We start from the raw sequence: 56,408 nt of genomic DNA on the forward strand, positions 1-56,408 counted from the left end.
CCCCAAATTTACGATTTCATAGTATTAAAATACATGCATATTACTGAATAGTCAATGAATAATTATTCAGGGGCTTCTCCAGAAAAAGCTAGCCATTCTTCTTTCGAAGGACCATACATTCCCGGTACCGTAAGTCCTGCTTGACGCATTAGCACCGTTATTTGACCTCTGTGATGGGTTTGATGGGATATTAATACTTGAAGAATAGTTGCAACTGACCATGTTTGACCGTACATATCTTTTTCTTCTAAAAGCGTTTCATCGGACCATTGTTCCTTTATCGCTTGCACCATTGCATCACTAGATTCTTTGTATGCCATTGCCATTTCTTTTGCGTTTTTTGGGTTAGGTGCATCATGTGGAGTAGCGTTAAATTGCAACCCTGTTTTTCCAATCATCTCATCGATTGTCACTACGATATGCCAAGCAAGCGTACCTAGTGTTCTGCCTTCTTCATATACTTTTTGATTTAACGATTCGTCTGTTAAAGTATCTAATATTTTGAGCGTAGATTCAGATTCATGTTTCCAATTCGTTAAAAAGTCTTCTAAAGTTCTAATCATCTAGATCCCTCCAAATTTGTCAATAAGCTATATTTTGATATACGATAGTTAGATTCCTGCTTTCTTGCGAATAGATATTACTGTCCGGTTATGGTAGACTAAAGGACAGACAATAAGAGGACGTGAGCAAATTGATTAAAATTGAATTACCGAAACCAACCGTTACCATTACCCAACGTGAACAAGTGATTAAAGAAGGAGAAATTGAAATCCCATCTATTTACGGATTTATCGACTTCCATCAACTCCCTCGCGATAAAGGCGGCATCTTTATGTTTTATAACAAAAACGATGAGCTTTTATTCGTTGGGAAAGCACGAAAAATAAGACAACGTATTAAAAAGCACTTTGAAGACAACGTATCCCCTATGATTAAACATCGGGACGAAGTGTACAAAATCAGCGTGTGTATAGTAGATGAAGCGATGGATCGTGAAATTTACGAAACATATGCTATTAACACGTTAAAATCGAAATACAATATAGACAAAGCATTTTTTAGATAAGTATCCTAATATAAAACACAAAGAGAAAGTAATCCATTTTTCTCTTTGTGTTTTTTATTGCTCTTACTGTCCATTTGGTTGCTTTCTTAACTTGGAAGGTTGCTCTCGGGACTAAATTGGTTGCCTTCACGCTCAGGTTGGTCTCCCATAGACATTATTTCTAGTTTTTATTTCACTTCTTCAAAAATGCTCGTACTGTGAAGTGGTTGAACACGCGATTTTGGATCGATAAACGTTTTAATATGGCTAATTGCAATTGGTACTTCTCCAAAGCCAACCGCTATTAGTTTCACTTTTCCTTCATGGGTACACACATCACCTGCAGCATATATTCCTTCTATATTCGTCTCCATTTTTTCATTTACAACGACAGAATTTTTTTGCATATTCAGTCCCCAATTTTTCAATGGTCCTAGCGATGCCACATTTCCGTAATTAACGATGACATGGTCAACTGGAATTCGTTGTTCAGATTTATCTTTTCCGACGATCACCACTTCCTGAACAGTTCGCCCATCTCCCACTAATTCTTTAATGCCAAAAGGTGTTTTTACTTGGACCTTAGATTGTTGTAATTGCTGAACAGTCATTTCATGAGCCGTGAATTGTTCTTTTCGGTGACAAATTGTTACGTTCGAAGCAACATCCTCCAACATCAAGGACCAATCGAGCGCAGAGTCTCCTCCACCTAATACGAGCACGTCTGAGTCTTTGAAATGATTAATATCTTTCACTTTGTAATGAAGGTTTTTCCCTTCATACTCCGCTGCTCCAGGAACATTTAACTTCCTAGGTTGGAAAGAACCAATACCAGAAGTAAGCAATATTGTTTTCGAATAATGTAGAGCTTTATCCGTTGTTAAAGCAAAATAATCTGGAAATTTTTCAAGCAACATTGCCGTTTCTTCCAAACAAATCGTTGGATTACTATAAGCAGCCTGTTCTTCCAAATTTGCCACTAAATCTTTTGCTAAAATCTTCGGTAAACCACCAACGTCATATATATATTTATCAGGATAAAGCTCCATTAACTGACCACCAAGCTGTGGTAGGCTATCGATTATTTTCACTTTCAAATCACGTAGTCCCGCATAAAAAGAAGCAAATAATCCTGTTGGACCTCCGCCTATAATAATTACATCGTATAATTCCTCATCCATATTTATACCCCCTCGCCGCTTTTAAAAGAATGATAATGATTCTCAAACTTAGCCTATCATAAATCGTGCCCATCTTACAGAAATCGGTTTCGTATATCCGGAGATGGCATTGTACAACTATCTTTTTTCCCAAACCACTTGTATCTATTTTTTGCAATCACCCTATACATACGATCTCTAAAAGACTTAGGAATTACCTTGAACAGATAAAACCCCTTCCAAATTCCACTTAAGTTTTTACAAATTTCAAGTGCTGCATCGGAGGACTCGTATACCGTATTATTATCAATTACTATCACACTATCCAATATTCCTGGTATGAAATGCTTTTTCTTTAGAATTACTCCTATATCGCTTTGTAAAGCCGCAAAGCGAAAATATCCTTGAGGATCTCTCTTAATAATAAATTGAACGCTTGCATCGCAAAAATTACATTCTCCGTCAAACAAAACAATAGCAGTCATACGAAATCCCTCCCTTTCTTACAGTATATCAGTGATAACGAACAAAAGTGCAAGCGTTGGAGTCTGGATGGGGAATCACTTGTAGAAAGTTATCCACATGTAATAGATTTTATGATTTGGTAAAGCAAGAAAAAACCCCAGTACATATGTATACTGAGGCATTACATTTACTGTTTGTCAGAAGGAGTATCCGAAGAACCGACTTCTTCTAAAATTTCAAAGCTATTTGAATAATCCCTAAGTCTAGGATCTTCATCTTCTACCGGTTGATCGGTTGTAGAATTTAACAGAGATTCTTCTACTGGACGTATTTCCTCGTTCACTTCTTGCTGAGCATGCTCCACGCATGTAGTTGTAGTAGGAACAGCCTCTAGCCTTTCCATTGGAATTTCTTTTCCACACTCTGAACATACACCATAAGTTCCTTCATCTATTGCAGCTAGAGCCTCTTTTATATCCTCTATCTCCTCCTCATAATGCTTTCGCAGTGCTAATCGGGTGTGTTTATCCGCTAGGTCTGTCGCATTATCAGCTGGATGGTTATCGTAATTGGATAACTCTGTTGTTTCAAATTCTTCTTCATTATCCATACTATGTTCTAGTTCGTCTAAACGTTTTTGTAACGTAATTTTTAACTCATCATATTTCGCCATTTGAGTTCCTCCTTTACTTCTTATAAGGATTCCCACATTTCAGCGAAATAAAACAATTTCTCTCATGATTGAAACATTACATTATTTTTAACTATTGAAGTATGATAAATACAAAGGAGTGATAAGTATGGGAATTCATAAGTTTTTTATGAGCATGAACGATTTAGAAAGAATTATTCGAGCCCCTGGACGTTTTAAGTTTGAGGAGCATAATGTAGCTGCACATTCTTGGAAGGTTTCCCAATATGCTATGTTTTTTGCTACAATAGAAGAGAACAACGGTGCTAACATCAACTGGAAATCACTTTACGAAAAAACAATTAATCATGACTTTGCGGAAATTTTTATCGGTGATATTAAAACACCTGTCAAACATGCCTCTCCTGAATTGAAACAAATGCTTTCTCACGTAGAAGAAAAAATGATGGAAAAATTTATATTAAATGAGATTCCTAATGAGTTTCAACCAGTGTTTTTTGAACGCATGAAAGAAGGAAAAGACGAAACGATCGAAGGGCGATTATTAGAACTAGCAGACAAACTAGATCAAGTATACGAAGCTTTTGCGGAGCTACAACGTGGCAATACTGATGTTGAATTCTTAAAAATGTACGAGACTGCATTACGAAAAATCCTTCATATTCCATTACCTAAAAGTATCGCCTATTTTAAAGAAGTAATGCTTCAAGATATAATAGCAGAGGAATCTGTAATTGACGTAAAAACGCTGAAATTAAAAATAATAGTGGAATAAAAATATTTACTATAAAAATACGATATATCGTATTAGATAGTGTATACTATTATTGAACTATTAAGACAATTGAAAGGAGGGTGTTTAATGCCAATACCTGTTAATCATGCCAAACCTGTCCGTACTACCGCTAAACTCCATGCTTTTAACCAATTACAACAATGGATCATTGATGGTACGCTTCAACCGCAAGAAAAATTAAATGATATTGAACTTGCAAAAGCATTAGGTGTTAGTAGAACACCGATCCGGGAATCGTTGCAACTTTTAGAGTCACAAGGTTTCGTGTCCATGCAACCGGGAAGAGCTACCCAAGTCACAGCGGTGGAAACGGAGGATATTAATAATCTACTCCCACCGCTTTCAGTATTGCAAGCGCTTGCAGCAGAGCTCGCCATCCCAAATATAGACGAGGCTACACTTCAACTACTAGAGGAAAAAAACAAGCAATTTGCAGAAGCACTCTATGCGAAAGAATTCACTGTTGCACTAAAAGTAGATGAAGAGTTTCATCAAATTATTGTAGATAGTGCAAATAATCCATACATACATTCTATGGTAGAAATGCTTCAAGCCCATGTAAGAAGATTATTCTATTATGAGAAGATTATTTTAAGAGAGTACTCCATCAAACAACACGCAGAAATTATTAAACTACTGCGAGAAAAAGAGGCACAAAAACTAGCAGAAACGATGCGGTCAAATTGGATTTACACAATTGAAGAATTTTAAAGAATGAGTTGTCCAAGGGAAGCAATTGAAACCATGCCCGCGGAACGCGTCCGTCTGGAACGGAAATCAATGCATGAAAAAAGGGACCATCACTCAGTCACTAAATGACTTAGGAGATAGCCCCTTTTTTTCATCTATACTTGTTGGAACCTAGCGATGACACCAGTAATAATCGTAACAATGACAAATGGAATGAGCCAACCAAGACCAACCTCATAGAAAGGTAAGGTATCCTTATAAAACGATATAATTGGTTTCAACCAGCTATAATACTCAATGTCTAAAGAATTACATAATGCTTTAAAACCATCGATAACACTTATTAAAAACGTAATGAACATTACACTTACATATACAAGTCGTGCATGATTAAACAACGGAGATAGAAACGTTAACAAAATGAGTACAATCGCTAATGGATATAATAACATTAACACTGGAACAGAGTACGTAATAATATTAGATAATCCAAAGTTAGCAATAATACAAGTAAACACACTGAAGAAAACAACAAAGGCCTTATAACTAATCTTCGGCATTAACGTATGAAAATATTCTCCACATGCTGTCGTCAAACCAATACTAGTAGTCAAACACGCTAGGAAGATTACTATAGATAAAAGAGCTATCCCAAAAGAACCAAAATAATGTTCTGAAGCACTACTCAACACTGGTCCTCCATTATCAAACAAACCAAAAATTTCTGTGCTAGTCGCCCCTAAATAGGCAATACCCGCATAAATGACACCTAAAAAGAAAATCGCGACTCCACCAGATTTAGCCGTTGCTACAATAATTCCTTTTGTTGAATTTATCCCCAATGATCTAATTGCATTGATGACAATAATACCAAATACTAAGGAAGCCAGTGCATCCATTGTATTGTAACCTTCCGTAAAGCCTGTCATAAATGCTTTGTCCACATAATTTCCATGGGGTTCCTCAAATACGCCCATTGGTTTAAAGACAACAAATAACAATAAGATAAATAACCCGATAATAATTCCTGGAGATAAGTATTTCCCTACGTTATCCACAATTTTGGATGGATTAAGCGAAAACAACATCGTAACTCCAAAGAAAAATATCGTAAAAATTAATAATCCAATCTGCGCGAAATCTTCAGAAATAAATGGTAAAGGTAAAATCCCTATCTCATAAGAAACTGCTCCTGTTCTTGGCAATGCAAAAAATGGTCCGATTGTTAAGTACAATAAAGAAGTAAATATTACCGCAAAGATTGGATGAACTCTGCTTGATAACTCTTGTAAATTTTTACTTCCTGAAAAACCCATTGCTAGTGTGCCTAGGAAAGGTAATCCTATTCCAGTTGCTAAGAAACCAATAATCGCTGGCCAGAGGTTTGTACCAGCGTTTTGTCCTAAGCTCGCCGGAAAGATTAAATTACCTGCTCCAAAGAACAGTGCAAATAACATTACTCCGATTACAAGGTAATTGGCAAATGATAATTTCGTGTTCATTCTTTCTTCCTCCTGTGATATAAGAAATAATCATTTCTCACTGTTTGTAGAATTTCCTCTAAGATGAATGCTATGCAAATGATTTTCTTCATCACCGCTGTATGCAATATATCAGACTTGATAATACTATGTATTTTATCAGAATGCAATATATTAATCTAAATTAATTGAACATTTATTTTATTGGAAAAATATTCATCTATAAAAAAAAAACATACAAAGCCTTTATGTGCATATTAGAATTCTCTTACTAAAAAAGTTTGAGCAGTAGAGGAATAAGTAATGCGTCTTAAGGATGATACTAGCGGACACTTAATAGCCTAATTAAGACGTATTATTTCTACATAGTGGCACACATTTTACTTTATTACTTCCTAAAGTAGAAAGAAGCTAACACTTTAAGATAAGCTCTTAAAGTGTTAGCTTCTATTATAAAACTATTTTTCTTCCGGAAAGAGTACTTCCTTTAGTTCATCGTCCGCGGAGTTATCTGTAAGCTTCACTCTACCCCGATAAGCAGCACGAGTAATTAGATGTCCTGCAACAGGTGCTGTTAAAAACACAAAAATAATACCGAGAAGTAATCTTACACTGATAAAACCATCATGCACCCAAAAGTAGACAAATGCACCAGAAAGGGATAATAATACCGCCAAAGTTGAACTTTTGGTTGCTGCATGAGATCTCGTATATACATCAGGAAGTCGGATTATCCCAAGTGCACTTATAATACTCATAATACTACCTAGCAATATGACAAGTGCTGCCCCTATTTCAATCGTCTGACTTGCGTTCAACGATAACCCCCCTTTCCACATATTTCGAAATAGCAATCGTACTAATAAAAGCAAGTATTCCTAAAATAAGGATTGCTTCTAAAAAAGCTTTCGTTTTTAACACAATCGAAATAACTGCAATCATGGAGATTAAGTTCACACCAATCATATCTAAAGCAACCGCTCGGTCGGGCATAGATGGTCCTTTAATAATTCGAAATAACGCGAGTGCAATAGAAAAGGCAAATAAGGCAAGTGCTATAAGAAGTATTTTCTCTACCATTAGCGTGTCACCTCCATAATCGCCATCTCAAACTTTGTAATCGATCGTAAGACATCCGCTTTAGATTGCTCTATATCCATTGCATGGATATAGAACATATCCCCAGCTGGGTTTACTTCCATTACGACCGATCCAGGTGTTAGGGTCAGCAACATAGCAAGCGTCGTAATTTCCCAATCTCCTCGGAGTTCTGTTTTATACGTAAAAATTCCTGGCTTAATCTTTAGCTTTGGACTTAAAATTTGCTTACTGATCAATACACTTGACGTTGCCAACTCGGATATAAATATAAAAATCAATTTAATAATCGAGTATAATCTTCTTAAATAAAACTGTGTACCGAAAAAACGATGCATTAAGAAGATAATAACAATTCCAACGAGAAACCCACCGAAAAAAGTAGTAATTCTTAGCTCTTCTTCATCCTGTAGCAACATCCAAAGAAAAGCGATAAATAAATTAAATAAAAACTGTGCTGGCACTTTTCAACACCTCTCCCATTACTTATTTCCACCTAATACTGCTTCTATATAAACAGAAGGGTTAGATAGTGTATATGCCGCATTATTTATATATCCTGATAAAAATTCTGCACCTAGCCCAAGCGCAACTGTTCCAACACCAAGTAAAACGACAGGGATAATCATTCCTTTTTTTAGTGGTATCTTATCTTCCGGACTAATAATCGTTTCTCCAAAAATAGAATTCAAGAATATGCGGAGAAGTGAATACAACACTACAATACTCGATAGGAAAGCAAGAGCAAGTAATACGTAAGAGCCTGACTCGATTGCACCTTGTCCAACTAACACTTTACCAACAAAACCGCTTAGTGGCGGTATCCCAGTAAGCGAACACGTAACAACAAACACCATCCAACCAAACAGCGGATAGTTTCGTATTAACCCACTTATTTCATTAATTTTTGTTTTACCTGTTAAGGCAATCATCGTACCAGCTATCAAAAATAGCATTGCTTTCGCAATCATGTCGTGAATAACATAATAGATAGAACCTTCTAACGATACTTGCGTAGCAACTGCTAAACCTACTAATATAAATCCAACCGCAATGACCACATTATATGATGTGATTAAACGAAGGTCTTTATAAGCAATCGCACCAATACACCCAACGATTAACGTTACACCAGCCATAATTCCGATTAATGTATGCGTAATCGAAGGTTCGTGGTAGAAGATTAACGTAAACGTGCGAAAAAGCGCATAAATACCAACTTTCGTTAGTAACGCACCAAACAAAGCAGCGATTGCTGTTGGGGGTACACTATAAGAACCTGGTAGCCAAAAGAACAGTAACAACCCGGCCTTTAAACTGAAAACAATTAAAAATAAAATACTTATTGTAGTAAGTAAAGGACCCTGCCCCGCTTCAGCTACCCTCTCAGACAAATGAGCCATATTTAATGTACCTAACGTGCCATATAAATAGGCGAGCGCAACTAAGAAAAACCAGGAAGAAAGTATATTAATGACCACGTACTTAATCGACTCTCTCAGTTGAGCTTTCTTCCCTCCTAGAGTTACTAACACGTAGGATGCGAGTAGCATCACTTCAAAGCAAACAAATAAGTTAAACATGTCCCCCGTTAGAAACGAACCATTTACCCCCGCAACTAAAAATAAAACAAAAGGATAAAAGTACATTTTCTCATGACGTTCTCCAATGGAAGAGAATGCATAGATTAAACATATAGCAGTTACAATACACGCTGTTAATACAAACAACATAGCAAACGAATCTGCAACAAACAGAATTCCAAAAGGAGGTTCCCACCCTCCAAAATCTAACCGTAATATTCCGTCCGTTTGTACTTTATTTAAAATATATAAACTGATTCCAGCTAAACTAATCATTGTCACTAAACTAATGACACGCTGCGTTTTCACATACGGTCGAAGAAATACAAGTAAAATTCCGACCATAATCGGGATTATTAAAGGCAATACAATTATATTATTCATCATTTGTCCCTCTCAGTGCATCTAGATCATCCGTCCCAATATCTTGATAGGCGCGATACGCTAATACAAGGATGAATGCCGTTACTGCAAAACTAATAACGATTGCCGTTAATATTAACGCTTGTGGCAATGCATCGGTATAGGGAGCATCTGCTTCCGTCAACAATGGAACGTTTCCTGTTTTTAATCCACCCATCGTTAAGATGAGCATGTGAACCGCATGAGAAAGCACCGCAGTTCCTAATATTACACGTATAATATTTCGAGAGAGGATTAGATATGTTCCAACGGCAACTAAAATTCCGATTAACAGTATAATGATCGTTTCCATCGACTACTCATCCTCGCTTATACTTAAAATTATTGTAACAACTACGCCAACTACGGCAAGCGCTACTCCCGCTTCAAAAATGGTAACAGTTGTAAGCTCCGTCTTTCCAAAGATAGGCAAGTCAAAATACGCAAATGTTTGTGACATGAACTGCACACCGAAGAAAATGGAACCAAATCCAGTCGCAGTTGCGAGTAGCACACCAAAAGCTGCAACGAGCTTAAAATCAAGCGGAAGACTTTTTTTAACTGTTTCCATGTCGCCTGAAAGGTATAAAAGCACAATAGCAGATGCTAGAACTAAACCACCGATAAACCCACCACCTGGGGTATTATGACCGGAAAGGAATAAGTACACCCCGAATGTTAAAATAATGAATACGACAATTTTGGATACTGTGCGCAAGATGACATCATTTATCTTCAATGTTTTCATCCCCCTTTTTCTCTCTTAGCTTTATCATCGTATAAACACCTAAGCCAGCTATAAAGAGAACAACAACTTCAAGCATCGTATCAAACCCTCGGAAATCACCTAAAATAGCATTTACGATATTCGCACCGCCTGCTAGCTCATAAGCATTCTCAAAAAACGTAGAAATGGTTTCGAAGCGGTCGTAATTTAATACTGCTAATGCTACCAATACAACAACTGCACCAACACCTACTGAAATCAACGCATTTGTCACCTTCGTTTTAGATGATACCTTCTCTTTTTTCCAATCAGGTAAATGAGAAAAAGCTAAAAGAAATAATGCAGTTGTAACAGATTCTACAACTAATTGCGTTAACGCCAAATCAGGTGCTCGAAAAATAACAAAGAAAATGGCTATCGAATATCCTAACACTCCATTAAGCAAAGTTGCAGTTATACGTGACCTCGAAAATAGCATCGCTACCGCAGCAATAGCCATTACTCCGACTAAAATAACTTCATAAACTCTTATCTGTGCATGCATCGATACATTCAGTGAAAATGCACCCGAATAAAAGAAGAATGCTCCAACTGTTACGATAAAAAACAGATAAATATAAACTAAATAATCTCTTAACAGACCTGTCATATATTTATTCGTTACGATCGTAGATTTACTTTCCACAAAAGCTAGAAAATTATTATAAAATGCATTAAGCGTATACCTAGAAGACAATAGCCCATAAACCGGTTTCCACTTTTTAAGTAGTAGATATAAGAAGCCTCCGACTACAATAACGCCAATTGTCATCAGTAATTCCGGTTTGATTCCATGCCAAGCAGATATATGAGGGGTGAGATTCGCGGGGTCCCCAAACGTAGGATAAATACTCCCCATCGCCGGCTTCAGTATAAAGGCGCCCAAAAGATTTGGTAAAAAGAAAATACCAACAACGAATACACTTAAAATTATTGGAGAAATAAGCATTCCCATTGGTGCCTCATGAAGAGGCTTATCCAACTTCTCTCGTTGGACAGGACCAAGAAATGTTTTAAAAATAATAATCAAACAGTAAACAAATGTGAATACACTAGCTATCCAAGCGACGATTGGGAAAATAATCCCAAGCGATTGCAAAGAAAATACATCCGCATTCATGATTTGTACAGTCGCAGCAAAAAACATTTCCTTACTTAAAAATCCATTAAATAATGGCATCCCCGCCATAGACAAGCTTCCGATAACCCCTACCGTAAACGTAAATGGCATATAAGTCATTAATCCACCTAATCGCCTAATATCACGTGTTCCTAGCTCATGATCGACAATCCCAACAACCATGAATAGAGCACCTTTAAATGTAGAATGATTGATCAAGTGAAACAAAGCTGCAAAAGTAGCTTGTGTATATAAAATAGAATCTGCAGAGTATCCAAACTGTAACGCTATCGAGCCAAGCCCAAGCAAACTCATAATAAGACCAAGCTGACTAACAGTAGAATAGGCTAATAATGCTTTTAAATCCGTTTGACGAACGGCACTAAACGATCCCCAGAACAATGTGATCATACCAACACCACTCACGGCCCAAAACCAAATTTGATCTCCACCAAAAACTGGTGTAAAACGAGCAACTAAATAAATACCGGCTTTCACCATCGTCGCGGAGTGTAAATAAGCACTAACAGGTGTCGGCGCCTCCATTGCGTCCGGCAACCAAATATGAAAAGGAAACTGAGCAGATTTAGTAAATGCACCGAGTAATACTAAAATCATCGCAGGAACAAATAAAGAGTGATCCGCAAAGTCCCCTACACTTGCGATAATTTCACGTATACTAAAGGAACCAGTAATCATGTGTAGCATGATAAAACCTACTAGCATAGCAATTCCACCACTTACCGTGATAAGCATTGCCTTTTGTGCGCCTAGTCTTGATGCCTTACGGTGATTCCAAAATGCAATTAATAAGAAAGAAGAAACACTTGTTAATTCCCAAAACACATATAATACCATCAGGTTATCGGAAAACACGACACCGAGCATGGCACCCATGAATAGTAATAGATAGCAGTAAAAATGTTGAAGTGATTCTTTCGTAGAAAGATAGTAAATAGAATAGAGAATAACTAAACTACCTACACCGGTAATAAGTAATCCCAATATCATACTTAAACCATCCAAATAAGTAGTGAAATTAATGTTTAATGAGGGAATCCATTTGTATGTATGGATAAATGTTTTACCACTTGCTACCGAGGGAATCAGCCTAGCAAGCATTATGAATAACGTCATGGGTACTAACATGACTAGCCACCCGATATGCATAAATTTGAAACGCCTATAAAGGAATGGTACGAGTGCGGCTATTATAAATGGCAGGATAATAGCGAAAGTAACTGAAAACAAATTGTAGCCTCCTATTTCCAAAACACTTTATATGAATTTTGGGTTTTGTAAGAATTATTTCATTTGAAAAGGGATACTTGACTATCCCAGTAACTAGTAGCATAATAGGAATCCATATGAGGTCCTTATGTACTTTAGAAGAATTTGAGGTGTTTACCATTGCTTGATTAAGCGAAAAGCAATTCTTTTGCTTTTCTAATACGTAATGCATATACCCTATAATTATACACGAAAGACCTAATCACTGCACTTGATGTGATTATTAGCAACTTTTTTTGATATAAAACATGCATGGAGATAGATTAAATTAATAAATATAATCGAGGTGTAGACAACCGTGAAACACGCAAAAGGTCGAATGGATGAAAGTATACTTGTCTGCGTATACTACGGCCCAAATGGAGAACGACTTATAAGAAGAGGACATAAGATGGCAAGCATGTTAGATTGCCCACTATATATTCTAACTGTTGACCCACTTCCATATGATGCGTTCGACGCTGAAAGATCTGGATATATTGAGGATTGGAAAAACCTAGCTGAGGAATTGGAAGTAGAAGAGTTTATCGTTCGTGATAACGAAAAACGTCCTTCTCCAAAAGTAATTAAGGAAGTTGCTCACCAACTTAATATTACACAAATTATTATTGGACAAACTGCTCAAAGTAGATGGGAAGAAATTACAAAAGGTTCTTTTATGAACGTATTGTTAAGAGAAATTCCATTTGTTGACTTCCATGTTGTTTCTGTGGATCGTTCTGTGAAAGATGAAGAGGAAGGTATGTTTGAAAAGGGAGTCCGGGCTTATTTAGTCGTGGATGGCGACTCTTATAAAGTTTCATTTACTTGTGCTAAAAACATGTGCCAAGAAGGTATTTTCTTTAAAGAGATTGGGACAGATTTCGACAATGGTATTTTCAAGTTTATGCATAATAACAAAATGCATCAAGTTCATATTCAAGATAATTTGGTTACAGATTCATCTCAAGTACCAGATGGTTGTAGTGTCAAATTATAAAAAGAGTGACTCTTTACAAGGGTCACTCTTTCTTTATTATTCTTAAACAGTAGCTTTACGATCCCTCGGTAATGCAAGTGCTATTAATCCAATGAGAGGCAATAGGGAAACAATAATCATTGTTGTGTAAACACCTACATGATCCATTAGAACACCGATGACTACTGCTCCTACCGCTCCCATTCCAAATGCTAGTCCAACCGTTAACCCTGCCATCGTTCCTATTTTACTTGGCACAAGTTCTTGTGCATACACGACAGTTACGGAAAAACTTAACATAATGAAAAAACCGATCAAAATAAGCAATAAGACAACCGCCCAAATTGGAACATACGGTAATATAATAGCAAGCGGTATCGGTACAATAACCGATAGCAAAATCACATTTTTTCTACCTAATCGATCCGCCCACGGTCCCCCAAAAAACGTACCTACTGCTCCAAGCGCAAGGAAGATAAATATAAATAGCTGCCCTTTTTGAATCGTAAAACCGTAGTTCTCCATTAAATGAAATATGTAGAAATTCGTCATATTTGTCACGTAAAATGAACGTGCAAAAATAATTACCATCAAAAGCGTTAATGCAATTCCTACTTGCTTTTTAGAAAGCGATGATAACGATGAAATAAGCTTTCTTTTCTTGTTCGCTAAACTTTCCTCCTCTAACCGTTTTTTATACCACGCTGAGATTTTAGATAAGATGAAAATCCCAACCGCTGCAACGACTAAAAAAAGAGCTGCTCCTTTTTGACCAAGTGGCACAAGGATAAATGCACTTATAAGTGGTGCCAGAGCTTGTCCAGAATTCCCTCCTACTTGATAAATCGATTGGGAAAGTCCTCTTTTAGATCCTGCTGCCATGAACGAAACACGCGATCCTTCTGGGTGAAAAACTGCAGAACCAAGCCCTAAAAAGATAACAGACACGAGAATGATCCAATATTGGGGAGCGAATGCAAGTCCCGCCATTCCGATAAAGGAACTGGTCATTCCAAGTGGTAGTGCATATGGCATCGGTTTTTTATCACTAATAAATCCCACAACTGGCTGCAATACGGATGCCACTATGTTTAACGTAAAAGAAATTAAACCTAATTGTGTAAAAGTTAACCCAATTTCTTTTGCCAACACTGGGAACATTGCTGGAATCACTGCCTGGAGAGAGTCATTAAATAAATGGCAAACACCAATTGCAAACATGATTGGATAAACCGGATTCCCTAATTTATTCGAAACTTTATTTGTCTGCATTGTACGCATCACACTCTTTCTTCTCTCGAAATAATAGTAATGGATTCATTATAACGCAAAAAGAAAATGAATAGTTCAAACAATTTTGGAAAGAGTAGATAGGAGAACTTAATTTACAAAGGAGTTTAGATAAATGAAAGATTTATTTGATATTCATTTTTGGGAAATGATTATTCGTACGACAGTTTCTTTTGCAACCCTCCTTCTACTTGCTAGGTTATTAGGAAAAAAACAACTGAGCCAACTTACTTTTTTCCACTATATTACTGGTATTACGATTGGTTCAATTGCTTCCGAAATTGCAGCCCAAAAGGAAACTCCTTTTATCGACGGTTATATTGCTCTTATTTGGTGGGCAATCCTAACATTAGTCATGAGTTATATTACGTTAAAGTCCCCAAAGGTCCGCACGCTTGTCGACGATAATCCTTCAATTGTTATTAAAGACGGAGAAATCTCTTTTAAATCCATTAAAAAAGCGCGCCTACATATGGATGATGTACTAATGATGCTTCGAGAACAATCTATTTTCTCCATTCAAGACGTTCATTATGCAGTTCTTGAAACGAACGGAAAACTAAGTGTCTTTAAAAAAGTTGCGCAACAAGAGGCAACCAAACTAGATGTAAAAGCAGATGTTTCACTTCCAACTTATATGCCTTCCGAAATTATATCGGATGGGAAGATCGTTAAGAAAAATCTTTTAGAGATGGATTTAACAGAAGAGTGGGTGATGAAAAAGCTGAGGAAACAAGGTGTTGATTCGGTGGATCAAGTTTATTATGCCCAGCTTCAAACGAATGGTTCGTTGTATATTAGCTTAAGGGAAAATGGTATTTGAAAAGGACCGAAAAAAGAGAGGCTTGTCGCGACTGACGTCACGACCAGCCTCTTTCTTAAAGATGGAAACAGGTTTCGATCTTAATGACGCTTGTGAGTTTCTAATTTAAGGGTTAATTGTTCAATGGCTTTATTCAATTGTTGTATTTTTACTTCACTTACTTCCTTATTCGTTAGGTTGTACTTTTCTTTTAAAGAAAGAATGCGATTCACGCTTTCATCTATTCTTTCCACTGAAATTTCCCCATCGTTTACTGCTTTTACAATTGCATCTATCGCTTTTTTTATATTTGTATAATCATGTGCAATTAATACAATATCATTTCCTGCTTTTACTGCTTCAATAGCTGCTTGACCAATATCGTAATTGTCCGTTATTGCATTCATCGTCATATCATCCGTCATGACAACACCATCGAACTGCATCCGGTTTCTAAGTATTCCAGTAATAATTTCATGCGACATTGACGCCGGAAACTCAGGATCAATTTTGGGCAATAAAATATGGGCAACCATGACAACGTCCGCTCCATCTCCAATTGCATTTTCAAATGGAACCAATTCAAGTTTTTGTAAATCACCCAAGCTCTTTTGAATGATTGGAAGTTCTAAATGTGAATCCACTTCCGTATCCCCATGTCCTGGAAAATGCTTCACAACAGCAATAACCTGTTGACTTTGAATGCCTTTCATCGTTTGAATACCAAGTTCACTTACAATATCTACATTGCTGCTAAATGAACGATCCCCGATAACTGGATTTTTCGGATTACTATTCACGTCCAACACTGGAGCAAAGTCAAGATTAAAACCGAAAGCGTTCATTTCCTCTCCTAAGTGTGTACCTATTTCATAAGAAAAGGATGGATCATTAAGTTTCCCTATCTCCTGATTGGTTGGTAACTTGCTAAGTCCAGGTAATCGGGAAATTCTACCTCCTTCTTGATCTACTCCTAAAAAGAGTGGCAACTTTTCATTTTCACTTTCTTTTTTTATTGCGTTTAATAATGCAGTTGTTTCTTTTACATCCTTTAGATTATTTTTATAAAAAATGAGACCACCTACTTTTTCCGTTGAAACTAATTGCTTTGTCTCTTTAGAAATGTCGGTTCCTTTCACTCCTGCAAAGATCATTTGCCCTATTTTTTCTCTTAAAGTCATCTCCCCTATCATTGGTATTTCTTGTTCCATGACTTCTTCTGTATCTGTAGCAACGGATATATGATCAACCTCTGGATTTGGTTCGCTTTCAGTTGGTTTCGGAATGATCCACTTTAGTTGGTGATCCGATTCTACCTCATAAACGAGTATTAGTTGGCCAGCTTCATCATACCGAACTGCATCTGCTTCTCCTTTTACCGTTTCAATATCCTTTAAACGTATTTGCTGGATAGTTTCGGAGTTGCTTCTTATATCAAATACTATATTAGACTGATGACCAATCGTAGCCTTTTTGGAAGGGTAATCTTCATATGTAGCCATGGAAAAGTCGCTTTTTTTCGCTGATTCTCCCCATAATTCATACACTTCCTGTATACCTGTTTTACCTACGATAAAAGGTACATCTAAAACTTGTCCTTTTGCTGCAAGTTCAAAAACAAGTGCAACAAGTGATTCAGCCTCTGGTAGAGCTATTATTTCCCTAGGCTGTTTTTCTTTATCTATCGTTTCGTTCGTTTTATTTTTATCTTCCATTATCATCATAATAATCGCGATAACAACAAATAATAAGAAAATGATTCCAACCTTTTTTATCATTCAACAACCCTCCTCCTTATTGGTTTTCCCTTCTTTCCCTTTCTATAATCTTTTCTCACAAAGTATATTTTTTATACTTGATATATTTATTATACTAATTTACAATGAAGTAGAAAAGAGGGATAAATGCGATGAAAATTTGTCCATATTTAGAATCATCTTTTGAAATACTTGGAAGACGTTGGAACGGTTTAATCGTTCATTATTTATTTAATTGCCCAAATTATTGTGCTCATTTCTCGGATATGAGAAAGGATTTAACCGACATTACACCTCGGGCATTGTCACTTAAGTTGACAGAACTTGCGGAACATGGGCTAGTGGAGAAAAAAACGACTGTAGACCCTTCTGTCCAAATTTCTTACCATTTATCAGTTTCCGGGCAAGAACTTGCAGAAGCACTTAAACCGGTACACGCTTGGGCAAAACAACATATTACATTAGAAAAGGGGTAACAACATGACGAATAATAATTCCATGATGTGTGATTTAGAAACAGGTATTTGTGGGCCAGCAGGCGAAGGTAATACTGAAATGGAACTAATCGATTTAACTGTACCGAGTAAAAAAGTCGATCTTTACTATGTAACCGATCCAATTTGCTCGCATTGTTGGGCATTAGAACCAACATTACGTAAGTTTATGGAAGAGTACGGTCAATATGTTAACCTGCATACGTTAATGGGTGGCATGCTCGAAAAATGGGACGGATTTGCCGATGTATCCAACGGAATTTCAGGACCCGGGGATGTAGCAGGACACTGGCGAGAAGTCGGCGAGCATACTCGTATGCCTATCGACGGTAGCTTCTGGTTCGAGGATCCAGTTACTTCGTCTTATATCCCGTCACGTGTCTATAAAGTAGTGCAACAAAAAGATGCAAGCTTAGCTCCTGTATTTTTACGAAAAACAAGAGAAGCCGTATTCCCATTCAATAAAAATATTAGTAATGATCAATTACTAATCGACATCGTAGATAGCATCGGTTTAAACGGAGAAGAAATCGTAAAAGAATCTCATCTTCCAGCCGCGCAAGAAAGCTTGCAAGAAGATTTCATCATGGCAAGTCGACTAGGAGTACGCGGCTTCCCAACTATTATTTTCTTAAATGAAGAGCAAAAGGGTGTAAAAGTAGTAGGGGCTCGGTCCTTCGACTACTATGTACAAGCATTGAAACAAATACTTCCAGATGACAATATTCAACCAAAGACTCCCAATACATTACAAAGCGTATTACAAAAAGAAGGATTACTATTCTCTCGTGAAATCGAAGAGCTTTATAATTTAGCACAACAAGATGTTGCAACCTTCGTTGAAAAAGAATTAGTTGCAGATAGCTACGAGGTAAAAGAATTTCTTGGTGAAAAATATATTAAACTGAATCAATGAATGTGTAATGCCCTTCGAGTACAAATGTCCTCAGAGGGCATTTTTTGAATTGGTTGCTCTCCGTATTAGTTAGTTGCTTTAGAAGTTGGGTTAGTTGCTTTTATAAGCATTTCTGTATCCATTAGCCATTATCTTACAATTTCTCATATGCCATCTTACGAATAATTTGTTCATGTTCCGGATATTTCTCTAGCAATTCACTTTGCGTGAAAAGCTCGAAGTCTTCAAAATCAAAGCCAGGTGATACCATACATCCTACGAGAGAAAAAGCTCCATTATTCACGACAGATGAACCAAAAATTGAATTTCTAGGAACAAGTACTTGTGGGGATTCCCCATTTTCAATATCTAGTCCTAATTTATGTTCAACATAACTTCCTTCTTCATCAATTACATGTACAATTAGCGAACTTCCACCATGGAAATACCATAGTTCATCTGACTTTAATCGGTGAAAATGAGATATGTCGCCTTCCCCTAACAAAAAGTAAATGCTTGTGTACTGCTTTCGAGTCGCCCCAAAAGCATCGAGTGTCTCCTCAGAAGCGTGGGTACTTTTAAAATATCCACCTTCTGGATGAGGTTCTAAATTTAAATGCTGTATGAAATAATTCGCGTCTTTATTCATTAGACTTCCTTCTTTTCCAGATGGTTCATACAGTTAAAAAGATGGCATAGATTTTCATCATCTTGAAGCTCAACTACAGTAACTGAGGTATTACCTATATCGTTTTCAAAGTCCCGATTTGGAATAAGAGCATGTAAAAGTCGTCCGATAAATCCGCCATGACTTACTACTAAAATTCTTTTACCAGGATGTGCTTCTTTCATATCTTCAATAAAGGACATTCCTCTAGAGATAATTGCCTCCTCCGGCTCAAAACCAATGTCCAACTTTCTCCACTCAGCTCCCCACTTCGCTACTCGTTCTGCTTCCGTAGTTCCTTCAATAATTCCACCACCAATTTCACCTAACCGCTTGTCTACATAAAAATCGAGTGTTGGCTGCTTTTCTGCAATAATTTCTGCCGTTCTTTTTGCACGAATTAACGGGCTTGTATAAATAACATCCCACTCTTCATGCTCCATCCTATTAGCAACACGCTCTGCCATGTGGATGCCCTCTTCATCAAGTGGTACATCAGTACTTCCTTGAGCCCGTCCTTCTTTATTCCAAGCTGTTACACCGTGTCGTATAAAACCGATTGTTGTCATGTTAAATCCCCCTTATATTTATTATTCCATACCGCTTCCATCTGTTGAGGTGCTTATGCAAAATGCTTAACAGCAATTTCTACGGCGATCCCTTAACTGAAATTTACTATGAAAATGTTTTTTTAGCAACAAACTATAGTTCTCAAAAATTTTTCTTTCACTTGACCTTGCCGTTGCGTAAAGGTTTAGACTGTAGATATTAGGAGGTGATGGCGTGGAATATACGGTGCAAAAGCTTGGTCAGTTAGCGGGAATAAGCACACGGACCCTGCGATACTATGATGAAATTGGCTTGCTTAAACCTGCACATATCAATTCATCTGGTTATCGCATTTATGGTTCTGCCGAAGTAGACAGACTGCAGCAAATTTTATTCTACCGAGAACTTGGGGTGAATTTGGATAGCATTAAAGAAATAATGACATCGGAGACGTTCGACGGAGCAACTGCATTAAAGGAACATCGAGAAAAACTGCTTGAAAAAAGAGCTCAATTAGATTTATTGATCGAAAATGTGGATAAATCCATTCAACTAACGGAAAGGAAGATAAACATGACAGACAAAGAAAAATTTGAGGGGTTTAAACAAAAGCTTGTAGATGACAACGAGCAAAAGTACGGGAAAGAAATACGTGAAAAGTATGGCGAGGATGCTGTGAATAAATCCAATGCTAAAGTAAAGGGTATGACCGAAGCACAGTACGCAGAAGTGACAAACTTAGAGCAACAAGTTTTAGATAATTTAAAAGCGGCAATGGCAATAGGTGATCCAACAGGAGAGCTTGCACAAAAAACAGCGGATTTACACCGCCAATGGCTAAGCTTTTACTGGAATCAGTATACAAAAGAAGCACATGCAGGTGTCGCACAAATGTATGTGGACGATGAACGTTTTACTGCATACTACGACAAGATTCGGCCTGGTGCTGCGGAGTTTTTAAGAGATGCTGTACACATTTATACAAAAAACTAGAAGGCTTTTGCCTTCTAGTTACATCTTAGTTATTTATTACTCTGTCGATTATGTGGATATCTTCTGGATAAGCCAAAGGAAGTTCTCCAATTTCTTTTAACGACTTCCAAGCTATTTCATGAATGAATTCATCTGGGTCTTGGATCGTTATTTCCCCACTCACTATTTCCACTAAAAAGTATTCTACATGAAAAGAAATTCCATGTTCACTTATAATCTCATTTTTAGTATGTACTTTTTCAATTGTGCGAACTGTAAAGCCTGTTTCTTCCCAAAATTCTCTTACACAGCATTCTTCAAATGTTTCCCCTTCTTCTAATGTCCCGGATGGAACGGTCCATTTCCTTTCTTCTCCTGGAGCTGCTTGAAGAACCATTAGTACCTCCTTTTTTTCATTTATATAAATACCTGCTGCGCCTTGCCATTTGAACATTCTCTTTTCCTCTTCTCTATCATCAGATTAAATCTACATCATTAATTTCGGGGACGTATCTTGATTTTTTAAGATCCACAAGCCCATTTGGACGAAAACAAACACCTTCTGCTTCTAGCATCGCTCGTTGAGAATAGGCCGATTCCTCGTCCGGAATTGCGATTTCTCCTTTTATATTTATTACTCGATGCCAAGGTAGGTTGTGTTTTGTACTCATCGTGTGAAGTATACGTACGACTTGTCTTGCCCCACGTGCACTTCCAGCTTCTTTTGCAATTTGCCCATATGTCATGACTTTTCCTTGTGGTATCGCATTTATTATTTGAATAACTCTTTCCGTAAAGGGTTTCAATACTCTTCATCCTTTCATTACTTCGATTATAACTGATTAAGAATATTTTATTCAGTACCTTGCATAGGATAATACTGTGTGATATATTATCCTCAAAGGTACTATTCATTAAACAATAGTGAAAGGAGTGAACTAGGAGTGAATATTCAATTTAAAAAAGGCGTGCTGAATCTTTGTGTGCTTGTTTTATTGGATAAGCAGGATCGATATGGCTATGAGCTTGTCCAAAAAATATCCGACCAAATTTCCATTTCGGAAGGTTCCGTTTACCCGTTATTACGGCGCTTGACGAAGGAAGGATATTTTACTACGTATTTACAGGAATCTACAGAAGGCCCTCCGCGTAAATATTATAAGCTGACGGAACTTGGTAGAACGTATTTACATGAGCAGTTGAGCGAATGGAAAAGCTTCACAAATGGTGTAAACAATCTAATCGAAGAGGGTGTAAAAAATGACTGAACAACAGTTTTTAAACGAATTAGAGCTTGCTTTAACTACGCTTTCAGCGGATGAACGAAACGATATCCTTTCTGATATAAAAGAGTATTTTGTAAGTGGCCGCGAGGATGGTAAAACAGATAGCGATATTGCTGCATCACTCGGTTCTCCGAAAGAAATTGCACAAGAATTAGTGGAATTTCCGATTCAAGAAAAAATTTCGACTGAAAATAAAGTAATTAGAATTCCGCAATCGAACTTTTCCAATGTAACGATGAATATCGACTATGGCTCTCTAAACGTTTTTCCTTCTGAAACAGATGAAACCATTATTGAATTATTAGGGGAAAACGAAAAGCTAAAACTCACTGCAGAAGTTGTGAACGATACTTTATCGATTCAATTAAAATCAAAGAAGTTCCAGTTTTTCAGTTTTATATTCCTTATTAAAGAGATGAAAGTAAATGTAGCATTACCTAAAAAACTGTACACGACAATCATCATGAAAACAGACAATGGCCGGATTCGTGCGGAAAAAATGCTCGGAAAAGCGATTAAAGCCACTTCCGATAATGGCAGCATCGGCTTAAGAGAAGTTGCCGCTACTGTTTTAGAGATAGAAACGGATAACGGGCGCATTGAAATGGATAAAGTGCAAACAGATAAGCTTTCCACACAAACAGACAATGGCAGAATTGAGTTGCGTAATGTCGATGCGGAGCAGATCATAACGGAAACGGATAATGGACGAATCATGATGGAATACGTGAATGGGGATATTATTGGGAAAACTGATAACGGACGAATTACGCTTCTGACCTCGAGTCTTGACCGCATGATTCAGTTAGAAACGGATAATGGCAGTATTTTAGTTGAAACTGAGAACGAACCAACAGATGTATCGATACACGCAAAAACTGACCACGGCAGAGTTAGTATTTTTGGGGAAAAGAATTCTCGTACAGTATTTGGGAATGGAGCGAATACAGTTCGGCTTTCCTCTGATAATGGGAAGATTACTGTTGCGATTAAAGCTTTGGTCTAAAAAATAGCTCTTTGCTTATGGCAAAGGGCTATTTTTTTGTACTTGAACGACACAAAATCCACTCTGAACATGCAAAACGAACAAGGCTACCTAAAGATTACTTCAAACGCAGTGATTGTTAATACGTGCGAACAGGTACGATCAATTGTAAAACAATGTCATCATTAGCAGAATGTAAAATGAAGGGACGCATAGCACCTGTAAATTGAATCATTATGTCCTGTCCATCTAAGGCTCGTAAAGCGTCCATCATATATTTCGCACTAAATGAGAGCGCTATCCCTTCCCCTTCGATTAAAGTAGATTGAATTTCTTCTTCCACTTCTCCTATTTCTGGTGAGTTAGATGATATTTCCACAGTATTTCCTTCTAAGGAAGCCAACCGAACAATGTTATTACGCTCTTCACGTGCTAATAAAGAAGCACGGTCAATTGCTTGAAATAATGCTTTCCCATTCATCGTAATAGACGTTTTAAATTCAGTGGGAATTAAGCGAGAGGTGTCTGGGTAATTCCCTTCCAACAAACGAGAGTAGAGCAATACATCTTCCGTTTTAAATAATACTTGTTGATTCGTTATCGCAATATAAACAGGTTGTGACGAGTCTCCAATGATTTTGCTTAATTCATTTAAGCTCTTTCCAGGAATAACTACATTATATTCTCCTTCAATGGGCTGCTCTAAAGTCAGTTTGCGACGAGCAAGACGGTGACTATCTGTAGCTACGCAAGTCAGCTCCCCGCCCTTTATCTGCCAGAGAACACCTGTTAATACGGGACGATTTTCAGAAGTTGATACAGCAAATACTGTTTCACGTACTATTGATTTCAATGAATTAGCTGGAACTATAAATTGACGGTCATCTTGAATTTCTGGTAGCAAAGGGTAATTAGAAGCTTCCAACCCAATTAAATGAAACTTCGACTTACCAGACCGGATATGTGTATGTTGATTTTCTTTCACTTCTATTTCCACATCACTAGTTGGTAACTTCCGTATGATTTCATTAAACATACGTGCCTGAACAACGATCGCACCTTCTTCTATTATTCGAATGACTTGGTTCCCATTTTCTTCAGCTTTAATAAATTTTTGAATTGTTATATCCGAATCGCTACCAGTCAATTTTAACCCTTCTTCTGTAACTTCCAATTTTATCCCCGTCAATATGGGAACGGTAGTTTTTGAACTGACAGCTTTCATTACATCATTTAACCCATCTAATAACCGTTGACGCATAATTTCAAATTTCATCATTTGCCCCCACTTGTAAAAGTATTATTTTCCCCTTACTATGTCCAACTTGGGAATAGCCACTTTAGGTTGAAGCAAGACCTTTTCCAATAAGGTTTGCAGAGACTGGCTTTTTCCCTATTTCCCTTGCCCATATAGATAATTGTCCAATATGATGAATTTCGTGAGCAATTACATGTCGCATAACCTCACCCCATGTGTCAGTATCAACTCTTCCATCAGGCATAATATCTTGAAACAACCGATTATCCATGCTTTCATCCCATTCACGAACAAACTGCACTACTTCTATTTTGAATTTAGCATCCAACTCTCTGACCTTTTGTAAACTTTGATAATCTCTGAAATTCTCTTGGAAATCTGACTTTCCTTGAAGAATTCGTATCCAACTCCACTCCACATCTATAATGTGGAAAAGTGTATGCAATATCCCACCTACTCCCCCTTTTCTTTCAGCGAGAAGGTCTTCCTCGTTTACATCTTCACACCATCGATACCAATCTTCCCTTACCATCCAGTTATACTGAAATAGCATTTTCAACATAATTTCCCCTTTAATTATTGAATCTTCATTTTTCAAATCCTAAATGAACGGAATCTATCAGTTTTTGATAACCAATCTCCTGATAGATTTTGTTGGATGTTGGATTCAGCATATCTGTGTAGAGCACACAAAATTGGAATTCCTTTAGTAGTTCTTTGCTTCCGGCTGCTACCATTGTGCGTGCGTATCCTTTTTTTCGCTCTTCTTTTGGTGTGAATACGAGTGAAACGGTGACACCATGTGCTGTTGGTCTTGCTTTTTTCATCATTGACACAATATGTCCTTCGTTTTCCCACAGAAATACTTCATTTGCATCAAGCATTGCTTTCACTTTATTTTTCACTTCTACTAGTGCTGTTTTTGGCAGTCCTGTATCTTCTTCGAATTGGCTATACCATTTCTCAATAAGAAGTGCATCATCTTTTGTTGCATAACGCCAAGCACCAGGGCTCATTTCAAGTGATTCTTCCACTTTATCTAAGCGGTAAAGACCTTGGTCCATCAAAACAGAGAAGCTTTGTCCTGTTTTCTCTTGCCATTTTTGAGCAAATGCGTATGCCCATTCTTTCACACTAATAATAGAGTTGATAGGAATAGATTGTCGTATTAGCTCATCGATACTTAGATCGATGCAATCTCGCATTCGCCCATTATCCACAAAAATGATATTGAGTGGATGCGGTGGAGTCATTTGGAATATTGCTAGTAATTCACCATCTTCTTCGATTGTTGCCATATATGGATTTTCGTATTTTCCATCTTTAATTGCTTGTAGTACTCCGAAAAATAAACTAAACTTATCCTCGTATTTTACTAAAAAAGGGGTAGCTACTCTTGCAAAGTCTTCTGCATTTTCATATCTCTGAAATTTCATATTATTCTCCTCCTCTTCACCTTTGTATGTTAATATAACGTAAAATACCATTGAAGGGGAGTCTATTTTATGAAAATTGTTTCTATTCGCGATATTCATATCGGAGAAGGTGTTCCAAAAATTATTGTGCCACTTATGGGAAGAAACGTAGATCAGCTTCTTTTGGAAATAAAAACAATCAAGCAAGTTGCCCCGGATATTGTGGAATGGCGCGCTGATACGCTAGAGGGAATTGATAATTTAGAAGTAGTGAAAGAGACGCTTTCCACCATTCGAGAAGCGTTATTCCCTACCCCACTCCTATTCACATTTAGAAGTCATCGTGAAGGTGGAAATAAACTAATTGAAGATGTCTATTATAAGCAACTTCTTGAAAATGTTATTAGATCAAAAGCAATTGATTTAATAGATGTAGAGCTATTTTCTTCGAATGTGAACGAAATTGTGGAAACAGCTAAGATTAATAATATTTATGTAGTTATGTCTAATCACGATTTTGAGAAAACACCAGCGAAAGAAGAAATTATTTGGCGACTGCGAAGAATGCAGGAGTTTGGTGCGCATATACCGAAAATTGCTGTAATGCCCAAGGTTCCAACCGATGTACTGACTTTATTAGATGCTACCTACACAATGAAATCTCTTTATGCAGATCGACCAATTATTACGATGTCAATGGCTTCGACCGGTGTTATTAGTCGAATAGCAGGACAAATTTTCGGCTCTGACGCAACATTTGGTTCTGGAGTAGAAGCATCCGCTCCTGGTCAAATACCAGCTGAAGAGTTAAGAAAAATGATGGAAATTTTACATACAAATTAATTGATTAGAGATTGTCCAACCTTAGTGATCGATGGTCCAGTTCGATTGATAGATTGTCCAATTTAATTGATTGATCGTCCAACATTCATTAGAGATTGTCCAGTTCAACAAAAATACCAAGGAAAGCTTCATTTCCTTGGTATTTTTTATAGCTGCTGCGCTAGTCGAATCATATCTACACAAGCTATTCCGTTTTCTACAATCTCTTCATCATAATGTATCTTGAAAAAATCCTTATCAACACCAGTAATTCTAAATCCACATTTTTGATACAAAGCGAGCTGACCTATGCTTGAGTTGCCTGTCCCTATTTCTATTATTTTATAACCATGTTGTTTTGCTTTTTGAATTGCATCCAACACAAGTGTCTTGCCGATTCCTTGCCCGTGACATTGTTCTGCAACCGCTATATTTACAAGCTCTACTGTATCAGGTCTCGTCGGTAGTAGGACATACACGCCGACTGTTTCTTCATTAATCACAGCTATATAGCATTCACCGCGGGCTACATATTGCTTAACAAGTGATTCAGAAGGATCTGCCAGGAGCAATAAATCCATTGGATATGCTTCTTTGATTAGCTTCGTTATCAATCTATTCCTCTCCATTTTCTAATTTTAATAGTTTTTCTTTCATTTCCAAGCCACCACGATAACCTGTTAACGCACCATTTTTTGCTACCACTCGGTGACATGGAATCTTAATAAGCACTGGATTTGCACCGATTGCAGCTCCAACTGCTCGAACAGCTGCGGGATTATTAATGAGATCCGCGATTTGTGAATAGGATTTCTTTTCGCCGTAAGGAATTTTCGTAAGTGCATCCCATATAGCTAATTGAAATTCCGTTCCTTTTAAGTCCACTCGCATCGCAAATTCACGGCGAGTACCTTCTAGATATTCTTTCAACTCATTCATGTGAGGAGTTAAGGCTTTTTCACTCTCTACTAATTCATGTTTTGGAAAACGCTTCTTCAGCCATGCTTCCATTTCTTCGTAAGGTTTGCTTTGCGAACCTACGTAACTTAATCCTTTTTCTGTTGCAGCCATGTTAAGTCTCCATTCGTTATGAATGAAAAGTGTCCAATATATTTTATTCATTTGAAAAGTTCTCCTTTTTTCTATATTGAATTGGTGTCATCCCCGTTACCTTTTTAAACAATGTGATGAAGTAGGGTATATTCGACATACCAATGGCAGCACCTATTTCGAAAAGTGATTTATCTGTAGTGACTAAGTACTCTTTCGCTTTACTAATCCTAGTTTGTTGCATATATTCTATTGGCGATTTGCCTAATACTTTCTTAAACGTTCTCTGTAAATGATAGGGGCTTCCATGACATAAATCTGCAAGTGTATGTAGCGTTAACGACTCGGTGTAATGATCATCGATATACTCTTTAATTTGTGTGACCCATTCCTCATCCGGCAATCGTAATCCACCTGGTTTACAGCGTTTACATGGTCGAAAGCCTTCTTGTATCGCTTCCTTTGCCTCCATATAAATTCGGACATTTTCTTTCTTCGGTGGGCGTGATTTACAAGAAGGTCTGCAAAATATTCCGGTCGATTTGACAGCGTAAAAAAATATGTCATCATAATTTTTATCGTTTTGAATAATTGCCTGCCATTGTTCATTGTTCACAGTACCACCTCCCCTTTAAGTATACTTATTTTTACAATATAAGTGCAGTTTTGAAGACATAATAGCAAGATAACGAAATTTTTTATGTTTATAATAAAAGAACAAAGGAGTGTCGCAGTATGATATGGGAAGAAAAAGAGGAACAAATTTTATTAAAAACTATACCAGATTTTAATTTTACACAGAATCTAAACTATTTGTCTCGATCCACAAATGAATGCCTGTTTCATATTCACGACAATAAAATAAGAAAAGCCATTACTGTCGATAAATATACAATCCTTGTTGAAATTAAGGAACATGATGAACATACATTACTCATTGAGTTTTTAGGAAACACAAGACCTGGGAGGAAAGAAGTTCGCGAACAGGTTGTCTCATACATTATCGAATGGTTTGATCTGAAGACAGAAATAAACCCCTTTTATGAGATAGCTGAAAAGGATCCAGTGCTTAACCAAGCGACTTTACAATTTAGAGGATTACGTATTATGGGAATACCAGACTTGTTCGAATCGATGGCTTGGGGCATATTAGGTCAACAAATTAATTTGACATACGCATACACGCTGAAGCGACGTCTCGTCGAAAAGTATGGACGCTCAGTTACTTTCGAAGGTGAGCAGTACTGGGTATTTCCGACAGCGAGAGATATTGCAAAACTTACCGTGGAAGATTTAGCAGAATTAAAGATGACTGTGAAAAAATGTGAGTACTTAATAGACGTGGCAGGCCAGATAGATACGGGATTACTTACGAAAGAAATGCTGTTAGAAACAAATGATGTTAAAAAAGCAGAAAAAATACTAACGAAAATTCGTGGAATCGGACCATGGACAGCAAACTATGTGTTAATGCGCTGCTTGAGATTCCCTTCTGCATTTCCTATTGATGATGTAGGGCTGCATAATGCGATCAAGCATGTAATTGGATCTGATCAAAAGCCTACGAAGGATACGATACAACAACTAGCTTTACCTTGGAAAGGCTGGGAAGCTTACGCAACGTTCTATTTGTGGAGGTTTTTGTATTGAAGTAGAACGCCCCTTTTGATGAGTAAAGGGGCGTTTCTTAGATTTGGTTGCTCTGATTAATGAATTGATTGCTTTCATAGTGGATATGGTTGCTCTCGTGACTAGATTGGTTGCTTTCTCAGTCGATTTGATTGCCCTAACCCAGTAATTTGAAGCTAAATGTAAATTTAAGGAACTAGCACTTCTAAAATGTCCTCTGATACATAGGAATTATTGTTTTTCAATACTGGGTTCTCTATAAATTGTCGTAAACTTCGATTATGGCTATACGTCTTATCACCGATTGTAATAATGAGAGAGCTATTCCCTAGATTTAGGTATGTTCCATTGCCCTTTGAATATGTTAGTACTACATAGCCAAGATGCTCTCCTACTTTTTTTAGTGGAATCATTTTTGTTCCATTTTGCATGAAGTGGTCCTGCTCAATAATAGTTTGTATTTCTTTCATTTCTGGTGATAGATAGTTAATCGCTACAATTTTACTTGGTGGTGTTTGTGCTGGAATACTCATCGTTGTTATTGTGTAAAATACAACTAGCTCTTTACCATTTAAGTCTTCTTTATCGATTTTCTCGCCTTTTTCATTTACTAAAATAGTTTCTTCGCCTATGTTAAGTTTTAGTTCTTTATCTAGACTTACAAATTTATCATCAAACTTAGATACTTTAACAGAACCTATTTTTTCTTCGTCATGCACGATTACTAATTCTGGATAAATTTGTGCCGGGTAGATCATAATCATTGGCTTGTTTTTATCATAGTATGCGTCTATACGTTGCCCTTTTTGAAATGCTTCTTTTTCTACAGCCTTTGTCGTTCCGCTATTGAATAAAAGGGTATCATCGTTCAGTTTGAAAATGGTAATTTGCGGTTCTTTTTCTTCGGTTTCCACTGTCAATGTCACTACGTCTTTTTTCACTTCAACATCTTTCACTATTCCGGAAGACTTTATAAAAGCAGTTGTGTCTTCTTGTTCCATCGTCATTTTGTCCTCGCTTTGCGCATTCACTATAGGCTGTTGGAAAACAAATCCCGCGGCAAGGATCGCTGCTCCAAAAATACTTAATTTTTTCATCTTCACGCCTCCATTCATTGGATTGGACGACCAACTGAGGAAAATGTTACATAAAAAAATGAAACATTTTTCTACTAGCTCCGTATAGATTGATGAAAAGAAAAAATAGATGGGAGTATACATATGACGTTATCTATTAATCAAGTAACAAAAAGATATCAAGACTTTGTTGCCGTTGACAATCTTTCCTTCACGATTGAGAAAGGAGAAATTTTTGGTCTGATCGGGCAAAATGGTGCTGGTAAAACTACGACGTTTCGTATGATTCTAGATCTTCAAGAAACAACAGAAGGCACAATAATGTGGAATGGAACAAATATCAATTCAATTAACCGAGACCTTTTAGGATATTTACCGGAAGAACGAGGTATTTTCCCTTCCATGACGGTAGAAGATCAGCTTTATTTCTTCGGTGAACTAAGAGGAAAATTAAAAAAAGAACTAAAAAGAGAAGTGGACTATTGGATTGAACGCTTTGAATTAGAGGATAAACGAAAAGCAAAAGCTGAAACGTTATCGAAAGGGAATCAACAAAAAGTGCAGCTGATAGCAAGTTTTATCCACCAACCGGAGTTTCTAATTTTAGATGAACCTTTTAGTGGATTAGATCCAGTAAATAAGGATTTGTTAAAAAGCGCAATTTTACAATTAAAGGATAAAGGAACGACGATTTTGTTCTCCAGCCATCAAATGGATAACGTAGAGGAGCTTTGTGATCATTTATGCTTGTTGAAACGAGGGGTTTCTTTATTTTCCGGTAGTTTATTAGACTTGAAGAAGCAATACGGGAAAACAAAATTGACGATTCGAACGGATGTCCAAAAAGACGTACTCGGAAATTTGAATGGTGTGAAAGATATTCAAGTTGGTAAAGACCAATACATCTTAACATTAGAAGATGAATCGTATGCACAATCTATATTTGACTTTGTATCGAACGGCAAATATATTGAGAAATTTAGTTTAGATTATTTAACATTAGATGAAATCTTCAAAGATAAGGTTGGTGGAACGAATGTCTAAGTTTTGGTTGCTTGTGAAGCAGTTGTATACACAAAAGGTAAAAGCCAAATCTTTTATTATTGGAATCATCCTTTATGTTGCTATTATTAGCGGTGTAATGTTTTGGTCGGATATTAAAGAAGCTTTTTTCCAGAATGAACCTTTGCAAGTCGCTATTTTGAATGAAACAGATGCAGAAATGGAAAGTTTTTTTGAATCAACAAGTGATATAGAGTATTCGTTTCCCGAAGGAGAGATAGCAAAAGTAGAACAGCAAGTGATCGATGGTGATTATGCGGCAGCTGTTTTCATCCGAGATCAAGACAATTCATTAGCAGCTGAGATCGCAACGTTCAAACCACTTACATTTAATGATCAATTAAGCATCTCCTCTACCTTGCAGTACGCAGGTAAAATATATGAAGTACAACAATTGAATTTAACAGCGGAGCAAGCAGAAAAAATTCTTCAATCAGAAACGATTATTTCTGCAAAAAATTTAAATATCGACTCAACTTCAGGTAAAAGTGAGGACGAAAAAGCTGCTGGTATCGGAGTTTCTTTCTTAGTAGGATTCCTTATCTATTCGTTCATGATGACATTTTTATCAATGATTACTACAGATGTTGCATCTGAAAAAGGCTCGCGTGTTTTAGAAGTCTTACTTGCAAGTATTAAGCCATCTACTCACTTCCTGGCAAAACTTACAGGAACATTTTTACTTGCTTTAACCCAAATTGGGGCACTTTTAGTTGTTCAAGGTTTGTTATTTATGTTCATAGACGGTGGTTCGAAATGGGATATGGTCGTGGACATTGCAAATGAGCTATCCCTTAGTTATATAGGGTACGCCGTTTCGTTTCTGTTGCTAACGATTATCCTATACTTAATCCTAGGAGCACTACTAGGTTCTCTTGTTTCCAAAGTGGAAGAGTCAGGCCAAGCGATGATGCCCGCGATGATGGTTGGGATTATTGGTTTTTACGTGCTCATCTCTGGTATGGCTAGTCCAGATACAATGCTCATCAAAATATTCTCATATATTCCATTCACAGCTGGAATGGTAATGCCCCTTCGAATTGGAGCGACCGATATTGCCTCGTTCGAACCAATTGTCGCAATGCTCGTGTTAATCGGAACCGTTATATTAATGTTCCTAATAAGCTTATCTTTCTATAAACGAAGCGTATTAACGTATAGCTCAGGCGGCATTATTCAAAAAATTAAAACCGTTCTTAAAGTGACGACTTAATACTCGCCACATTTATACACAATGTTTACTGAAACCATCGTAAAAGTTTAAACTTTTACGATGGTTTTTTACATTTATTACAGAACGCTCCGATTGGCTAGTTTCTCAACGTTTTTCACTCGGTAATAACTAAAACCAAAATCCACTTGAACTTCACAATCAAATACAGGAAGTTTTATGAAAAATAACGAAACTTAATACATTTTTTTATATTTAATAGAAGAAAAATACAATCATCCTCCAATAACATCCTTGAGATAATGGTCTTATTTAATTATCTAAATATACTGATATATGTTAAAATAATAGGAAAACGGGTTGTGGTTGTAATGGGTAAAATTATGTTAAAAGCATCCAATGTTCAGAAAGATATTGATGGCAATACGATTTTACAACATGTCTCCTTTAAAATTGAAGAAAATATATCTATTGCTATTCGCGGTTCCAATGGTTCCGGCAAAAGCACCTTATTGAAGTTACTTGCAGGGATTTATGAACCTACTAGCGGAAAGTTAATAAGAAATACAAATAAGATTGGATATGTCCCCGAGCATTTTCCAGAAGGCCTTCGATTCAAAGTAAAGGAATATTTAACATTAGTGGCATCCTTTCAAGGTATACCTGAGAAGGATATGGAAACAGAGCTATCCAAATATATCAGTTTGTTTGGAATAGAACCTTTTATAAACACTCCTCTAAAAAAATGTTCGAAAGGTACAAAACAAAAGGTAGGTATTCTTCAGGCACTTTTGATTAAACCAGACATCCTTTTATTAGATGAACCTTTAACCGGTTTAGATCCGAACTCACAACAAAATTTAATATCTATTTTAGAAAAGCTAAAAACAAGCATGACGATAATTTTTACCACCCATGAAGACCTGTTAGTGGATAACATTGCAAACCAGATACTATACGTGAATGATGGACGTGTAATAGTTCATACAGAAACTAAAAGCTCATATCGATTAATAAAAGTGAGATTTTCAAACAAAAGCTTTTTGACAGAACTTGAATTAAACGAAATTCATATTGAAGAGGACATAGCTCTAATAAGAGTACCCATAGATAAAAGTGATTTCCTGTTAAAGGAGCTTTTGAATAGAAATTGTTCTGTACTTGATGTCAGAGAAAGGATATAAATATGCAAGGATTTATAAAATACCAACTCAAAAGCTATATCCGCTCATTCAAAATTATCCCACCAGCAGCAACCTTCTTCATATGGATTGTTATTTTATATCATTATAGTGGTGTGGAAATATTGAGTAGTTACGCAGTTACAAGTATTGCCTTGTATCTAGTAACAACATGGATATCGATGAACTTATTTTCAATGGAAGAGGAAGCTGAAAAGAATATATTATTCGTGCAAGTGGGGAAAGTTAGATATTCACTGGGCAAATGGATTATTGGTATGCTCATTGCAATGGTATTTATGCTATTTGCAATCCTCTACCCTTTACTATTGGATAGTTTTAAAGAAGCAGTTCAACCAATACATTTGGGACTCTCTATTTTTATACATCTTTTATTGGCCGCATTCGGCATTTTAGTTGGTTCTTTTTCATCCATCTCTTCATTTATTCCGAAAAGATACACATGGCTTTCAGCAGTTCTTGTTATCGCAGTTACACTTTCATACGATGGTCTAGTGGAGAAGCTGTCATTATTAAAGTGGCTATTAATAGTGCTTCCTCCGGTAGTAAATGTGATTAACTTTTTTGTAATGGACGATTTAAAACATTTCGGAAAAGAATTTTGGATTATGTCCTCGTTTGCGATCTTATATTCAACTATTGCCTTCTACGTTTTAATGAAATTATTTATAAAAAAAGAAAGTTATGAATAAAGTTATAATATGATACAATGAATACAACTATTTTTGAGAGGAATGATGGGTGGACAATGGAAATGTAATCTTATTTCTTAAGTAGAGGTTTTTTCTGCGATACATTTGCGCAGTAACAAAATAAACACTACAAAATCGGAAATAGGATTAGTCTGCCCATTTTTCAATCAAATACGAATGATTCTCTACAACACACCATCTTGTAGTGGTTTTTTGCGTATTTAATTTACGGCGAGCAATCCTTCCGATTCATATTCGGAGGGATTTTTTATTCCTCCAAAAAGGAGCGGATTGTATGACATTACACGGAAAACTAATCGATATAAGTATCACATTTGGAGATAAGATTGTATTGGAAAAAGCAAAAGCAGATATTATAGCGGGAGCTGTTATTGGTATCGTAGGAGGAAATGGAGAAGGAAAGTCCTCCCTTCTTTCTGTACTAGCAAACGAAACACTTCCTTCCAGTGGGCATATAGAATGGTTCGGAAACACACCTATTATTAGCTACTTTAAACAAGAGGATGAACAATTTAAGCAAAATGACTTTGTGGAAGATGAATGGGCATATTTTAGTAAATGGTCTGTCCCGCAAAACAGGGAGTATGACAATTTAAGCGGCGGAGAAAAAATGAAAAGTCGTCTTTCCCGAGTATTTGCGGAAAAGGCGCAGCTTCTTTTATTAGATGAGCCGACCAATCATTTAGACCAAAGAAGCTTATCTTTTCTAAAAAAACAGATACAAGCTTACCTTGGAACAATTATTTTAGTGTCCCATGATCGTTATTTCTTAGATGAAGTAGCTAGTTGGATTTGGGAAGTGGAAAACAAAAAGCTAACAGTTTATGCCGGTAACTATACTTCTTTTCGACAAAAGAAAGAAGAGTCTAGACTCACACAACAAAGACTGTACGATGCTCAACAATCTAAGATCAAACAAGTAGAGAAACAAATATCAGACCTTCGAAACTGGTCTTCAAAAGCACATGCAGATTCAACGAAACACGAATTCAATAAAGAATATTACCGAGTGAAAGCAAAGAAAATGGATGCCCAAATTCGTTCCAAAAAGAAACGGTTAGAACTTGAGCTTTCTGAAAACACAGTAGATCAACCAGAAGAAGAAAAAGAAGTAGTATTCTCTATTGAAGGAAATAAGAAAAAGGGAAAACGCGTAATAGAAGCAAATCGCATGAGCAAAAAGTTTGAAGATCAACTACTGTTCCAAAATGTCTCTTTTACCGTCCAGTCTCAAGAACGTATTGCGATTTTAGGTGCAAATGGGAGTGGAAAATCGACATTTTTCCGCATGTTATTAGGGGAAGAAACCGTTGAAGGTGAACTTTGGAAGTCGGATGCGATGAATATTGGCTATTTACGACAAACTGTATTCGATTTACCAGAGGAAAAAACGCCATTTGAGTTTTTTGGACCAACTGACTTTGACAAACGTGGCAAGATTCAGACGCTCATGATGAATTTAGGGTTCTCAAAAGATCATTGGTCTCGTCCTATCCACACAATGAGTATGGGAGAAAGAGTAAAGCTAAAACTAATGGAGTTCATGCTAGACCAAAAAGACGTTTTACTGTTAGATGAACCAACAAATCATTTGGACCTCCCATCTCGAGAACAATTGGAGAAAACTCTTTCTTCTTATCCCGGTACCATTTTACTAGTTACACATGACCGTCACTTTTTAGAAAAACTAACGAATAAATTACTCATCTTTGAAAATAAAACGATTCGGAAAGTGGAAATGAGCTACAACGAGTGGATGCATAAAAACGAGGAATCCATGCAGGAAAAGGATTTATTAAAGCTAGAAACTGAACAACAAGCGGTCTTAGGAGAACTAAGCTATTTGCAGAAAAATGATCCTAAATACAGTGAATTAGACAAACAATTTGCATCACTGACAAAACAAATCATTGTACTAAAGAAAAAATAGAAACATATCTGTAATAAACCATCGATGTTTGTCAATTCCCCGGAAAATATGGTAAGAAGCATATTAATACATTTACATTCTGATTAATCCGCCATATAATATAATAAATCCAATAAGAAAAGTAGGTTTTAAAATGAAAACAATTCCAAAACCTCTAGTCATGGCAAATCAATGGACAATTGTATTATCTGTGATTATTGCGCTTATTACACAATCCGCGTGGATTTTATTCGTTCCACTTATCGCAAATCTTTTGAGCTTATTAACGGGATTTCACCCTATTTTAGTTATCGTAAAACGATTTTTATCTAAACCGGTAAATGAATATATTCAGGAAGACTACGCTCAGTTGAAATTCAATCAATGGCTGGCGGTTAGTTTTCTAATTGTTGCAAGTGTCAGTTATATATTAAACTGGTCCGTGCTATTTAATGTTGCTAACGTTATGGTTGGTCTAGCCGCATTTATTGCAATTCTTGGTTTTTGTATCGGTTGCTTTGTACACTTTCAGTATCAACAATGGAATTATCGGCGCAAAAATTCAATAACACGCTAATGAAAACAGCCTTTCCAGAAAAATTGGAGAGGCTGTTATTCGATTACTTCGTTTCTCGGTGAAGTGTACACTTTTCAAGCTCGGGCAATCTTTTTCAATTCTATACGTTCTGGATTATTACAGTTAATTTCCCTCTATATTGGAAGCTAATTTTTATGCCAAATTCATGTCTCCAACTAAAACTGCTATTATTCCAACTAAAGCATCTGCTTTTACAACTTAACCCGAAAAAACACTATTTCCGTACCCTCAAAAAGAAAAGGTTGCCTCTAAGTAGAAAAACTACTCGTGAGACAACCTTTTCTCTCTATTATTCTCCTAAGTCTACGTTATGGTAAACTTGTTGAACGTCTTCTAAATCTTCTAATGCATCGATCATTTTTTCAAACTGTGCTTGTGCATCTGCGTCCAATGAAATGTCGTTTTGTGCAAGCATTGAAAGCTCTGCAACCGTAAACTCTTCAATTCCAGCAGCTCTTAATGCCTCTTGCACTGCATGGAATTGATCCGGTTCAGCATAAACAATGACAGAATCCTCTTCTTCTAAAATATCACGAGCGTCTACGTCTGCTTCCATCAGAAGTTCTAACACTTCATCAGCTGTTTTCCCTTCCATACCAATAACAGCAGTAGCGTCGAACATATAAGCAACAGAACCACTAACGCCCATGTTACCGCCATTTTTACCGAATGCTGCACGTACATCAGATGCCGTACGGTTTACATTGTTCGTTAACGCATCAACGATTACCATCGAGCCGCTTGGACCGAAACCTTCATAACGAAGTTCATCATAGCTTTCTTCTGATCCGCCTTTTGCCTTCTCAATTGCTTTATCAATAATATGCTTTGGTACACTGTATGTTTTTGCACGTTCTAATACTACTTTCAATGCTTGGTTAGAAACAGGATCTGGTTCGCCTTGTCTTGCAGCTACATATATTTCACGTCCAAATTTAGCATATATACGGCTAGTATTTGCATCTTTGGAAGCTTTCTTTTCTTTAATATTATTCCACTTACGACCCATAAAGTCCCACTCTCTTTCGATTCATTTTCTACTTTTAGTATTATACAATAAATTCTTATTCAGTAGCAAAAAATCAAATACGCCACCGCGTATTTGCGTCCAGATTTTGAATTGAGCTTAGGCCTGCGTGATGCAGGTCAGTTGGCCGTTGTCGCATGGATGCGACGATATTAGGCTAACTTCATTCAAACATACTTTTCAAAATCTGTGACATCCGCCGGAGGCTTTGACCTTATTCTACAGGGTGACCCCCCTGTAGAATAAGGTCAAACACATTAACTTCCATATGTTTCTTGTAAAAACGTAATTGATCTGTTGATTAATTCTTTTAATACATCTACGTCAATATCTGCAACTTTATTAATATACACACATGCTTTTCCAGAAGTATGCTTGCCGAATCTCTCTAAAATGACTTCACGTTCCGTGTCTCCAGTTGCAAAATACAAACTGATCTTTGCTTTACGTGGTGAGAATCCAACTAGCGGCGCATCTCCTTCATGACCGGTAGCGTATTTATAATGATAGGATCCAAAACCAATAATACTTGGCCCCCACATTTTCGCTTTAAAACCAGACGTTTCTTCGAAAATCTCTAGAAGCTTATAAGCATCTTCCTTTTTTTTCGGGCTATCCACGTTTTCAATAAATTCAATGACACTTTGATCTGATTCTCTCATCTTTTGTTCGTATTTCGCCATGTTAACATCCCCTTTAGAATATTAACTTCATTTTACAGGTAATTCGCATGTTTGACGAATTACTTTATCACTAAAAAAGAGCCTTTCTCGATTCCTCGAAAAAAAGCTCGTCCTTTATTCTATCTAGATGGTTTTATTAAGAAACCACCGTTAAATCTAGTTGGTTCGTATGAAATGATGAAAGCTTTAGGCGATAAAGAAAGAATGTAGTCTCTCAGTTTTAATTCATTTTTTCGCTTTGCTAATACTTTCATACAAAGTCGTTTTCCATCTTTTCCGTCCGCAACCCATGATGTTACACCATAGCCTTTTGCACGAACTTGAATCGGAATTTCAATTTCCAATGAGTCGACGATCACATCAAATACAACATAGCCAAGCGCTAATCGATTTTCAATAATACTTCCACAATATACTCCAAGACCCCATCCAACACAATAAGCAATAATATTTAACGGCTTGTCCAGATTATCGAGGACCATCGTTAACCCCATTAAATAGACAAACACTTCTGCCATTGATAAAAAAGACGCCACTACTCTGTAACCTTTAATAACTAAAATCAAACGTAGAGTAGTTAATGTCATGTAAACAACATTAATAACAATAATAAGCAATATGATAGAATCCATATTCACTTCCACCTTTCCTTCGTAATACCGTGGCTTTCGTCAAGTATTCCAATCATTATACAGGATTTCTTTCAAAATGGTATTAAAACTCTTTTCATCTTTTGTAAATTAAAAACAGGGACAGCTGATTTTCTCAGAATGCCCCTTCATTCATTATAATGTTTTCTCCATTAAAATCTTATGTGTCCCTTTTTCACTCTTGAAAGTTTCGATCACGTCAAAGCTAAACTTAATATTGAGTAGTAGCATTTCTCGTCGTTTGTTCCGAGAAATCGTGCGGATTTTCGTATAGCCGAGTGACTTTACTAATTCATGCTGACGTCGCATAAGTTCGGATGCAATCCCTTTTCCGCGATAATCAGAATGGACACCACCTAGCCAACTGTAAAACGTATAATCATTGAACTCATGTCCAATCTTAAAACCCACAACTCGATCACTTTCTAACGCTACAAAGATTAGTAGATTCTTCTTCTGAGTTAGCTCTTCTAATCCTAGCTCTGCTCCTTCAAAAACATGCTTATGTAGCTCCATAATGCCTATAAGCACATTACTCTCTGGTATCTCCTGATAATATATATATTCCATCTAATCGTTCCCCTTATTAAAAATGCATCTACATATCTGTTTCCACTATTTTCTTTAATTCGCTAGCTCAAGAAATGTTAAAGTTCCATTATTTTAGGTATCTCGCCTATCCCTCTTACTTTATTTCTTTCATATCCCTCGTATCTGTTTTTATGTTTATCCACTCCATTATTTCCCCTGTTTGCTTTAGTTTCACTCCAGTTAGCTTGTTGCCAAATACGGCAGCTGTATCAATATTCCAAGAGTTACTTTGCTCATTATAAATTGGAGAATCACATGGTGTATGGCCGATAATCTGCAGTTTTTGTATATTTTTCAACGGGCCTCTATTCCATAAGATCCCGTGTTGGCTTGGTTCATTGAAGGGATTACTCGCTGACTCGGATATACCTGCATGGCTTATAAAGACGTGATCATTTCCCCAATACAAGGGCATTGTTTGGAACCATTCTACGTCATCTAGTATGTCTTGGCCTGCCGCTAAATATTGATGTAATGTTTCTGAGCCACTTTGCATTAACCAATTATTATTTGGCGGGTTTGTTATATGTTCTATCATCTCATATTCATGGTTACCTTTTATAAAAACTGCTTGATCCATATTTTCTTTCTGTAATTGCCTTGCTAGTTTTACCACTTGCGGAGATCCGTTTCCACGGTCTATTAAATCACCTAGCTGAATCAGTATTTCCGTTTCTTTATTCCATTGTTCAATCATCTTCAAAAATGTTTCATAACAGCCATGGACATCCCCAATGACAAATAAGTTCAATAAGATTTCTCCTTATCACCGCATTTTTGATTTCTTTTAACATGCATTCTTGTTCATTAATGATAAAAATCTATCATCTGGACAACTCTTTGTATTCCGCTACCATTTTAGCTAAAAGTGCCTGACAACCTTCTAACACAAGATCATACGTTTCTTGAAAATCTCCTGTATAATAAGGATCCGGCACATCTTTTTGATGATAGGTTAAATCTAAGAAACGCATAACTTTCGGATGATCTGACTGTCCTAGCATCTCTCGAATATTGGTTACACTACTTTGATCCATACCAATAATGTAATCAAATTTCTCGAAGTCCTCTTTGTGCAATTGACGTCCAGCCATTCCTTTCGTTGAAATATTATATTCCTTAAGCTTAGAAATTGTCCCTCGGTGAGGTGGATCACCGATATGCCAATCACTCGTTGCAGCAGAGTCCACTTGGATTATCGTTTAACTTCTCTTCCTCTACTAAATTTCTAAACACAGCCTCCGCCATAGGAGAACGACAAATATTTCCAAGACAAACAAATAATACGTTAATCATTCTAAACTTCCTCCCTTGTGGACCGCTTTTTCATACACTTTGATGAACCCTCCAAAAGGTCCATAAGTTATAGTAGAGTTTGTCCACCCATATTTCTCGTAGTATCCTTCTAAATCGCTGGATAAATATAGTTTTCCATGCCCTAGCTGCGCAGTTATTTGTAGTCCATGTTCTAAAAGTTGTTCACCTATAGAGTGGCCTCTATACGCTGGATCTACGTATAAGCATGCTAACCATGGAAACAAATCTTGGCGACTATTAATATCATTTCGAAGTAATGCATAAGTACCGATAATTTTATTATTTTCTATTGCAACATAAAAACTAGGAAGAGAATCAGGTGTTTTCCCAGAATGAGCCATACAATCTTCATAAAATTTAAAGTTACTCTCACTGTCCCATTGTTCCCAGAATACTTTCACTGCTTCTTTAAATAGTTCTCGTCTTTGTTGAATTTCGATTATCTCCATATTAACTCTCATCCTTTAATTTGATATATAATAATACTAGTATGAGTTAGAATGTTCTGTCTACTAACCAGAAGATTGGAAGGTGTATTTATATAAGAAACAGAGGAGCAACTGTCATTATTGAAAACGGCCGGGTTGCATTGATCAAACGAACGAAGCCACATGTAACCTATTATGTATTTCCAGGTGGTGGGATTGAGGAAGGTGAAACACCAGAGGAAGCAGCAATCCGGGAAACGCATGAAGAACTAGGGGTGCATGTACGTATTCACCGCCTACTGAAAGTATTAGATTATAACGGAAGGCAGCACTTTTTCCTAGCTGATATTATTGGTGGGAAATTTGGTACAGGCACTGGAGAAGAGTACTCGCATACTTCCGTTCAGCGTGGGATTTATGAACCTATATGGATTGATCTCAATGATCTTTCTACATTAGACGTTCGCCCCAAAGTGATTGCGGAACTTCTCTTAACCGAGTGAAAAACAGTCCAAGGTGAGCACAAAATGACAGGTTTTAAAAATTTGTATTGTTTATGATAGATGCAAGGAGTGAGGGTCATAGGTTGGGTTGAGTCGATTCAAAGAGCAATCAATTATATAGAAGAACATCTACTAGATGATTTGGCGGTGGAACGAATTGCAAAAGAAGCAAACGCGTCGGCATTTCATTTTCAACGAACGTTTAGCCTTTTAACCGACATATCCATAGCGGATTATATTCGCCGCAGAAGATTAACTTTAGCGGCACTGGAATTAATAAATACTGAAAACAAAATTTTGGACCTTTCCTATAAATATGGCTATGACACTCCCGAAGCTTTTACGAAGGCCTTTCGAAAGCAGCATGGCGTGACACCGAGTGATGCACGAAAGAAATTAGGTAATTTACAATCATACAATCGCCTGGTCATCCAGGTGAGCTTGAAAGGAGCCGAACCAATGAAGTATAAGATTGTGGAAAAAGAAAGTTTTCAAGTTGTTGGAGTGAAAAGAACATATAACTGTAAAACAGGTGAAAATCTGGAAGGTATCCCGCTATTTTGGGATGAAGTGAACACTGATGGTACGGATGATTTGCTTTTCCAATTAAACAATGGCGAAATTGAAGGTGTTCTAGGAGTTTGTGTGGTTGATGAAAGTCAGAAAGATAGTGGCTTAATGGACTACTGGATCGCTTCTGCACATGAAGGAGATGTTCCGGAAAATTTTTCGACATTGGAGATACCCTCTTCGAAATGGGTTATATTTGAAGTTCACGGTCCGATGCCACATGCAATGCAAGACACATGGAAACAAATTTATTCGGAATGGTTCCCTTCTAATCCGTATGTCCCAGCAGGAACTCCTGAGTTAGAAGTGTATTCCAATGAAAACCCAAAAAATGCTGATTATTATTCGGAGATTTGGATTCCAATTAAATAAGAAAAGAACCCGAAAAGCAATCCAGGTTGCTCATCGGGTTTTGTTTTGTTCGGGGATATTATCCGATTTATTTGTTTGGCACTTGTCCTTAGAACATAAATAATTCCATTACATTAATCCATTTTTTCCCTATAAACACTATATCTTATAAGTACAGAAATATGAAAACTTCCTGTTTTTATGTTACTGTTTTGTTATGAAAAAAATTATCCCTATACTCTTTTTACTTATTGTTGTATTCATTTCATCCGCTCAAACAGCTGAACAGCAATCACTCTTACCAACCCTTGAAAAGTGGCTGCCAAATAAACCTTTGGAGTCTTTTTTATCTATATTTCAAATTCCATATTGGGGCATTTTAGTTTCGGTTGAAGAACGGGGATACTATCCATTTGTAGAGTTTTTGATTCGCAAAGGTACGCATTTCTTTTATTTTGGAATAATAGCACTCGCTATTTACGCTGCTTTACCTAATTTTAACTATCGTATACTTACTGCTATTTTCCTCACGATGCTATTTGCAGTAGCCGATGAACTACATCAATCATTCACAAGTGGACGCACAGCTTCTGTTCAAGATGTGATGCTTGATACTACTGGTGCTATTACAGCACTTCTTCTATTGACTTGTATTCGAATAATAAAAAAAAAGAAAATCCGCTAAGGCATAGTTCTTTAGCGGATTCTCTGCATATTAAGCCTTCCGCATACGAAAAGCATACCGGACAGTTCCAAAAATAAGGAAGATAGGTACAAGTGGACTAATAATTAGTAATCCCAAAAGAATTTGTTCAAAAGTATTTCGTTCATATATGTGATAAGTCGAAAGATTAATCCACAAAGCAAAAGATAAAATCACTAATAAATAACCAGCTATACTAGCATTCATTAACATTACTTTTCGAACTTGCCCTTTCTTCTCAGTAGAATCATACGTAAACCGCGGCATCTCTTCACCGATTTCATACTCTTTCTGCCATATAGAATACTTCGTATACCAAGATGATGAGGTGAACTTTAACTGCCAGCCTGCACTTTTATGGATATCAAAATAATTTGGAGAAGCCTTCAATTGATAGTCATAAACATACGAGATAAGCTTCGGTGTGCTTTTCTCAAAAACGAATTTTGGACCCATTTTACTCACACGAACGAGATGATTCCCTTGCATGGCCATGTCCGAAAGCCAATTTTCCAATAAATCTGGTGCATACATCCAACCAAATCTCCATTTAGAAAATGTATTTCCAACAGATGATACCGTGTCAACAGATGCACTAAAAAACTTATGATCGAACGCTCGTAATTTTTGTGTCATATATATCGCTAGAACAATAACAGCAATTACTTGCAGGAAGTAAAGAATTGTAATAGACCATAACGGACTTGGTACGAAGGTGGATTCTTCCGGAAAGAATAAAAGGGACAGCATCGCTATAACAAATGGGATTAACTGAAATCCATACAATAAAGCAATACATGACAACACAACGGAATGGATTCTATTCCTTTTCAAAACACCATCACGAGATGGATACGCCTGAATCGTATTATTACTATTTTCGACGAATTTCCACTTCCCATGGGACAATGAATTTTCCCAACCGGAGTCTTTTAGCCTCCCCGGCAACTCATTTTTTGATGTATCATATATTATTTGATATTCCACTTCTTTACTTTCTGCTTCTTCAAATATAAACTTCCTTGAAAGTAAATTGATATCGACTAGTTTTTTTCCTTCTAATGCATACGATGACAACCAACGTTCTGTCTTTTCTAAATCATAACTCCAAAAAGGTCTCCATTTTTTAATCATCGAACTCCTCCTCATAACTTAAGGCATTTACATGCAATTCTTTCAATCTGCTTATTTCATATCTCATTAATTCTTTCCCAATATGTGAAACTTCGTAGATTGTTTTTCTTTTTTCATCTGAGAAAACCGTAACAATCTCATCTCTTTGCATTTTCTTCAACGTTCCGTAAATTGTTCCGGATCCGAGAATAATTCGACCTTTTGTTAACTCTTCCACATGCTTAATAATGCCATAGCCGTGGCGTGGCACAGTAAGCGACAACAATATATAAAATGCTGTTTCTGTCATTGGGATATAGGATTTAATAACTTTATCAATTTTCAATTGGATCACGTCCACTCTAACTATTCACTATGTCGCAGCTCTACTGTATCACGTCGTGACATATAGAGTCAATAACGTTCATATAATTTAGAAAGTGACGCCGAGCGATAAAAAAAAATCCGCTAAGGCACTCCTTTAGCGGATTTTCTCCATATTATTTAAATTTCCGATTTCTTTTCAATAAAAAGCCAAGTCCAAGCGTAACCACACTAAGAATCGTTAAAATGAAATACATATTAATAATAGGTTTAAACTTAACTTTTTCAGGCGTGATTTCAAAAACTCCTACTGGTTTAACAGAAAAATAACCACCTCCACCTTCACCTTGAGCAACGGGTTCCTTTTCACTCATATCCGAATATCCTCCGCCACCGCCAACATAATAGTTTACTTTAGCAACTGGAAGTACTCGTTTACTATCAAGGTCAATCGGCTCTCCATAAACCAATGAAGCATCCTTCGTACGAGAGAATTTATCGAATATAGACCGAATAGGAGAATGATAAATGGCATGCTTTTCTACTGGGCTATCAACTAACTTTTCTGATTCTATGATTTTCTACCTCCTCTTATTCAAGACTACTTCGACATGATTCAAGCAAACCCTTTTTTTATAAAATAAGTGTCATATGATCTTCATCGTAATATGTATCAGCCACTTTTAACGCCTTTTCTTCTACACCAAAAACTTTAAATCCTAGTTGAGTATATAGATTTCTTGCTTTTTCATTAGTAGATACGACAGACAAATTAACCTTTTCAATTTCTTCTATCGTTCTTGCTTTATTAATTGCTTCCATAAGTAATGCTTTTCCTGCGCCTAATCCACGTACTTGCGGACTTACATACATGGCAAAAATATTTGCCCGATGCTTCATTTTTAGATAGCTTTCTTGGAATAACGTAACCATTCCAACGAGCTTATCCTGATGGAATGCTCCGAAAGTGTAGTTGCCTTCCGTTCGTAAATTACTTTCTACTCGTTCGATTGGATTTGTTCTTTGTATTGCTTCTTCGTAACTTGTTCCAAATGCTTCCGGACTTTGTTGCAATGCTTCTAACCTTAATTCCCAGTATGCACTTGCATCGTTCGGTGTTAATAATTTTATTTCCATCACTTACTCCTTTGTGAAAAACTTTTTATTAAAAAATTGATGCCTCTTCCCTCAAAATAGAACATATAGCTGCGTCACAAAACCTTCCTTTTTCAAAGGATGATTTCCGCAATATACCTTCGTATATAAATCCAGCTTTTTCAAGCGTCTTTTGAGAAGCTGTATTTTCAGGATCATAAAGGGCTTCAATTCGGAAGAGTCCCATTTTCTCAAAGCCGTATTGCAATACATACTTTAATACTTCCGTCATGACTCCTTGTTGCCAATACCCTGGTGTTACTTCAAATCCTACTTCTGCTTTGAAATGCTCTTTTTCCCAATTATGATAACCACAGCTGCCGATTATTTTATTGTCATCCTTCGTTGAAATTCCCCAGCGAATGCCCTCGTTATTTGCAAATCGTTTTTGCCAGTTTTCTATTAAACGAATCGCCTCATTAATATCCGTAAAAGTATCCAAATCGTAATACTTTGTCACTTCATCTTGTGAAAAGTATTGGAATACTTCGTTCGCATCGCCAACTTCTATTGGTCGCAATAGAAAACGTTCTGTTTCTAAATGCGGAAAATTATTAAATATATCCATAAAACCCCTCCTACCAGTTTATTCGTGAAGCATAATCAAAAATCCTTTGTAGGAGGAGATTCCTTTTAAATTTATCGTTCGCTTTTTAGATGACCAATCAATTCATCCAAGTTCATTTCACCTGCATTTCCTAGTTTATGCTTTCTAACAGACACAACATTCTTCTCTATTTCTTGATCTCCCACAATGAGCATAACCGGATACTTTTGCAATGCTGCTTCTCGAATTTTAAAACCAACTTTTTCCACACGGTCATCGATTTCTACACGATAGCCTTCTTTTTCAAGTTGCTGCTTCACATCTTCTGCATACGAAACATGTGCGTCTGATATTGGTAGAATCTTCACTTGAACAGGTGCTAACCAAAGTGGAAAGCTTCCTTGAAAATGCTCTAGAAGAATAGCCATGAAGCGCTCGATAGAACCATAAATCGCGCGATGAATCATTATCGGTTGGCGTAGTTGATTGTCCTCATCGATATACCCGCAATTAAATTTTTCTGGCATCTGAAAATCGAGTTGCACTGTTCCACATTGCCAGCTCCGGCCAAGAGAATCTAAAATATGAAAATCGATTTTCGGACCGTAGAATGCCCCGTCTCCTTCATTTACTTGATATGCTACTTGTTTTTTCTTTAACACAGATTCAAGCGCATGTTCAGCTTGATCCCACGCTTCCACTGATCCCATGAAATCTTCAGGCCGAGTAGAAAGCTCAATTTTATAACTAAAACCAAATTCCGAGTAAAACTCATCTACTAAATCGAGCACTTTATCGATTTCGTTTTCTATTTGATCTTCCCGTACGAACAGATGTGCATCATCTTGTGTAAATGCTCGAACTCGTAAAAGACCATTTAACGAACCAGACAACTCATGACGGTGTACTAAACCAAGCTCCGCGTAACGAATTGGAAGCTCTCTGTAACTCCTTTTTTTACTGTTGAAGATGAGCACTGCTCCCGGACAACTCATCGGTTTAATAGCATACTTTTGTTCATCCACATTAGCAAAATACATATTTTCATGATAATGATCCCAGTGGCCTGACTGCTCCCAAAGCTCTTGCTTCATCATTATAGGAGTTTTAATTTCCTGATACCCCGCTCTTTGATGCTTAATTCTCCAAAGGTTTTCAAGTATATTTCGTAACACCATACCCTTTGGTAAATAGAACGGCATTCCAGGTGCTTCGTCACTTGACATAAATAGTTCTAATTGTTGACCTAACTTCTGATGACTTACTCTTTCTTCTGCTTTAATTGACATGTTATATTCCTCCTATTTTTGAAAATCAAATTCGCCTTGGCGTATTTGTGCCTAGATTTTTATCGAGCTTGCTCGATATATTCCATTAAAAAATCTTTGGCATCCGCCGGAGGCCTCAATTTTATTCAGCGGGGCTTGCCTTCCCCGCTTAATGAAATTGAAAAAGACCACACCCATCCCGGTAAAGGGACGAGTGTGGTCGTGGTTCCACCCTAATTTTGCAACACAAAGAAATGAATTGCGCTCATACTAGATAACGGTTCTCCCGATTGTGGATAATCGCATAGTTTGCTTTCCCCACAATAGCTCCAAGGTGGTAAATCATTCGTTTTTCTTCAGGGCTCTCAGCCAATGACCCTGTTCTCTAATAAGAAAATGGTAATGATTCATATCCTTATCCTCGCTTGAATTATTAAATTTCTATACAAAAAGACCACACTCATCCCAATAAAGGGACGAGTGTGGTCGTGGTTCCACCCTAATTTTGCGACACAAAAAAATGGTGTCGCGCTCATAATAGATAACGGTTTTCCCGATTATGGATACTTACATCGATTTCCCCATAATAGCTCCAAGGTGGTAAATCATTCTTTTTTCTTCAGGGCTTTCAGCCAGTGACCCTGTTCTCTAATAAGAAACTGAGGATGATTCATGTCCTTTTCTTCGCTTGCTTACGATTTATAAATTTTTTTTAGTATATGCAATAAATTCGAAATAGTCAACACATACATTAATTCTGATTGGCAAAATCATAGATATATAAAACCAGACCTACTAAAGTAATGATTGTTGTAATTATGATAAGCGTATTCGACAAAAGAATCGAATATCTTGCTAATTTTTCGAGTACCCATCACTAAAATTTTTCTTCTTTTTTGAGACAAGTAATGAATATATTAAAACTATTGCCAAAAAAACTACACCAAATAAATAAAACACAAAGGCACTTGTATTTTCTCCCCAATTAATTACAACTTGGCGTATAAGTGTTATTAATAATATAAACATAGGGATAAGTACGGCTTTACTATTAATCACAATATGTTCACCTCCTGCCCCTTATTTTAACTACGGCAACTTGGATTTATTGCATTATCAATTATTATACGATAAATATTTCTAAATGAGTTGATTTCAAAATTGCTTATTGTAACTAAAAATCCAAATATTCATATCGAGTTCTAATTACATTGAGTGGAGTAGAAGATGCTCTCAGCGAATCGACTAAGAAGCTGAAGCCAAGCCCGCGGAAAGCGTCCGCCTGAATTAATTTTTAAATACCATAACAGTATAGACTGTCCTATAATTAAATTATATTTTACCAAAAAGAGGTGTTCTATTGAATTTCATTGCATGGACGATCATTGCTTGTGAAATTGGATTTTGGGTTGTTATTTTACTAGGTCTCGTGACTAGATATATATTTAAAAAAGAACGTCTCGGTTTGTTCTTTCTTGCGTTAACTCCAGTTATCGATCTAATTTTACTTGCAATAACAGCTATTGATCTGTATAACGGAGCAACCGCAACACTAGCGCATGCTATTGCAGCTGTTTATCTTGGTTCTTCGATTGCCTTCGGTAAAAGCATGATTCGCTGGGCGGATGAAAATTTTCGATACTATGTACAAAAAGAAGGTACAAAACCTGTTCGTAAAACAGGTATGGCATATGCACGACATTCGTTAAAAGGAACCTTTCAACATCTACTCGCATATATCATTGGCGGGGGGCTGCTTCTCCTTTTAATTTATTTCATCGATGACCCTTCCAGATCAGAAGTTTTATGGGGTACATTAAAAATTTGGGGACTGCTTCTTGGTATTGACTTTGTCATATCTATTTCTTACTTTATATGGCCACGGCTCGCTAAAAAATAAATAAATAGAAAGGCATGCCCATTGCGTTTAGGCATGCCTTTCTATTTATTTTATACAGTTCGATTCCAAAAGCGATGTTCAGCAATTGCATTGATGAAACCTTCGACAAAACTATTTTCCGTCTCTTCTGTTATTACGCCTGCCTGTCCTTTCAAACCGAGTTCATCGAGCAATTGTTCCCCATAAAACGTGGCAGCAATAGGCTTGAAATGAGCATATGCTTCTTTCACAAAATATGCGGCTTCTTTTTGGTACGTCGGTGTTGTACCTTGTGGACTTGCTACATACACTGCATCAAATAATACGGAATCTGTAGTGGAGAAAGTATGGTCGGCTTCCAATAAAGATCCATCTGCTCCTTTAATAATCCCTTGATGATCACTTACTGTCTCTATCAGCGTACCCTTCGCTTTTAACTCTTCTAAAATAGCCATTAATTCTCCAGCAAACCCTTCTGAAACTAGTACAGCAATTTTGCGGGTATCTGGTTTCTTAACTGAATTCAATTGACTTAACGCTGGAGAGGACTTGCTATAGCTAGGAAGAGTAGTCGCTTGTACAGTCAATCCTAAATTTTTTGCAACTTGACTTGCCAAGTCTACATCCACATTTACAAGCATTTCTACAACTTGCTCTCGAACGGTCTTTTCTTTACACATCCCAAGTTCGAAACTGAATGCATTTACGATATGAAGCTTTTCCGGATCGCTCATACTATTCCAGAACATCGTTGCTTGGGAGAAATGATCTTTAAAACTTTCGCTTCGAGCACGAACTTTGTGACCATCTACTTTTTCCTGATAATGTGCGTATCCACCCTCATTCTCACTAACCGGAGATGGTGTATTACCTGCAAGTGAGTTTTTATGATAGCTAACTTGTCCAACATTTATCGTTTGTCTACCGTATCCATCTCGCTGATTGTTATGAAAAGGACAAACCGGTCTGTTGATCGGAAGCTCGTGGAAATTTGGCCCTCCGAGTCGTATTAGTTGAGTATCTGTATACGAGAATAATCTTCCTTGTAGTAGCGGATCATTTGTAAAATCAATACCCGGTACTACATTTCCAGGATGGAATGCCACTTGTTCCGTTTCAGCAAAAACATTATCCACATTGCGATTCAAGGTCATTTTTCCGATAATTTTTACTGGTACTTCTTCCTCCGGCCATAGTTTCGTAGGATCTAAAATATCAAAGTCAAATTTAAATTCATCTTTTTCCCCAATTATTTGCACGCCTAATTCGAATTCAGGATAATTCCCACTATCTATTGCATCGTACAAATCCTGTCTATGGAAATCGGGGTTTTTACCGTTTATTTTTTGCGCTTCATCCCAAACGACGGAATGTACTCCTAAAACAGGCTTCCAATGAAACTTTACAAAATGGGAAATGCCTTGGTCATTGACGAATCGGAAAGTATGGACACCAAACCCTTCCATCATTCGAAAACTTCTAGGGATTGCTCGATCTGACATCGTCCACATGACCATATGAGCAGTTTCTTGATTGTTAGCTACGAAGTCCCAAAACGTATCATGTGCGGTTGCTGCTTGTGGAATTTCATTATGCGGTTCTGGTTTAAACGAATGGACTAAATCTGGAAACTTAATGCCATCTTGTATGAAAAAAACAGGAATATTATTTCCTACTAAGTCATAGTTACCTTCTTCTGTATAAAACTTTGTGGCGAATCCTCGTGCATCACGTGCTAGTTCACCTGACCCACGTGAACCTGCAACTGTTGAAAACCTTACAAAAACAGGTGTCTTCATTCCCGGTGTTTGCAAAAATTTCGCTTTTGTATAGGCATGCATGGATTCATATAATTCAAATTCTCCGTGAGCACCATATCCCCTAGCATGTACAATCCGCTCAGGAATTCGTTCATGGTCAAAATGCGTCATTTTCTCACGGAAATGAAAATCTTCTAAGAGAGTAGGACCTCGTTCACCATTTTTTAAAGAGAATTCATCCTCTGAAACCTTCAGTCCTTGGTTCGTAGTCATTGCTTTGTCTTGATCATTCACACGAAACTGTTCTAATTGTTCATCTTTACTGTTTTCATTCACTTTATTATCCAAACTTGTTCCTCCTCCATCGTTTATGCTTTCCATTACTTTCAATACCCTATTTTTCTATGAAAAAACTTTTCGCAAATAATTTAATCCTATAAATTTTATAGGTCTATGATTGACCTCACTACGCTAGAGTAGTAAAATAATTCCAACAATAACCTTTAAATCTTTTTTATTTTGCTTTAAATCCTACTATTCCAATATACTTTTAAATTTAAAGGAGACGAATACTTGTGTTCAATTTATTCATTAAAAACGAAAATCAACAAGGATGGCTCGATAATTTGGCTCAATTAGAAGAAAAATTTAAAAGTAAATCTGCTGAAATCGATGAGCTTTCCATCTTTCCGAAAGAAAATGTAGAAGATTTAGTGAAAATCGGTTATACGAGTACTACATTACCAAAAGATTATGGCGGCGAAGGGCTTTCCGTTTATGATATGGTGCTTTTACAAGAGACATTAGCAAGCTATGATGCAAATACTGCATTGTCGGTTGGTTGGAGCTTAGGTGTAGTCGGTGACCTTTTTGAGAAAAAGCTGTGGACAAAAGAAAAATTAGATTTCTTTTCAAAGGAAATTGTGAATGGCGCACTCGTAAACCGTTCTGTAAGTGAAGCACAGACCGGAAGTCCAACACGCGGGGGACGTCCAGGAACAACTGCCGTTAAAAATGGCGATAGTTGGGTACTAAACGGACGAAAAATATTCACAACTGCTTCTCCTATACTCACTTACTTTTTAACCTCTGCATGGATTGAAGAAAAAGAAAAAGTTGGATTTTTTCTAATTCACCGTGATACAGAAGGAGTTTCCATAGAAGAAACGTGGGATGTTGTTTCGATGCGTGGAACTAGTAGTAATGATTTAGTGCTTACAAATGTGGTCGTACATGAAACTGATCTAGTGGAGATTCCTGAGTTAGTAAGCGGCGGAAAAGTGAACGGATGGTTACTCCATATACCCGCTACTTATTTAGGTGTTGCACAAGCTGCACGAGATTATGCCATTCACTTTGCTAATACACATTCTCCAAATAGTTTGAATGGACCAATCGCACAATTGCCTAATGTTCAACAGTTAATAGGAGAAATTGATCTAGAGCTTACAAAAGCGCGCTTTGTCATTTACGGCGCTGCATCTGCTTATGACAATGAAGCTTCTAGGGATGTACTATCTAACGAAGTATCGGTTGCGAAGCATGTTGTAACCAATTCAGCTATAACAATCGTCGATAAAGCAATGCGCTTAGTAGGAGCGAAAAGTTTGCAACGAACAAATCCATTACAGCGCTACTATCGAGATGTTCGAGCAGGGTTACACAATCCGCCAATGGATGATATGACGATAAAAAAGTTAGCACAGTTTGCACTGGAAGCAGATAAAAATTCCGTGATGTTTTTTGAGGAATAAACATAATGAAAAAGTATTTACAATTTAAAAAGCTATCTGCGAGAAAAATTTCTCATAGATAGCTCTAATTTTTATTAATTACCCCATAATATTATAACCAGAATCCACGTAAACGACCTCTCCTGTTACCCCTCTAGATAAGTTCCCTAAAAGACCAACAGTCATATCGCCTACTTCTTCCGCAGTTACATTTCGTTTTAATGGGGAAGTTTCTTCGATTTTGTGCAAAATTGTGTTAAAAGAAGATACTCCTTTTGCCGCTAATGTTCGTACTGCTCCCGCTGAAACTGCATTCACACGAATGTTCTGTTTCCCTAAATCTAGCGCCAAATATTTAACAGATGCTTCTAATGATGCTTTAGCAATTCCCATTACGTTGTAGCCTTCTAATACGCGCTCTGCTCCTAAATATGTCATTGTCACAATAGAGCCGCCTTCTGTCATAAACGGTGCTGCTTCACGAGCTGCAGCAATTAGTGAGTATGCACTTGTATCTTGTGCAAATGCATAACCATCTCTAGTTGTTTGAAGGAAATCATTTTTCAAGTCCTCGGCATGTGCAAACGCTACAGAATGCACTACACCATGAATTACCCCTACTTCACTTCCGATTTTTTCAAATGCCGCTTTTATGCTTTCATCGCTATTGACATCACATTCCACGACTAACCTTGCTTCTAAGTTATTGTCCGTTAATGCTTTCTCAATTTTTCCTAAAGAACGTTCTTTACGATACGTGAAAATAACATTTGCCCCAACATCAAATAAAGATTTCGCTACCCCCCATGCAATACTACGTTCGTTTGCAACGCCCATAACTACGATATTCTTATCTTTTAATTGAATTAAATCTTTCATATGAACCTCCATTTTATTATGCTAATATACTATACCTATTATTAGTACCAGTTACTAAGTTTATCATACCATAATTATTTTTCTTGTACTATCTACTGCTTTATTTTAGCTTAGAAATTCATTTGACAAATAATATTGTATACAATAACGTGTAGTAGAAAATATATGCAGTGTAGTAAATAAAATAACATGAGGTGTAGATAGATGACCATACCAGTAATTATCGATTGTGATCCAGGAATAGATGACGTAATGGCATTAACACTTGCTTTTGCCCATCCGGAATTAAATATCCAACTAATCACAACGGAGCCAGGCAACCAAACGCAAGAAAAAACAATCCACAATGCACTCACTTTTACGAGTTACATGAAAAAAGATATCGAAATTGCTAGAGGTCTAGATAAGCCGTTTTTCCGCAAACTTGAAATTGCGGATAAAGTACATGGTGATAATGGACTTGGCAATGTCCTATTTCCCGCTCCAACACTTCAATCGAGCAATCGTACAGCAATTGAAGCGATGAAAGAAACACTATTAACCAGCGATGAGCAAATAGTACTTATTGCAACCGGCCCTTTGACAAACGTTGGTGCTCTTCTTTTAGCGCATCCAGAAGTAAAGCCAAAAATTAAATATATCTCCTATATGGGTGGAGCTGCTGTTGGAGGAAATATGTCACCTACGGCAGAATTTAACGTATATGTAGATCCACACGCAGCAGATATCGTATTCCGTTCAGGCATTCCTATTGTCATGAGCGGGCTAGATGTTACGCATAAAGCATACGTTACATTAGAAGAGATAAATGAAATTGAAGCAATTGGCTCAGACTTTGCTTCCAAAGTTGGTCAAATGCTTCGCTTTTACATACATTCAGCTAAGCAAACTGCATTTCACGCACCTGGTTTTGAAAGCCAGATACACTTACATGATTTGTGTGCAGTGTCCTATGTATTAACCCCTGAGCTGTTTGAAGGGGATGACTGTTACGTTGCAGTTGAATTAGAAGGAAAACTCACAGCTGGAACTACTGTTGTAGATTATGCACAACAAACTGGTCTTCCACATAATGTAAGAGTATTGCATACGATTAACAGAGAAAAGTTTGTAGAACAACTTTTTGATGCCGTTAAAAAAATGAGTCTTTAAATTTTTGGCAACAAGTGGATTTTAGAACAATGTAGTCAATGAAAGGAAAAGAACAATACATGAACATCACAGTCGTAGGAAGCACCAATATGGACCTTGTATATTTGGTTCCGCATATTGTAAAAGCGGGAGAAACGATACACAGCACAAAACATGAGTTGTTTTTCGGCGGTAAAGGAGCAAACCAAGCGGTAACTGCAAGTCAATTAGGTGCAAGTGTTCACTTCATTGGTAATGTTGGAGCAGATGATTTTGGGAAAAAGGTAAAACAAAATTTGCAAGACAAAGGGGTAAATACTGACGCAGTACCAAGTGTTGGCGTAACAGGACAAGCCATTATCCAATTAGCAGATTCAGGTGAAAACTCGATCATTCTTTTTCCAGGTGCAAACTTTCTTGTCACAACCGATCAAATAGAAGCAAATACAGAAACAATTGCATCCAGCGATGCCCTTCTTTTACAATTAGAGATTCCAATGGCAGCAGTCGAAACTGCTGCAAATATTGCTACACAAAACGGTGTACAAATTATTTTAAATCCAGCACCCGCTCAACCGATAAGTGATTCTTTACTAAAAAAAGTTTCCATTCTAACACCTAATGAAACCGAATTAGCGATACTTACTGGTTTGAAAACGGAAACCGAAGAGGATCTGTTTCAGGC

The 56,408-nt window shown here is 36.9% G+C and carries 65 protein-coding genes, 1 pseudogene and 2 other annotated features (1 of these 68 cut by a window edge); of the genes and pseudogenes, 25 read left to right on the forward strand and 41 right to left on the reverse strand.

Going from position 1 to position 56,408, the window contains the following annotated elements; all coding sequences use genetic code 11:
• Window positions 1-62: 62 nt before the first annotated feature.
• Entirely contained in the window at window positions 63-563 is a 501-nt protein-coding gene (locus tag ACIQYS_RS02575) for a DinB family protein (protein ID WP_402974425.1), read from the reverse strand.
• Window positions 564-694: 131 nt separating this feature from the next.
• On the opposite strand from ACIQYS_RS02575, the gene ACIQYS_RS02580 reads away from it, so the two are divergent.
• Window positions 695-1,069 carry a nucleotide excision repair endonuclease gene (locus ACIQYS_RS02580; protein ID WP_402974428.1) on the forward strand — a complete coding sequence of 125 codons (375 nt, stop codon included), beginning with the start codon at window positions 695-697 and terminating at the stop codon, window positions 1,067-1,069.
• Window positions 1,070-1,236: 167 nt separating this feature from the next.
• On the opposite strand, the gene ACIQYS_RS02585 is transcribed toward ACIQYS_RS02580, so the two are convergent.
• From ACIQYS_RS02585 to ACIQYS_RS02595, 3 genes are all read right to left on the reverse strand, one after another.
• A complete protein-coding gene (locus ACIQYS_RS02585) occupies window positions 1,237-2,229 on the reverse strand; it encodes an NAD(P)/FAD-dependent oxidoreductase (RefSeq protein ID WP_402974431.1) in 993 nt (330 codons plus the stop codon).
• Between the two features lie 74 nt (window positions 2,230-2,303).
• Window positions 2,304-2,693 carry a thiol-disulfide oxidoreductase DCC family protein gene (locus ACIQYS_RS02590; RefSeq protein WP_402974434.1) on the reverse strand — a complete coding sequence of 130 codons (390 nt, stop codon included), beginning with the start codon at window positions 2,691-2,693 and terminating at the stop codon, window positions 2,304-2,306.
• Between the two features lie 167 nt (window positions 2,694-2,860).
• A complete protein-coding gene (locus ACIQYS_RS02595) occupies window positions 2,861-3,346 on the reverse strand; it encodes a TraR/DksA C4-type zinc finger protein (protein ID WP_402974437.1) in 486 nt (161 codons plus the stop codon).
• Window positions 3,347-3,473: 127 nt separating this feature from the next.
• Between ACIQYS_RS02595 and ACIQYS_RS02600 the strand changes: the two genes are divergently transcribed.
• Window positions 3,474-4,100 carry a YfbR-like 5'-deoxynucleotidase gene (locus ACIQYS_RS02600; RefSeq protein WP_402974440.1) on the forward strand — a complete coding sequence of 209 codons (627 nt, stop codon included), beginning with the start codon at window positions 3,474-3,476 and terminating at the stop codon, window positions 4,098-4,100.
• Window positions 4,101-4,187: 87 nt separating this feature from the next.
• Window positions 4,188-4,832: a GntR family transcriptional regulator gene (locus ACIQYS_RS02605; protein ID WP_402974443.1), complete on the forward strand. Its 645-nt coding sequence runs from the start codon at window positions 4,188-4,190 to the stop codon at window positions 4,830-4,832.
• Between the two features lie 134 nt (window positions 4,833-4,966).
• On the opposite strand, the gene brnQ is transcribed toward ACIQYS_RS02605, so the two are convergent.
• From brnQ to ACIQYS_RS02645, 8 genes are all read right to left on the reverse strand, one after another.
• On the reverse strand, window positions 4,967-6,313 hold the full coding sequence (gene brnQ / locus ACIQYS_RS02610; RefSeq protein ID WP_402974446.1) for a branched-chain amino acid transport system II carrier protein: 1,347 nt from the start codon (window positions 6,311-6,313) through the stop codon (window positions 4,967-4,969).
• A gap of 437 nt (window positions 6,314-6,750) precedes the next feature.
• Window positions 6,751-7,110: a Na+/H+ antiporter subunit G gene (locus tag ACIQYS_RS02615; protein WP_402974449.1), complete on the reverse strand. Its 360-nt coding sequence runs from the start codon at window positions 7,108-7,110 to the stop codon at window positions 6,751-6,753.
• Window positions 7,088-7,372, reverse strand: a complete 285-nt coding sequence (locus tag ACIQYS_RS02620) for a Na(+)/H(+) antiporter subunit F1 (protein ID WP_402974452.1) — start codon at window positions 7,370-7,372, stop codon at window positions 7,088-7,090. The genes ACIQYS_RS02615 and ACIQYS_RS02620 overlap by 23 nt, the downstream gene beginning before the upstream one ends.
• A complete protein-coding gene (locus ACIQYS_RS02625; RefSeq protein ID WP_402974455.1) occupies window positions 7,372-7,854 on the reverse strand; it encodes a Na+/H+ antiporter subunit E in 483 nt (160 codons plus the stop codon). Before ACIQYS_RS02625 ends, ACIQYS_RS02620 begins: the two co-directional genes overlap by 1 nt.
• An 18-nt stretch (window positions 7,855-7,872) precedes the next feature.
• Window positions 7,873-9,357 carry a Na+/H+ antiporter subunit D gene (locus ACIQYS_RS02630; protein WP_402974457.1) on the reverse strand — a complete coding sequence of 495 codons (1,485 nt, stop codon included), beginning with the start codon at window positions 9,355-9,357 and terminating at the stop codon, window positions 7,873-7,875.
• Window positions 9,350-9,688, reverse strand: coding sequence for a Na(+)/H(+) antiporter subunit C (locus ACIQYS_RS02635; RefSeq protein ID WP_402974460.1), 339 nt, complete (start codon window positions 9,686-9,688; stop codon window positions 9,350-9,352). Before ACIQYS_RS02635 ends, ACIQYS_RS02630 begins: the two co-directional genes overlap by 8 nt.
• A 3-nt stretch (window positions 9,689-9,691) precedes the next feature.
• Window positions 9,692-10,114 (reverse strand): Na(+)/H(+) antiporter subunit B, encoded by a 423-nt coding sequence (locus ACIQYS_RS02640; protein ID WP_402974467.1) that lies wholly within the window; start codon window positions 10,112-10,114, stop codon window positions 9,692-9,694.
• The gene (locus ACIQYS_RS02645; RefSeq protein WP_402974470.1) at window positions 10,101-12,512 is read right to left on the reverse strand and encodes a Na+/H+ antiporter subunit A; all 2,412 of its coding nucleotides are present in this window, start codon (window positions 12,510-12,512) and stop codon (window positions 10,101-10,103) included. The genes ACIQYS_RS02640 and ACIQYS_RS02645 overlap by 14 nt, the downstream gene beginning before the upstream one ends.
• A gap of 337 nt (window positions 12,513-12,849) precedes the next feature.
• On the opposite strand from ACIQYS_RS02645, the gene ACIQYS_RS02650 reads away from it, so the two are divergent.
• On the forward strand, window positions 12,850-13,530 hold the full coding sequence (locus ACIQYS_RS02650; RefSeq protein WP_402974473.1) for a universal stress protein: 681 nt from the start codon (window positions 12,850-12,852) through the stop codon (window positions 13,528-13,530).
• A 42-nt stretch (window positions 13,531-13,572) separates the two neighbouring features.
• Here ACIQYS_RS02650 and ACIQYS_RS02655 read toward each other — a convergent pair whose 3' ends face one another.
• A complete protein-coding gene (locus tag ACIQYS_RS02655) occupies window positions 13,573-14,790 on the reverse strand; it encodes an MFS transporter (protein ID WP_402974476.1) in 1,218 nt (405 codons plus the stop codon).
• 124 nt (window positions 14,791-14,914) lie between these two features.
• Between ACIQYS_RS02655 and ACIQYS_RS02660 the strand changes: the two genes are divergently transcribed.
• Window positions 14,915-15,622, forward strand: a complete 708-nt coding sequence (locus tag ACIQYS_RS02660; protein WP_402974479.1) for a YetF domain-containing protein — start codon at window positions 14,915-14,917, stop codon at window positions 15,620-15,622.
• Between the two features lie 80 nt (window positions 15,623-15,702).
• Here the strand turns inward: ACIQYS_RS02660 and nagZ are convergent, their stop codons facing one another.
• Window positions 15,703-17,379, reverse strand: coding sequence for a beta-N-acetylhexosaminidase (nagZ, locus tag ACIQYS_RS02665; RefSeq protein ID WP_402974482.1), 1,677 nt, complete (start codon window positions 17,377-17,379; stop codon window positions 15,703-15,705).
• Between the two features lie 131 nt (window positions 17,380-17,510).
• On the opposite strand from nagZ, the gene ACIQYS_RS02670 reads away from it, so the two are divergent.
• Both ACIQYS_RS02670 and ACIQYS_RS02675 read left to right on the forward strand, forming a co-directional pair.
• Window positions 17,511-17,834, forward strand: a complete 324-nt coding sequence (locus tag ACIQYS_RS02670; protein ID WP_402974485.1) for a winged helix-turn-helix transcriptional regulator — start codon at window positions 17,511-17,513, stop codon at window positions 17,832-17,834.
• A 4-nt stretch (window positions 17,835-17,838) separates the two neighbouring features.
• Window positions 17,839-18,768 carry a DsbA family protein gene (locus ACIQYS_RS02675; protein WP_402974488.1) on the forward strand — a complete coding sequence of 310 codons (930 nt, stop codon included), beginning with the start codon at window positions 17,839-17,841 and terminating at the stop codon, window positions 18,766-18,768.
• Between the two features lie 133 nt (window positions 18,769-18,901).
• Here the strand turns inward: ACIQYS_RS02675 and ACIQYS_RS02680 are convergent, their stop codons facing one another.
• Together ACIQYS_RS02680 and ACIQYS_RS02685 are read right to left on the reverse strand one after the other, a co-directional pair.
• A complete protein-coding gene (locus ACIQYS_RS02680; RefSeq protein WP_402974491.1) occupies window positions 18,902-19,396 on the reverse strand; it encodes a cupin domain-containing protein in 495 nt (164 codons plus the stop codon).
• Window positions 19,396-19,983: a histidine phosphatase family protein gene (locus tag ACIQYS_RS02685; protein WP_402974494.1), complete on the reverse strand. Its 588-nt coding sequence runs from the start codon at window positions 19,981-19,983 to the stop codon at window positions 19,396-19,398. Before ACIQYS_RS02685 ends, ACIQYS_RS02680 begins: the two co-directional genes overlap by 1 nt.
• A gap of 214 nt (window positions 19,984-20,197) precedes the next feature.
• Between ACIQYS_RS02685 and ACIQYS_RS02690 the strand changes: the two genes are divergently transcribed.
• Entirely contained in the window at window positions 20,198-20,956 is a 759-nt protein-coding gene (locus ACIQYS_RS02690; RefSeq protein WP_402974497.1) for a MerR family transcriptional regulator, read from the forward strand.
• A gap of 25 nt (window positions 20,957-20,981) precedes the next feature.
• On the opposite strand, the gene ACIQYS_RS02695 is transcribed toward ACIQYS_RS02690, so the two are convergent.
• Together ACIQYS_RS02695 and ACIQYS_RS02700 are read right to left on the reverse strand one after the other, a co-directional pair.
• A complete protein-coding gene (locus ACIQYS_RS02695; RefSeq protein WP_402974500.1) occupies window positions 20,982-21,389 on the reverse strand; it encodes an NUDIX hydrolase in 408 nt (135 codons plus the stop codon).
• Between the two features lie 22 nt (window positions 21,390-21,411).
• Window positions 21,412-21,741 carry an MGMT family protein gene (locus ACIQYS_RS02700; protein ID WP_402974502.1) on the reverse strand — a complete coding sequence of 110 codons (330 nt, stop codon included), beginning with the start codon at window positions 21,739-21,741 and terminating at the stop codon, window positions 21,412-21,414.
• 138 nt (window positions 21,742-21,879) lie between these two features.
• Here ACIQYS_RS02700 and ACIQYS_RS02705 point away from each other — a divergent pair, with 138 nt between their 5' ends.
• Both ACIQYS_RS02705 and ACIQYS_RS02710 read left to right on the forward strand, forming a co-directional pair.
• Window positions 21,880-22,203: a PadR family transcriptional regulator gene (locus tag ACIQYS_RS02705; protein WP_402974505.1), complete on the forward strand. Its 324-nt coding sequence runs from the start codon at window positions 21,880-21,882 to the stop codon at window positions 22,201-22,203.
• The gene (locus ACIQYS_RS02710) at window positions 22,196-23,227 is read left to right on the forward strand and encodes a DUF4097 family beta strand repeat-containing protein (protein ID WP_402974508.1); all 1,032 of its coding nucleotides are present in this window, start codon (window positions 22,196-22,198) and stop codon (window positions 23,225-23,227) included. The genes ACIQYS_RS02705 and ACIQYS_RS02710 overlap by 8 nt, the downstream gene beginning before the upstream one ends.
• A 118-nt stretch (window positions 23,228-23,345) precedes the next feature.
• Here the strand turns inward: ACIQYS_RS02710 and dnaN are convergent, their stop codons facing one another.
• The 3 genes from dnaN to ACIQYS_RS02725 form a co-directional block, all read right to left on the reverse strand.
• The gene (dnaN, locus tag ACIQYS_RS02715) at window positions 23,346-24,482 is read right to left on the reverse strand and encodes a DNA polymerase III subunit beta (RefSeq protein WP_402974511.1); all 1,137 of its coding nucleotides are present in this window, start codon (window positions 24,480-24,482) and stop codon (window positions 23,346-23,348) included.
• A 64-nt stretch (window positions 24,483-24,546) separates the two neighbouring features.
• Entirely contained in the window at window positions 24,547-25,026 is a 480-nt protein-coding gene (locus tag ACIQYS_RS02720) for a DinB family protein (protein WP_402974514.1), read from the reverse strand.
• A gap of 25 nt (window positions 25,027-25,051) precedes the next feature.
• Window positions 25,052-25,900, reverse strand: a complete 849-nt coding sequence (locus ACIQYS_RS02725) for a GNAT family N-acetyltransferase (RefSeq protein ID WP_402974519.1) — start codon at window positions 25,898-25,900, stop codon at window positions 25,052-25,054.
• Window positions 25,901-25,969: 69 nt separating this feature from the next.
• Here ACIQYS_RS02725 and aroD point away from each other — a divergent pair, with 69 nt between their 5' ends.
• Complete coding sequence (gene aroD, locus ACIQYS_RS02730) at window positions 25,970-26,722, forward strand: type I 3-dehydroquinate dehydratase (RefSeq protein ID WP_402974524.1); 753 nt, start codon at window positions 25,970-25,972, stop codon at window positions 26,720-26,722.
• Window positions 26,723-26,868: 146 nt separating this feature from the next.
• Here aroD and ACIQYS_RS02735 read toward each other — a convergent pair whose 3' ends face one another.
• From ACIQYS_RS02735 to ACIQYS_RS02745, 3 genes are read right to left on the reverse strand one after another with little or no spacing between them, the layout of a single operon-like run.
• Window positions 26,869-27,330, reverse strand: a complete 462-nt coding sequence (locus ACIQYS_RS02735) for a GNAT family N-acetyltransferase (RefSeq protein ID WP_402974527.1) — start codon at window positions 27,328-27,330, stop codon at window positions 26,869-26,871.
• Window positions 27,317-27,823, reverse strand: coding sequence for a methylated-DNA--[protein]-cysteine S-methyltransferase (locus tag ACIQYS_RS02740; protein WP_402974530.1), 507 nt, complete (start codon window positions 27,821-27,823; stop codon window positions 27,317-27,319). The genes ACIQYS_RS02735 and ACIQYS_RS02740 overlap by 14 nt, the downstream gene beginning before the upstream one ends.
• Window positions 27,816-28,367: a bifunctional transcriptional activator/DNA repair enzyme AdaA gene (locus ACIQYS_RS02745; RefSeq protein ID WP_402974533.1), complete on the reverse strand. Its 552-nt coding sequence runs from the start codon at window positions 28,365-28,367 to the stop codon at window positions 27,816-27,818. Before ACIQYS_RS02745 ends, ACIQYS_RS02740 begins: the two co-directional genes overlap by 8 nt.
• A gap of 119 nt (window positions 28,368-28,486) precedes the next feature.
• On the opposite strand from ACIQYS_RS02745, the gene ACIQYS_RS02750 reads away from it, so the two are divergent.
• Entirely contained in the window at window positions 28,487-29,401 is a 915-nt protein-coding gene (locus ACIQYS_RS02750; RefSeq protein ID WP_402974536.1) for a DNA-3-methyladenine glycosylase 2, read from the forward strand.
• A 167-nt stretch (window positions 29,402-29,568) separates the two neighbouring features.
• On the opposite strand, the gene ACIQYS_RS02755 is transcribed toward ACIQYS_RS02750, so the two are convergent.
• The gene (locus ACIQYS_RS02755) at window positions 29,569-30,477 is read right to left on the reverse strand and encodes a stalk domain-containing protein (RefSeq protein ID WP_402974539.1); all 909 of its coding nucleotides are present in this window, start codon (window positions 30,475-30,477) and stop codon (window positions 29,569-29,571) included.
• A 123-nt stretch (window positions 30,478-30,600) separates the two neighbouring features.
• Here ACIQYS_RS02755 and ACIQYS_RS02760 point away from each other — a divergent pair, with 123 nt between their 5' ends.
• The 6 genes from ACIQYS_RS02760 to ACIQYS_RS02785 all read left to right on the forward strand — a co-directional run bounded on the left by ACIQYS_RS02760 (window position 30,601) and on the right by ACIQYS_RS02785 (window position 37,090).
• A complete protein-coding gene (locus tag ACIQYS_RS02760) occupies window positions 30,601-31,500 on the forward strand; it encodes an ABC transporter ATP-binding protein (RefSeq protein ID WP_402974542.1) in 900 nt (299 codons plus the stop codon).
• The gene (locus tag ACIQYS_RS02765) at window positions 31,493-32,731 is read left to right on the forward strand and encodes an ABC transporter permease (RefSeq protein ID WP_402974545.1); all 1,239 of its coding nucleotides are present in this window, start codon (window positions 31,493-31,495) and stop codon (window positions 32,729-32,731) included. The genes ACIQYS_RS02760 and ACIQYS_RS02765 overlap by 8 nt, the downstream gene beginning before the upstream one ends.
• 329 nt (window positions 32,732-33,060) lie before the next feature.
• The gene (locus ACIQYS_RS02770; RefSeq protein WP_402974548.1) at window positions 33,061-33,873 is read left to right on the forward strand and encodes an ATP-binding cassette domain-containing protein; all 813 of its coding nucleotides are present in this window, start codon (window positions 33,061-33,063) and stop codon (window positions 33,871-33,873) included.
• A gap of 2 nt (window positions 33,874-33,875) precedes the next feature.
• A complete protein-coding gene (locus ACIQYS_RS02775) occupies window positions 33,876-34,583 on the forward strand; it encodes a hypothetical protein (protein WP_402974551.1) in 708 nt (235 codons plus the stop codon).
• Between the two features lie 295 nt (window positions 34,584-34,878).
• Window positions 34,879-36,534 carry a ribosomal protection-like ABC-F family protein gene (gene abc-f, locus ACIQYS_RS02780; protein ID WP_402974554.1) on the forward strand — a complete coding sequence of 552 codons (1,656 nt, stop codon included), beginning with the start codon at window positions 34,879-34,881 and terminating at the stop codon, window positions 36,532-36,534.
• 133 nt (window positions 36,535-36,667) lie between these two features.
• Window positions 36,668-37,090, forward strand: coding sequence for a DUF4395 domain-containing protein (locus ACIQYS_RS02785; protein WP_402974557.1), 423 nt, complete (start codon window positions 36,668-36,670; stop codon window positions 37,088-37,090).
• A 310-nt stretch (window positions 37,091-37,400) separates the two neighbouring features.
• Here ACIQYS_RS02785 and ACIQYS_RS02790 read toward each other — a convergent pair whose 3' ends face one another.
• From ACIQYS_RS02790 to ACIQYS_RS02820, 7 genes and pseudogenes are all read right to left on the reverse strand, one after another.
• The gene (locus ACIQYS_RS02790; protein WP_402974560.1) at window positions 37,401-38,120 is read right to left on the reverse strand and encodes a YebC/PmpR family DNA-binding transcriptional regulator; all 720 of its coding nucleotides are present in this window, start codon (window positions 38,118-38,120) and stop codon (window positions 37,401-37,403) included.
• A 275-nt stretch (window positions 38,121-38,395) separates the two neighbouring features.
• On the reverse strand, window positions 38,396-38,821 hold the full coding sequence (locus ACIQYS_RS02795) for a DUF1801 domain-containing protein (protein WP_402974563.1): 426 nt from the start codon (window positions 38,819-38,821) through the stop codon (window positions 38,396-38,398).
• Window positions 38,822-38,940: 119 nt separating this feature from the next.
• Complete coding sequence (locus tag ACIQYS_RS02800) at window positions 38,941-39,453, reverse strand: DUF2179 domain-containing protein (protein ID WP_402974566.1); 513 nt, start codon at window positions 39,451-39,453, stop codon at window positions 38,941-38,943.
• A gap of 153 nt (window positions 39,454-39,606) precedes the next feature.
• Window positions 39,607-40,041 (reverse strand): GNAT family N-acetyltransferase, encoded by a 435-nt coding sequence (locus ACIQYS_RS02805; RefSeq protein WP_402974569.1) that lies wholly within the window; start codon window positions 40,039-40,041, stop codon window positions 39,607-39,609.
• Window positions 40,042-40,156: 115 nt separating this feature from the next.
• Window positions 40,157-40,813 (reverse strand): metallophosphoesterase family protein, encoded by a 657-nt coding sequence (locus ACIQYS_RS02810; RefSeq protein ID WP_402974572.1) that lies wholly within the window; start codon window positions 40,811-40,813, stop codon window positions 40,157-40,159.
• A 73-nt stretch (window positions 40,814-40,886) separates the two neighbouring features.
• Window positions 40,887-41,358 (reverse strand): annotated as a pseudogene (locus tag ACIQYS_RS02815) (low molecular weight protein-tyrosine-phosphatase).
• Window positions 41,355-41,828: a GNAT family N-acetyltransferase gene (locus tag ACIQYS_RS02820; RefSeq protein ID WP_402974575.1), complete on the reverse strand. Its 474-nt coding sequence runs from the start codon at window positions 41,826-41,828 to the stop codon at window positions 41,355-41,357. The pseudogene ACIQYS_RS02815 and the gene ACIQYS_RS02820 overlap by 4 nt, the downstream one beginning before the upstream one ends.
• Window positions 41,829-41,920: 92 nt before the next feature.
• On the opposite strand from ACIQYS_RS02820, the gene ACIQYS_RS02825 reads away from it, so the two are divergent.
• The 3 genes from ACIQYS_RS02825 to ACIQYS_RS02835 all read left to right on the forward strand — a co-directional run bounded on the left by ACIQYS_RS02825 (window position 41,921) and on the right by ACIQYS_RS02835 (window position 43,916).
• Window positions 41,921-42,310: an NUDIX hydrolase gene (locus ACIQYS_RS02825; RefSeq protein WP_402974872.1), complete on the forward strand. Its 390-nt coding sequence runs from the start codon at window positions 41,921-41,923 to the stop codon at window positions 42,308-42,310.
• Window positions 42,311-42,388: 78 nt separating this feature from the next.
• Entirely contained in the window at window positions 42,389-43,252 is an 864-nt protein-coding gene (locus ACIQYS_RS02830) for an AraC family transcriptional regulator (RefSeq protein WP_402974875.1), read from the forward strand.
• A gap of 196 nt (window positions 43,253-43,448) precedes the next feature.
• Window positions 43,449-43,916, forward strand: coding sequence for a VanZ family protein (locus tag ACIQYS_RS02835; protein ID WP_402974578.1), 468 nt, complete (start codon window positions 43,449-43,451; stop codon window positions 43,914-43,916).
• A 30-nt stretch (window positions 43,917-43,946) separates the two neighbouring features.
• On the opposite strand, the gene ACIQYS_RS02840 is transcribed toward ACIQYS_RS02835, so the two are convergent.
• The 7 genes from ACIQYS_RS02840 to ACIQYS_RS02870 form a co-directional block, all read right to left on the reverse strand.
• Complete coding sequence (locus ACIQYS_RS02840; RefSeq protein ID WP_402974581.1) at window positions 43,947-45,068, reverse strand: DUF2812 domain-containing protein; 1,122 nt, start codon at window positions 45,066-45,068, stop codon at window positions 43,947-43,949.
• Window positions 45,061-45,393, reverse strand: a complete 333-nt coding sequence (locus ACIQYS_RS02845; RefSeq protein WP_402974584.1) for a PadR family transcriptional regulator — start codon at window positions 45,391-45,393, stop codon at window positions 45,061-45,063. Before ACIQYS_RS02845 ends, ACIQYS_RS02840 begins: the two co-directional genes overlap by 8 nt.
• 154 nt (window positions 45,394-45,547) lie before the next feature.
• Window positions 45,548-45,841, reverse strand: a complete 294-nt coding sequence (locus tag ACIQYS_RS02850; RefSeq protein ID WP_402974587.1) for a spore germination protein GerW family protein — start codon at window positions 45,839-45,841, stop codon at window positions 45,548-45,550.
• Window positions 45,842-46,004: 163 nt separating this feature from the next.
• Window positions 46,005-46,508 carry a GNAT family N-acetyltransferase gene (locus ACIQYS_RS02855; protein ID WP_402974590.1) on the reverse strand — a complete coding sequence of 168 codons (504 nt, stop codon included), beginning with the start codon at window positions 46,506-46,508 and terminating at the stop codon, window positions 46,005-46,007.
• Window positions 46,509-46,536: 28 nt separating this feature from the next.
• Window positions 46,537-47,094: a GNAT family N-acetyltransferase gene (locus ACIQYS_RS02860; RefSeq protein ID WP_402974593.1), complete on the reverse strand. Its 558-nt coding sequence runs from the start codon at window positions 47,092-47,094 to the stop codon at window positions 46,537-46,539.
• A gap of 71 nt (window positions 47,095-47,165) precedes the next feature.
• A complete protein-coding gene (thrS, locus tag ACIQYS_RS02865; RefSeq protein WP_402974596.1) occupies window positions 47,166-48,362 on the reverse strand; it encodes a threonine--tRNA ligase in 1,197 nt (398 codons plus the stop codon).
• A gap of 182 nt (window positions 48,363-48,544) precedes the next feature.
• Window positions 48,545-48,772: a binding site (T-box leader), on the reverse strand.
• A 38-nt stretch (window positions 48,773-48,810) separates the two neighbouring features.
• Window positions 48,811-49,035 (reverse strand) — a binding site (T-box leader).
• 161 nt (window positions 49,036-49,196) lie between these two features.
• A complete protein-coding gene (locus ACIQYS_RS02870; protein ID WP_402974598.1) occupies window positions 49,197-49,400 on the reverse strand; it encodes a hypothetical protein in 204 nt (67 codons plus the stop codon).
• A gap of 301 nt (window positions 49,401-49,701) precedes the next feature.
• Here ACIQYS_RS02870 and ACIQYS_RS02875 point away from each other — a divergent pair, with 301 nt between their 5' ends.
• A complete protein-coding gene (locus ACIQYS_RS02875) occupies window positions 49,702-50,241 on the forward strand; it encodes a hypothetical protein (RefSeq protein WP_402974601.1) in 540 nt (179 codons plus the stop codon).
• A 50-nt stretch (window positions 50,242-50,291) separates the two neighbouring features.
• Here the strand turns inward: ACIQYS_RS02875 and ACIQYS_RS02880 are convergent, their stop codons facing one another.
• Window positions 50,292-52,361 (reverse strand): catalase, encoded by a 2,070-nt coding sequence (locus ACIQYS_RS02880; RefSeq protein ID WP_402974604.1) that lies wholly within the window; start codon window positions 52,359-52,361, stop codon window positions 50,292-50,294.
• 194 nt (window positions 52,362-52,555) lie between these two features.
• On the opposite strand from ACIQYS_RS02880, the gene ACIQYS_RS02885 reads away from it, so the two are divergent.
• Complete coding sequence (locus ACIQYS_RS02885; protein WP_402974607.1) at window positions 52,556-53,734, forward strand: acyl-CoA dehydrogenase family protein; 1,179 nt, start codon at window positions 52,556-52,558, stop codon at window positions 53,732-53,734.
• A gap of 78 nt (window positions 53,735-53,812) precedes the next feature.
• Here the strand turns inward: ACIQYS_RS02885 and fabI are convergent, their stop codons facing one another.
• Window positions 53,813-54,592 (reverse strand): enoyl-ACP reductase FabI, encoded by a 780-nt coding sequence (gene fabI, locus ACIQYS_RS02890; protein ID WP_402974610.1) that lies wholly within the window; start codon window positions 54,590-54,592, stop codon window positions 53,813-53,815.
• A gap of 204 nt (window positions 54,593-54,796) precedes the next feature.
• On the opposite strand from fabI, the gene ACIQYS_RS02895 reads away from it, so the two are divergent.
• Window positions 54,797-55,744, forward strand: coding sequence for a nucleoside hydrolase (locus tag ACIQYS_RS02895; protein ID WP_402974613.1), 948 nt, complete (start codon window positions 54,797-54,799; stop codon window positions 55,742-55,744).
• Between the two features lie 59 nt (window positions 55,745-55,803).
• Window positions 55,804-56,408, forward strand: partial view of a ribokinase gene (gene rbsK / locus ACIQYS_RS02900; RefSeq protein ID WP_402974616.1) — the 5' portion only. 286 nt of this gene lie beyond the right edge of the window; the window shows 605 of its 891 coding nt (coding positions 1-605); the start codon lies at window positions 55,804-55,806; its stop codon lies beyond the right edge, outside the window.

Origin of the sequence: Psychrobacillus sp. NPDC096426, from assembly GCF_044762745.1 — a bacterium.
Taxonomy (GTDB): domain Bacteria; phylum Bacillota; class Bacilli; order Bacillales_A; family Planococcaceae; genus Psychrobacillus.

What these genes read in the sequence shown, in the direction of transcription:
- ACIQYS_RS02575 (WP_402974425.1), bottom strand. Translation starts at nt 563, where the DNA reads ATGATTAGAACTTTAGAAGACTTTTTAACGAATTGGAAACATGAATCT.
- ACIQYS_RS02585 (WP_402974431.1), bottom strand. Translation starts at nt 2,229, where the DNA reads ATGGATGAGGAATTATACGATGTAATTATTATAGGCGGAGGTCCAACA.
- ACIQYS_RS02590 (WP_402974434.1), bottom strand. Translation starts at nt 2,693, where the DNA reads ATGACTGCTATTGTTTTGTTTGACGGAGAATGTAATTTTTGCGATGCA.
- ACIQYS_RS02595 (WP_402974437.1), bottom strand. Translation starts at nt 3,346, where the DNA reads ATGGCGAAATATGATGAGTTAAAAATTACGTTACAAAAACGTTTAGAC.
- ACIQYS_RS02600 (WP_402974440.1), top strand. Translation starts at nt 3,474, where the DNA reads ATGGGAATTCATAAGTTTTTTATGAGCATGAACGATTTAGAAAGAATT.
- ACIQYS_RS02605 (WP_402974443.1), top strand. Translation starts at nt 4,188, where the DNA reads ATGCCAATACCTGTTAATCATGCCAAACCTGTCCGTACTACCGCTAAA.
- brnQ (WP_402974446.1), bottom strand. Translation starts at nt 6,313, where the DNA reads ATGAACACGAAATTATCATTTGCCAATTACCTTGTAATCGGAGTAATG.
- ACIQYS_RS02620 (WP_402974452.1), bottom strand. Translation starts at nt 7,372, where the DNA reads ATGGTAGAGAAAATACTTCTTATAGCACTTGCCTTATTTGCCTTTTCT.
- ACIQYS_RS02630 (WP_402974457.1), bottom strand. Translation starts at nt 9,357, where the DNA reads ATGAATAATATAATTGTATTGCCTTTAATAATCCCGATTATGGTCGGA.
- ACIQYS_RS02635 (WP_402974460.1), bottom strand. Translation starts at nt 9,688, where the DNA reads ATGGAAACGATCATTATACTGTTAATCGGAATTTTAGTTGCCGTTGGA.
- ACIQYS_RS02655 (WP_402974476.1), bottom strand. Translation starts at nt 14,790, where the DNA reads ATGCGTACAATGCAGACAAATAAAGTTTCGAATAAATTAGGGAATCCG.
- ACIQYS_RS02660 (WP_402974479.1), top strand. Translation starts at nt 14,915, where the DNA reads ATGAAAGATTTATTTGATATTCATTTTTGGGAAATGATTATTCGTACG.
- nagZ (WP_402974482.1), bottom strand. Translation starts at nt 17,379, where the DNA reads ATGATAAAAAAGGTTGGAATCATTTTCTTATTATTTGTTGTTATCGCG.
- ACIQYS_RS02670 (WP_402974485.1), top strand. Translation starts at nt 17,511, where the DNA reads ATGAAAATTTGTCCATATTTAGAATCATCTTTTGAAATACTTGGAAGA.
- ACIQYS_RS02675 (WP_402974488.1), top strand. Translation starts at nt 17,839, where the DNA reads ATGACGAATAATAATTCCATGATGTGTGATTTAGAAACAGGTATTTGT.
- ACIQYS_RS02680 (WP_402974491.1), bottom strand. Translation starts at nt 19,396, where the DNA reads ATGAATAAAGACGCGAATTATTTCATACAGCATTTAAATTTAGAACCT.
- ACIQYS_RS02685 (WP_402974494.1), bottom strand. Translation starts at nt 19,983, where the DNA reads ATGACAACAATCGGTTTTATACGACACGGTGTAACAGCTTGGAATAAA.
- ACIQYS_RS02695 (WP_402974500.1), bottom strand. Translation starts at nt 21,389, where the DNA reads ATGTTCAAATGGCAAGGCGCAGCAGGTATTTATATAAATGAAAAAAAG.
- ACIQYS_RS02710 (WP_402974508.1), top strand. Translation starts at nt 22,196, where the DNA reads ATGACTGAACAACAGTTTTTAAACGAATTAGAGCTTGCTTTAACTACG.
- dnaN (WP_402974511.1), bottom strand. Translation starts at nt 24,482, where the DNA reads ATGAAATTTGAAATTATGCGTCAACGGTTATTAGATGGGTTAAATGAT.
- ACIQYS_RS02720 (WP_402974514.1), bottom strand. Translation starts at nt 25,026, where the DNA reads ATGTTGAAAATGCTATTTCAGTATAACTGGATGGTAAGGGAAGATTGG.
- ACIQYS_RS02725 (WP_402974519.1), bottom strand. Translation starts at nt 25,900, where the DNA reads ATGAAATTTCAGAGATATGAAAATGCAGAAGACTTTGCAAGAGTAGCT.
- aroD (WP_402974524.1), top strand. Translation starts at nt 25,970, where the DNA reads ATGAAAATTGTTTCTATTCGCGATATTCATATCGGAGAAGGTGTTCCA.
- ACIQYS_RS02735 (WP_402974527.1), bottom strand. Translation starts at nt 27,330, where the DNA reads ATGGAGAGGAATAGATTGATAACGAAGCTAATCAAAGAAGCATATCCA.
- ACIQYS_RS02740 (WP_402974530.1), bottom strand. Translation starts at nt 27,823, where the DNA reads ATGAATAAAATATATTGGACACTTTTCATTCATAACGAATGGAGACTT.
- ACIQYS_RS02750 (WP_402974536.1), top strand. Translation starts at nt 28,487, where the DNA reads ATGATATGGGAAGAAAAAGAGGAACAAATTTTATTAAAAACTATACCA.
- ACIQYS_RS02755 (WP_402974539.1), bottom strand. Translation starts at nt 30,477, where the DNA reads ATGAAAAAATTAAGTATTTTTGGAGCAGCGATCCTTGCCGCGGGATTT.
- ACIQYS_RS02760 (WP_402974542.1), top strand. Translation starts at nt 30,601, where the DNA reads ATGACGTTATCTATTAATCAAGTAACAAAAAGATATCAAGACTTTGTT.
- ACIQYS_RS02765 (WP_402974545.1), top strand. Translation starts at nt 31,493, where the DNA reads ATGTCTAAGTTTTGGTTGCTTGTGAAGCAGTTGTATACACAAAAGGTA.
- ACIQYS_RS02770 (WP_402974548.1), top strand. Translation starts at nt 33,061, where the DNA reads ATGGGTAAAATTATGTTAAAAGCATCCAATGTTCAGAAAGATATTGAT.
- ACIQYS_RS02775 (WP_402974551.1), top strand. Translation starts at nt 33,876, where the DNA reads ATGCAAGGATTTATAAAATACCAACTCAAAAGCTATATCCGCTCATTC.
- abc-f (WP_402974554.1), top strand. Translation starts at nt 34,879, where the DNA reads ATGACATTACACGGAAAACTAATCGATATAAGTATCACATTTGGAGAT.
- ACIQYS_RS02785 (WP_402974557.1), top strand. Translation starts at nt 36,668, where the DNA reads ATGAAAACAATTCCAAAACCTCTAGTCATGGCAAATCAATGGACAATT.
- ACIQYS_RS02790 (WP_402974560.1), bottom strand. Translation starts at nt 38,120, where the DNA reads ATGGGTCGTAAGTGGAATAATATTAAAGAAAAGAAAGCTTCCAAAGAT.
- ACIQYS_RS02795 (WP_402974563.1), bottom strand. Translation starts at nt 38,821, where the DNA reads ATGGCGAAATACGAACAAAAGATGAGAGAATCAGATCAAAGTGTCATT.
- ACIQYS_RS02800 (WP_402974566.1), bottom strand. Translation starts at nt 39,453, where the DNA reads ATGGATTCTATCATATTGCTTATTATTGTTATTAATGTTGTTTACATG.
- ACIQYS_RS02805 (WP_402974569.1), bottom strand. Translation starts at nt 40,041, where the DNA reads ATGGAATATATATATTATCAGGAGATACCAGAGAGTAATGTGCTTATA.
- ACIQYS_RS02820 (WP_402974575.1), bottom strand. Translation starts at nt 41,828, where the DNA reads ATGGAGATAATCGAAATTCAACAAAGACGAGAACTATTTAAAGAAGCA.
- ACIQYS_RS02835 (WP_402974578.1), top strand. Translation starts at nt 43,449, where the DNA reads ATGAAAAAAATTATCCCTATACTCTTTTTACTTATTGTTGTATTCATT.
- ACIQYS_RS02840 (WP_402974581.1), bottom strand. Translation starts at nt 45,068, where the DNA reads ATGATTAAAAAATGGAGACCTTTTTGGAGTTATGATTTAGAAAAGACA.
- ACIQYS_RS02855 (WP_402974590.1), bottom strand. Translation starts at nt 46,508, where the DNA reads ATGGAAATAAAATTATTAACACCGAACGATGCAAGTGCATACTGGGAA.
- ACIQYS_RS02860 (WP_402974593.1), bottom strand. Translation starts at nt 47,094, where the DNA reads ATGGATATATTTAATAATTTTCCGCATTTAGAAACAGAACGTTTTCTA.
- thrS (WP_402974596.1), bottom strand. Translation starts at nt 48,362, where the DNA reads ATGTCAATTAAAGCAGAAGAAAGAGTAAGTCATCAGAAGTTAGGTCAA.
- ACIQYS_RS02880 (WP_402974604.1), bottom strand. Translation starts at nt 52,361, where the DNA reads ATGGAAAGCATAAACGATGGAGGAGGAACAAGTTTGGATAATAAAGTG.
- fabI (WP_402974610.1), bottom strand. Translation starts at nt 54,592, where the DNA reads ATGAAAGATTTAATTCAATTAAAAGATAAGAATATCGTAGTTATGGGC.
- ACIQYS_RS02895 (WP_402974613.1), top strand. Translation starts at nt 54,797, where the DNA reads ATGACCATACCAGTAATTATCGATTGTGATCCAGGAATAGATGACGTA.